General features: G+C 41.4%; 45 protein-coding genes, 1 tRNA gene and 1 other RNA gene (1 of these 47 cut by a window edge). 37 read left to right on the top strand and 10 right to left on the bottom strand.

Annotated features, from left to right (window positions below):
• The first annotated feature begins 696 nt into the window (after nt 1-696).
• Together B5Y67_RS18710 and B5Y67_RS18705 are read left to right on the top strand one after the other, a co-directional pair.
• Nucleotides 697-1,290, top strand: coding sequence for an NnrU family protein (locus tag B5Y67_RS18710; RefSeq protein ID WP_242976033.1), 594 nt, complete (start codon nt 697-699; stop codon nt 1,288-1,290).
• A 71-nt stretch (nt 1,291-1,361) separates the two neighbouring features.
• Nucleotides 1,362-2,036, top strand: coding sequence for a deoxynucleoside kinase (locus tag B5Y67_RS18705; RefSeq protein ID WP_088227915.1), 675 nt, complete (start codon nt 1,362-1,364; stop codon nt 2,034-2,036).
• Nucleotides 2,037-2,081: 45 nt separating this feature from the next.
• Here the strand turns inward: B5Y67_RS18705 and B5Y67_RS18700 are convergent.
• A tRNA-Arg gene (locus B5Y67_RS18700) sits at nt 2,082-2,157 on the bottom strand.
• A 151-nt stretch (nt 2,158-2,308) separates the two neighbouring features.
• Between B5Y67_RS18700 and B5Y67_RS18695 the strand changes: the two genes are divergently transcribed.
• Nucleotides 2,309-3,178 carry a YitT family protein gene (locus B5Y67_RS18695; protein WP_088227914.1) on the top strand — a complete coding sequence of 290 codons (870 nt, stop codon included), beginning with the start codon at nt 2,309-2,311 and terminating at the stop codon, nt 3,176-3,178.
• A gap of 31 nt (nt 3,179-3,209) precedes the next feature.
• Nucleotides 3,210-4,211 carry a hypothetical protein gene (locus B5Y67_RS18690; RefSeq protein ID WP_088227913.1) on the top strand — a complete coding sequence of 334 codons (1,002 nt, stop codon included), beginning with the start codon at nt 3,210-3,212 and terminating at the stop codon, nt 4,209-4,211.
• Nucleotides 4,212-4,214: 3 nt separating this feature from the next.
• Here B5Y67_RS18690 and B5Y67_RS18685 read toward each other — a convergent pair whose 3' ends face one another.
• Nucleotides 4,215-5,000 (bottom strand): polysaccharide deacetylase family protein, encoded by a 786-nt coding sequence (locus B5Y67_RS18685; RefSeq protein WP_088227912.1) that lies wholly within the window; start codon nt 4,998-5,000, stop codon nt 4,215-4,217.
• A gap of 107 nt (nt 5,001-5,107) precedes the next feature.
• Nucleotides 5,108-5,368: a hypothetical protein gene (locus tag B5Y67_RS18680; protein ID WP_088227911.1), complete on the bottom strand. Its 261-nt coding sequence runs from the start codon at nt 5,366-5,368 to the stop codon at nt 5,108-5,110.
• Nucleotides 5,369-5,533: 165 nt separating this feature from the next.
• On the opposite strand from B5Y67_RS18680, the gene B5Y67_RS18675 reads away from it, so the two are divergent.
• The 10 genes from B5Y67_RS18675 to B5Y67_RS18630 all read left to right on the top strand — a co-directional run bounded on the left by B5Y67_RS18675 (nt 5,534) and on the right by B5Y67_RS18630 (nt 16,160).
• A complete protein-coding gene (locus B5Y67_RS18675; protein WP_088227910.1) occupies nt 5,534-6,802 on the top strand; it encodes a tetratricopeptide repeat protein in 1,269 nt (422 codons plus the stop codon).
• Between the two features lie 101 nt (nt 6,803-6,903).
• Nucleotides 6,904-7,434: a hypothetical protein gene (locus B5Y67_RS18670; protein WP_088227909.1), complete on the top strand. Its 531-nt coding sequence runs from the start codon at nt 6,904-6,906 to the stop codon at nt 7,432-7,434.
• The gene (gene cobO / locus B5Y67_RS18665; protein ID WP_088227908.1) at nt 7,434-7,967 is read left to right on the top strand and encodes a cob(I)yrinic acid a,c-diamide adenosyltransferase; all 534 of its coding nucleotides are present in this window, start codon (nt 7,434-7,436) and stop codon (nt 7,965-7,967) included. The genes B5Y67_RS18670 and cobO overlap by 1 nt, the downstream gene beginning before the upstream one ends.
• 138 nt (nt 7,968-8,105) lie before the next feature.
• Complete coding sequence (gene glnA / locus B5Y67_RS18660; protein WP_088227907.1) at nt 8,106-9,434, top strand: type I glutamate--ammonia ligase; 1,329 nt, start codon at nt 8,106-8,108, stop codon at nt 9,432-9,434.
• Nucleotides 9,435-9,740: 306 nt separating this feature from the next.
• Nucleotides 9,741-9,944 carry a hypothetical protein gene (locus B5Y67_RS18655; RefSeq protein WP_242976040.1) on the top strand — a complete coding sequence of 68 codons (204 nt, stop codon included), beginning with the start codon at nt 9,741-9,743 and terminating at the stop codon, nt 9,942-9,944.
• Between the two features lie 155 nt (nt 9,945-10,099).
• The gene (locus B5Y67_RS18650) at nt 10,100-12,001 is read left to right on the top strand and encodes a PrkA family serine protein kinase (protein ID WP_088227905.1); all 1,902 of its coding nucleotides are present in this window, start codon (nt 10,100-10,102) and stop codon (nt 11,999-12,001) included.
• A 23-nt stretch (nt 12,002-12,024) separates the two neighbouring features.
• The gene (gene yhbH, locus B5Y67_RS18645; RefSeq protein WP_088227904.1) at nt 12,025-13,161 is read left to right on the top strand and encodes a sporulation protein YhbH; all 1,137 of its coding nucleotides are present in this window, start codon (nt 12,025-12,027) and stop codon (nt 13,159-13,161) included.
• Nucleotides 13,162-13,194: 33 nt separating this feature from the next.
• Complete coding sequence (locus tag B5Y67_RS18640) at nt 13,195-14,697, top strand: SpoVR family protein (RefSeq protein ID WP_088227903.1); 1,503 nt, start codon at nt 13,195-13,197, stop codon at nt 14,695-14,697.
• A 163-nt stretch (nt 14,698-14,860) separates the two neighbouring features.
• The gene (locus B5Y67_RS18635; RefSeq protein WP_242976032.1) at nt 14,861-15,469 is read left to right on the top strand and encodes a DedA family protein; all 609 of its coding nucleotides are present in this window, start codon (nt 14,861-14,863) and stop codon (nt 15,467-15,469) included.
• A gap of 76 nt (nt 15,470-15,545) precedes the next feature.
• Complete coding sequence (locus tag B5Y67_RS18630; RefSeq protein ID WP_088227901.1) at nt 15,546-16,160, top strand: DedA family protein; 615 nt, start codon at nt 15,546-15,548, stop codon at nt 16,158-16,160.
• Here B5Y67_RS18630 and B5Y67_RS18625 read toward each other — a convergent pair.
• The 4 genes from B5Y67_RS18625 to B5Y67_RS18610 form a co-directional block, all read right to left on the bottom strand.
• A complete protein-coding gene (locus B5Y67_RS18625) occupies nt 16,149-16,607 on the bottom strand; it encodes a Fur family transcriptional regulator (protein ID WP_088227900.1) in 459 nt (152 codons plus the stop codon). The genes B5Y67_RS18630 and B5Y67_RS18625 overlap by 12 nt on opposite strands.
• Before the next feature lie 141 nt (nt 16,608-16,748).
• Nucleotides 16,749-17,606 (bottom strand): metal ABC transporter permease, encoded by an 858-nt coding sequence (locus tag B5Y67_RS18620; RefSeq protein WP_088227899.1) that lies wholly within the window; start codon nt 17,604-17,606, stop codon nt 16,749-16,751.
• On the bottom strand, nt 17,591-18,394 hold the full coding sequence (locus tag B5Y67_RS18615) for a metal ABC transporter ATP-binding protein (protein WP_088227898.1): 804 nt from the start codon (nt 18,392-18,394) through the stop codon (nt 17,591-17,593). Before B5Y67_RS18615 ends, B5Y67_RS18620 begins: the two co-directional genes overlap by 16 nt.
• 22 nt (nt 18,395-18,416) lie before the next feature.
• The gene (locus tag B5Y67_RS18610) at nt 18,417-19,322 is read right to left on the bottom strand and encodes a metal ABC transporter substrate-binding protein (protein ID WP_088227897.1); all 906 of its coding nucleotides are present in this window, start codon (nt 19,320-19,322) and stop codon (nt 18,417-18,419) included.
• A 162-nt stretch (nt 19,323-19,484) separates the two neighbouring features.
• Here B5Y67_RS18610 and B5Y67_RS18605 point away from each other — a divergent pair, with 162 nt between their 5' ends.
• The 8 genes from B5Y67_RS18605 to lgt all read left to right on the top strand — a co-directional run bounded on the left by B5Y67_RS18605 (nt 19,485) and on the right by lgt (nt 27,983).
• Nucleotides 19,485-20,006, top strand: coding sequence for a peptidylprolyl isomerase (locus tag B5Y67_RS18605; protein ID WP_242976031.1), 522 nt, complete (start codon nt 19,485-19,487; stop codon nt 20,004-20,006).
• Nucleotides 20,007-20,046: 40 nt separating this feature from the next.
• The gene (locus B5Y67_RS18600) at nt 20,047-20,946 is read left to right on the top strand and encodes a selenium metabolism-associated LysR family transcriptional regulator (RefSeq protein WP_088227896.1); all 900 of its coding nucleotides are present in this window, start codon (nt 20,047-20,049) and stop codon (nt 20,944-20,946) included.
• 78 nt (nt 20,947-21,024) lie between these two features.
• Complete coding sequence (locus B5Y67_RS18595) at nt 21,025-22,002, top strand: DnaA/Hda family protein (RefSeq protein ID WP_088227895.1); 978 nt, start codon at nt 21,025-21,027, stop codon at nt 22,000-22,002.
• Nucleotides 22,003-22,006: 4 nt separating this feature from the next.
• The gene (pfkA, locus tag B5Y67_RS18590) at nt 22,007-22,978 is read left to right on the top strand and encodes a 6-phosphofructokinase (RefSeq protein WP_088227894.1); all 972 of its coding nucleotides are present in this window, start codon (nt 22,007-22,009) and stop codon (nt 22,976-22,978) included.
• A 66-nt stretch (nt 22,979-23,044) separates the two neighbouring features.
• Entirely contained in the window at nt 23,045-24,457 is a 1,413-nt protein-coding gene (locus B5Y67_RS18585; RefSeq protein WP_088227893.1) for a glucose-6-phosphate isomerase, read from the top strand.
• A 142-nt stretch (nt 24,458-24,599) separates the two neighbouring features.
• Nucleotides 24,600-26,717 carry a cell division FtsA domain-containing protein gene (locus B5Y67_RS18580; RefSeq protein ID WP_088227892.1) on the top strand — a complete coding sequence of 706 codons (2,118 nt, stop codon included), beginning with the start codon at nt 24,600-24,602 and terminating at the stop codon, nt 26,715-26,717.
• 77 nt (nt 26,718-26,794) lie between these two features.
• Nucleotides 26,795-26,995, top strand: a complete 201-nt coding sequence (locus B5Y67_RS18575) for a hypothetical protein (RefSeq protein WP_088227891.1) — start codon at nt 26,795-26,797, stop codon at nt 26,993-26,995.
• Nucleotides 26,996-27,173: 178 nt separating this feature from the next.
• Nucleotides 27,174-27,983, top strand: coding sequence for a prolipoprotein diacylglyceryl transferase (gene lgt, locus B5Y67_RS18570; protein ID WP_088227890.1), 810 nt, complete (start codon nt 27,174-27,176; stop codon nt 27,981-27,983).
• Between the two features lie 45 nt (nt 27,984-28,028).
• Here the strand turns inward: lgt and B5Y67_RS18565 are convergent, their stop codons facing one another.
• Complete coding sequence (locus tag B5Y67_RS18565) at nt 28,029-28,469, bottom strand: formylmethanofuran dehydrogenase subunit E family protein (protein ID WP_088227889.1); 441 nt, start codon at nt 28,467-28,469, stop codon at nt 28,029-28,031.
• A 199-nt stretch (nt 28,470-28,668) separates the two neighbouring features.
• Complete coding sequence (locus B5Y67_RS18560) at nt 28,669-29,040, bottom strand: TIGR04086 family membrane protein (protein WP_088227888.1); 372 nt, start codon at nt 29,038-29,040, stop codon at nt 28,669-28,671.
• Between the two features lie 288 nt (nt 29,041-29,328).
• On the opposite strand from B5Y67_RS18560, the gene B5Y67_RS18555 reads away from it, so the two are divergent.
• The 3 genes from B5Y67_RS18555 (at nt 29,329) to B5Y67_RS18545 (ending at nt 30,779) form a co-directional block, all read left to right on the top strand.
• Entirely contained in the window at nt 29,329-29,778 is a 450-nt protein-coding gene (locus tag B5Y67_RS18555; RefSeq protein WP_088227887.1) for an IclR family transcriptional regulator, read from the top strand.
• Nucleotides 29,779-29,829: 51 nt separating this feature from the next.
• Nucleotides 29,830-30,014: non-coding RNA, 6S RNA (ssrS, locus tag B5Y67_RS18550), on the top strand.
• A 135-nt stretch (nt 30,015-30,149) separates the two neighbouring features.
• Complete coding sequence (locus B5Y67_RS18545) at nt 30,150-30,779, top strand: histidine phosphatase family protein (protein ID WP_088227886.1); 630 nt, start codon at nt 30,150-30,152, stop codon at nt 30,777-30,779.
• A gap of 73 nt (nt 30,780-30,852) precedes the next feature.
• On the opposite strand, the gene B5Y67_RS18540 is transcribed toward B5Y67_RS18545, so the two are convergent.
• On the bottom strand, nt 30,853-31,875 hold the full coding sequence (locus B5Y67_RS18540; RefSeq protein WP_088227885.1) for a phosphatidylserine/phosphatidylglycerophosphate/cardiolipin synthase family protein: 1,023 nt from the start codon (nt 31,873-31,875) through the stop codon (nt 30,853-30,855).
• A gap of 154 nt (nt 31,876-32,029) precedes the next feature.
• On the opposite strand from B5Y67_RS18540, the gene B5Y67_RS18535 reads away from it, so the two are divergent.
• From B5Y67_RS18535 to surE, 12 genes are all read left to right on the top strand, one after another.
• On the top strand, nt 32,030-34,327 hold the full coding sequence (locus tag B5Y67_RS18535) for a M28 family metallopeptidase (protein WP_242976039.1): 2,298 nt from the start codon (nt 32,030-32,032) through the stop codon (nt 34,325-34,327).
• A 74-nt stretch (nt 34,328-34,401) separates the two neighbouring features.
• Nucleotides 34,402-34,641, top strand: coding sequence for a YkuS family protein (locus B5Y67_RS18530; RefSeq protein WP_088227884.1), 240 nt, complete (start codon nt 34,402-34,404; stop codon nt 34,639-34,641).
• A 196-nt stretch (nt 34,642-34,837) separates the two neighbouring features.
• Entirely contained in the window at nt 34,838-36,112 is a 1,275-nt protein-coding gene (locus B5Y67_RS18525) for a class I SAM-dependent rRNA methyltransferase (RefSeq protein WP_088227883.1), read from the top strand.
• Nucleotides 36,113-36,183: 71 nt separating this feature from the next.
• Nucleotides 36,184-36,633 (top strand): Fur family transcriptional regulator, encoded by a 450-nt coding sequence (locus B5Y67_RS18520; RefSeq protein ID WP_047808213.1) that lies wholly within the window; start codon nt 36,184-36,186, stop codon nt 36,631-36,633.
• 362 nt (nt 36,634-36,995) lie between these two features.
• Complete coding sequence (locus tag B5Y67_RS18515) at nt 36,996-38,162, top strand: tetratricopeptide repeat protein (protein WP_088227882.1); 1,167 nt, start codon at nt 36,996-36,998, stop codon at nt 38,160-38,162.
• 99 nt (nt 38,163-38,261) lie between these two features.
• Nucleotides 38,262-38,639, top strand: a complete 378-nt coding sequence (gene queD / locus B5Y67_RS18510) for a 6-carboxytetrahydropterin synthase QueD (protein ID WP_088227881.1) — start codon at nt 38,262-38,264, stop codon at nt 38,637-38,639.
• Between the two features lie 3 nt (nt 38,640-38,642).
• Nucleotides 38,643-39,362: a 7-cyano-7-deazaguanine synthase QueC gene (gene queC / locus B5Y67_RS18505; RefSeq protein WP_088227880.1), complete on the top strand. Its 720-nt coding sequence runs from the start codon at nt 38,643-38,645 to the stop codon at nt 39,360-39,362.
• 24 nt (nt 39,363-39,386) lie between these two features.
• Complete coding sequence (locus B5Y67_RS18500; protein ID WP_088227879.1) at nt 39,387-39,944, top strand: DUF366 family protein; 558 nt, start codon at nt 39,387-39,389, stop codon at nt 39,942-39,944.
• The gene (locus tag B5Y67_RS18495; protein WP_088227878.1) at nt 39,944-40,675 is read left to right on the top strand and encodes a 7-carboxy-7-deazaguanine synthase QueE; all 732 of its coding nucleotides are present in this window, start codon (nt 39,944-39,946) and stop codon (nt 40,673-40,675) included. The genes B5Y67_RS18500 and B5Y67_RS18495 overlap by 1 nt, the downstream gene beginning before the upstream one ends.
• A gap of 37 nt (nt 40,676-40,712) precedes the next feature.
• The gene (folE, locus tag B5Y67_RS18490; protein WP_170932746.1) at nt 40,713-41,285 is read left to right on the top strand and encodes a GTP cyclohydrolase I FolE; all 573 of its coding nucleotides are present in this window, start codon (nt 40,713-40,715) and stop codon (nt 41,283-41,285) included.
• Nucleotides 41,286-41,299: 14 nt separating this feature from the next.
• Nucleotides 41,300-41,497: a YpmA family protein gene (locus tag B5Y67_RS18485; protein WP_088227877.1), complete on the top strand. Its 198-nt coding sequence runs from the start codon at nt 41,300-41,302 to the stop codon at nt 41,495-41,497.
• 13 nt (nt 41,498-41,510) lie between these two features.
• Nucleotides 41,511-41,951 carry the 5' portion of a 5'/3'-nucleotidase SurE gene (gene surE, locus B5Y67_RS18480; RefSeq protein ID WP_088227876.1) on the top strand. The gene runs 315 nt beyond the window's last position, so only the first 441 of its 756 coding nucleotides appear in the window; its start codon is at nt 41,511-41,513; the stop codon falls past the right edge of the window.

Raw genomic sequence — 41,951 nt, 5'->3', positions numbered from 1 at the left:
AATGCTTGATAAAGCTTGTTAAACAGTAAAATTCCAATGGAATTGTCTGAGTTAAGATGCAAGAACTCAAACTGGTGACCAAGTTTCCGCCGGGAAATAACTCCTATCAGGGTGCGAAACTTAAATTGAACCATCTAACCAAATTTAAATTTAGTCATCCAAAATTTATTACATTACAATGTAATGGCTTCCTTCTTTTCAAGGATGGGCTGATTTTTTACAAAGCAACTGAATATTAAGCTTAGAACTATTTTAGTTGCTTAAATAATAGATTTGATTAAGGCTACTGATTAAAATCTTATTATTCTTATTATTGAAGATAAATTAAGCAATATATGAACTTCATTTTTAGTAAAAGCCTGGAATAAAGGTGCATGTGGTCTATACAATTGATGTATAGTTATTGGATTTTTCTACTATTATCTAGAATAATGAACGTCTTTAAACATGCTTTTGCACGTCTAAGGGCGTTCATTTTTGCTTAACATTTTACCATGCATTGATTATTTTCCTCGTGGTTTGCAAAGATAATTAAATTGTTTATAATCAAGAAAGGAAGTTTGATACTTCATACTTCATACTTCATGGACAATGTTTGGGCCAAAACATAATTTAGACCGTCAGCAAAGGTTGACAAAATTTTTTGTCAGCCTTTTATATTGGCACTTTGTCTATCAGTGGGGGAATCAGAAAATCATGTATATTATTGTCATTTTGATGTGGGTTGGATTTGTCTGTATTCATAGCCTCTTAATTGATTTGCGATTTTCTGATTGGGCGAGTCGATTGTTGGGAAGATACTCTGCGTATTACCGGATTTTTTATAATCTGCTTTCTATACTCCTATTTATGATGTTACAAAAATACACCAAATCCTTAGACAAAAGATTCGTCATAAAATTTGTGCCCCCATTGACGATTTTACAATTTGGTTTGATTATCCTCTCATGTCTGATAATTTTATGGGCCTTTCTAAGTTATGATCCCTTGGAGTTTATTGGGATTCGTCAGATAAAGGAGATAGGGGAGAAAAGCACTCTCCCTAAGGCCATTACTGAGAAGGGACTATTGGGCATAGTTCGTCATCCGATGTATCTAGCCACGATCGTACTCATGTGGAGTCTGAATTCGACAAAGATAGACATTATAGTTCATACAATTCTAACCATTTATATACTAATTGGTATTAAGTTAGAGGAAAAGAAACTAGTTAAACAATTTGGCTTATCGTATATGATCTATCAGAACAAAGTTCCGGCTTTGATTCCATTTACCAAACGAGTAGAATAGTCTTCAGCTTTAGCTGAACGAGTTCACTGGTTGGAAGAGTATGTCTGAAAAACGCTAAGGAGGGACTTCTTTTGAAGGGAAAGCTGATTGTTATTGAAGCTGGCGATGGTTCAGGTAAAGCAACGCAAACAAAATTGTTATTTGAGCGGCTTAAAGCGGAAAATTATACCATCAAAAAAGTAGAATTTCCTAATTATCAGAGCGATTCCTCAGCCCTGATTAAGATGTATTTGAAAGGGGAGTTCGGCAGGAATCCTAACGATGTGAACCCTTATGCTGCTTCTGCTTTTTATACAGTTGATAGGTATGCATCCTATAAGAAAGAATGGGAAGAGTTCTACTTAGGAGGCGGCATTATATTGGCTGATCGCTATACCACCTCGAATATGGTTCATCAGGCTTCTAAACTATTGGATAAGGGGGAGAGAAAAGTTTATCTTGCTTGGCTAGAAGATCTGGAGTTCCAGAAGTTCAAACTGCCTGTTCCGGATTGTGTGATTTTCCTCGACATGCACCCTCGCTTTAGTCAAACATTGATAAATCATCGTCAAAATAAATTTGGTGATAAGAATAAAGATATCCACGAGAGTAATTATGAGTATTTGGTACATTCATATAATACTGCCTGTGAAATAGGTGCTGATTACGAATGGAAGAGGATTGATTGTGTTGCGAACGATCAATTGAGAAGTATTGAAGAAATTCATAACGATATATACATAACTGTCAAACAGTTGCTAGGTTAGAAAAAACAAAGCCACAACTCTCAGGTTGTGGCTTTAAATACATTATGGTGCGCCCGGCGGGATTTGAACCTGCGACCTCCGGCTTCGGAAACCGTCACTCTATCCACTGAGCTACGAGCGCATACGAGGAAACTTCTTTAGTTTACCCAATTAGTCCTGATTTGTCAAGATTGGATGCTAAGGATTTGGTCTGGAAGTTGTCTCCTCAAGGAGTCTGCTGTATAATGCTACCAGGAAAATAACTGATTTGATTCAAGAAATGAGGAATTTCATTGCACTGGAAACAGATAAAAGAAATCTTTTCTTGGCAATTATTGAAGCACCTCTTGGGAATAATTCTCGGTGCCACAATAGTGAGTGCAAGTATTAATACTTTGATCATTCCTAACCGCATAGCGGATGGTGGGGTTACTGGTATTGCGATTATTTTGCATTATTTGTTTAAATGGCCTGTGAGCTGGATTGTATTGGTCTTAAATATACCTCTTTTTATCGTAGGGCTTAAATTAGTCGGACGCAGATTCTTACTTTTAAGTGTGTTGGGTGTTGCTGTTTTGTCATTGACTCTCTCTATGACGACTCAATTACCCCCTTTAACTCATGATACGCTGTTGGCCGCGATCTCTGGCGGAGTCGTTTCCGGAATCGGCATGGGGATTATTTTTCGCTCGCGTGGTTCTCTGGGTGGGACAGATATTTTGGCTGTTTTATTTGCGAGAACGACGCCTTTCAGTGTTGGTCAGATTTTACTGGGAATTGATGCGGTAATTTTTTTGATGACGGCTATTTTATTTAAACCAGAAATGGCCATGTATGCCATGATATATATGTTCATTGCGACCCGGGTAGTTGACTTAGTTCAGGAAGGTCTCAGCCATTCTAAGTCAGTAATGGTGGTAACCTCTTGCCCCCAAGAGATTGCCAATGAAATTATGTCCAAACTGGAACGCGGCGTCACACTATTTCAAGCGACAGGTGCTTTTTCGGGAGACTCTAAGCAGGTTGTCTATTGTGTTATTAATCGTACAGAGTTGTCCCAATTAAAAGAGATCGTTCGCGAACAAGATCCGGTGGCTTTTGTAGCTATTTCTGAGGTTCCTGAAGTCGTAGGTGAAGGTTTTTCATCATGGAAGGGACATTAAGAATCTACCATCGATAGGGGAGAGATCATTTTTGTCAAACCATAAACGGCAGCTATGGCGTCGCTGCCGCAGGAGTAGAGTAATCGTTGTTATTATTGTTTTAACCATACTGGTTATCCCTCCTCTATGGAAAATTGGACGCATGAAACAAGCTATAGATAATTATGATGTCTTAGGATTAAGATCGGAATTGAATAGTCCTGGAGTCTTTGGAAGGTTTCTTTTCTCGTTAGGTTTTGTCCAAGATGCTAAGTTGTGGCTGGCCCTTAACCTAAATAATCAAGATATAATTGCTCAATTATCAAAATATAATGACGACAAACATCTTTTTTGGCTTTTTTTATACGATTTACAGCAGGGTAATAACGTTGAGGCCGAGAATATCATGACTAGAATCGTTAACCCCACTCAAAAAAACCTGGCTCAAAGTCTTTGGGAATTAGCAAAGGGAAATTTCGAGGGCACCCAGATCTTATTAAGCGAAAGGACAAGGGATTGGTCGGCTATCCCTCGACAAGAGCAGGTTTTAAGGCATTTAGCCTTAGCCCAAGCGGCCCTTAATAGGAATGATTTTGTGACAGCTCATGGCGAACTTACAATGGCTCGGAACTTACAGCCTTTCAATCCGGCAGTTCAATCCACAGAGTTTAATTTAGCGCTGCAGGAGGAACAATGGTCAAGAGCCTTTGAAGCTGGAAAATTAATTCAGAATCAAACTTGGAGAGCCGAAACAACATTATTTGAGACTGAAATGGCTTTGCTAGCCCTAAGGATGAATCATCAAGAGGGCTTTGCTAAAAGTCTTTATGCTTTAAAAAGACTCCCTCATGGAGAGGCCGTCGTTAATTACCTTAAGGGAATCCAGGCTTTAGGACAAGGAAGGACCCAGGAAGGACATAACTTTTTGAAAATCGCCCTCCAAGGAGATCTGGATGGCAGTGTTAAAGCAGACGCTCTTCAAGCTCTTGAACAAGCAACTAAACGGCAAGAGGTTGACCCGCTCTTAAAATCTTTAACCAGGGAATCACAATGATACTTATTTTGGAGATGGTTCATTATCTAATTTACTTTCAGGAGGCCAAGTTCCACTTGCTTCCGACAATAGTTTTCCTACAGGCATAAGGGTGTAACCTTTATGCTTTAATTGTTCTATGACTGTGGGCAGGGCTTGAATGGTATCAGGCGCAGAGTCTGAAGCATGGAATAAAATAATGTCGCCCGCTTTAGCTCCTCCCCCTGAGCGTATACCATTGAGAACGTTATTAATTACTGCTGATGGTCCGGGTCGTTTCCAGTCGAGAGAATCAACGCTCCATTGAATCACTCGGTAGCCGAGTTTATGGGCGGCAGCAATTACTTTATTATCATAAGCTCCATTCGGAGCGCGAATAAGCCGCACTTTTTGATCGGAGATTCGTTCTAGAACTTCTTGAGCGGAGGATATCTCCCGTTCAATTTCGCCGGATCCTAAGGTGTTAAGATCAATATGGCGGTTTCCGTGGGACCCAATTTCGTGGCCGTCCGCGACCATACGCCGGACTAAGGCCTGATGCTTTTCAGCCCAAGGACTTGATAGAAAAAATGTAGCGTGAACTCCTTCCTGTTTCAAAATATCAAGAATTGGTTCTGGGGTTTTTTCTCCCCAACTGATATCAAAGGTTAGGCCTATAGACGGGGTATTGACTGTTGCCGAATAAATGGGTTTCAGTTTTCCGGAAAAAACTGAGGTCACATTCTCTCGGTAAGTGATCAAAACGAGCAATAAGATCCCCCAAAGAGCAAGGTTACGCCAGGATGGTTTTTTAAAAATGATAAATCTCATTTTGGCATTCCTCCTTTGGGATAAAGATATTCGTTTAAACAGCAGATCATGAGGTGAAAAACAAAAAACGCCCTATAAGGGCGTCGATTTATTATGAGTTGATTTTCTTAAAAATGTTTAAATATTTTTCGGCCAAACACCTGTTCAATTAAATCAACTTTGAATAATAACTTAAGTAATAAGTGAAGAACCAAAAAAGAGGCTGCTACAATCACTATAAAGCGTATTAGGAAAAAAGTGATGGCGAATAGCCAGGTGAAAACTTTACCCAATACTACAGCTGAAACATAAAGACCTAGAATGAGTATAACTAGTTTGATTGCTGTCATCCAAATATTAGAAGATTGAGATGGGCGATAAGTATTCAAGGTCTAAACCCCCCCTTCTAGAAAAAGATTATCATATTTCGACTTTTATGTCTAGGTTGCATGCTTGTTCTCTCTAATGTTCCTTGGGTCCCTTAAATCTTCTGATTTTACAATACCCAATAAATTTAATTGTGCATATTATGAAACATACATGGAGGGGATAATATGTACGAAGTGGAATTAACAGTCTGGAGGAACTTAATGGAGGATGGTACTCAGTGCCTAGGAGAGGAACAATATGCTAAAGCAGAAAACTATTATTCCCAAGCGCTCATCCTGGCGGATCAATTGTCAGTTCCTGAGATTGTTGCCTTTACATTGCGACTCTTAGCGACGGCAAGAGTTCGTTTGGGTTTTTATGAACTAGCCGAAGAAGGGTTTCAATCTGCACTCCGTATTTGCCAAGAACTACAAAATGCCAAGGGTATCTCTGAAGCTTGGGCCGGCTTAGCCAGCGTTGCTGTTAAAAGGGGAAAGTTTCAGGCTGCTTGTCAAGACTATGAAAAGGCTATAGCAATTTATCCAAAGACTTCGCCTCCTTTGAGACTCGGGATGCTGTACGCCGACCTTGGTCAAGTTTACGCCACACTTGCCGATTGGCACAAAGCGAAGAAGGCTTATGAACAGGCTCAGGAAATTTGTCGTGCTAATGGTTTTCTTAAAGGTGAGGGCGAATTGGATATTTTGATTGGAGAATTATGTTTCCGTCAAAAGAAACGGGAGGAGGCAACACAAAACCTAAAGCATGCTTGTTGGGTCTTTATCCAAATTCTCGACGTGGTTGCTTTAACGAACGCCCTTCAATACTTAGCGTTATTATATTTCGAACAAAATGAAATGCGCTCTGCTTTTGAATGCCAACAAAGAGCTGTTGCTCTTTGCTTAAAATTTGACACGAAACAGATTTTTAGTGAAAGCTGTTTTTTCTTAAGTAAAATTGAACAATCCATAAATTTGCTGGAGGAGGCAAAATACTATCTGGATCTTTCTATCCGCCATTATCCGGAGCAAGACTTCGAAATGGCCCTTCGCTATCAAAACTTGGCCAATCTGCTCCATTTAACTATGGATTATTCAAGGGCAGAACAATACTATCTGAAATCCTTAAGCCTCTTTGAAACCTTGGGAGAACAATCACATATAGGAGAGGTTTGTGAAGCGCTGACACTTCTTAAAGAAACTCAGGAACAAGGAGAAGACCTCGGAGGTAAACCAGATGATCCTGATGCTAAGACAACAATGCAAGGAGGGTTCCCCTTAGATGCAATGATTCGATTAGCGGAGTTTTATGAAGAGAGGCGCAATTACAGGGAAGCTTTAGAATGTTATTGGAAGGCCTTAGAAATGGGGCGGAATGCTGAAATTGCCACAGGCTGGATAGAAATAAGGGTTCAAAAAATATCAAAGAAAATTCGTCGCAGACGAACTATTTAATCTTTCCAAAATTTCGCAAAAGAGCTTTATAATTTAAGCCAGTTCAGATAAAATAGAGATAAGCACTTTCTGGTATAGCGATATGGATAGGAGGGGAATCTATGCGTGAGGAAGATACAATGCTCCTTGAATGTATTGAAGATGTTTATCATAGCTTTGAAAGGGCATTAAAGAAAGTACAAAAAGTACGGTCTGTCCATGTGCGAAAATTTGAGCTTCTTCTTGAGGAGTTGCTTAGCGAGCGCAGGGCCTTTGAAGATATATCCATACCAGCACGATTGATCATTGAACAACTTTTGGAATTGCAGTTTAAAGTCGGACAAGTCGCTTTAGAAGCAGAATATTTACGACAGCCTTTTTCCAGCGTTGAGTCTGTGAAAATTGAGGAGTTTGGTATAATTCGCCTCAAGCTTGGGGAACTTGAGGTTCGATGGCGCGATGGGAACTATTCTTACTACCTCTACCCTGATAAAGTAGAGTTAAGGGCGAATGATGAAAAATCAGCGATAAAACTGTTTTTCTCTATCCCGTTCAACCAACAATCCCTGGAAAGATTTCCGGAAATCTTGAAATCGCCCAATGTTGTCTATGTACATCCTCAACTAGAAAAATGGATTCGGAAGGTGCAATGATGTCAGCTATAGAGAAAGGATTAATTCAACTATACACGGGAAACGGCAAGGGAAAAACGACTGCCGCTTTTGGGCTGGCAGTCCGAGCCGTGGGACACGGCTTCAATGTATATATTATTCAATTTATGAAAGGAAACGATGACTACGGAGAATTGAAAGGACTAAGCCGTCTATATCCTGAATGTCAACTGGAACACTTTGGCGGAAAGGGGTGGGTATACAAAGATACTCCCGGGGAAGAACATGTGCAAGAAGCCCAAAAAGCATTTAAGCGAGCTCAGGAAGTTGTTTCTTCAGGGGAGTGGGATATCGTTATTCTCGATGAGATCATTAATGCCGTATGGTTTGACCTCTTAGCGGAACAGGACGTTCTCGACGTTTTGAATTCTAAACCGGATCATGTAGAGTTAGTATTGACCGGCCGTAATGCTTCAGAACGTTTAATTGCCAGGGCGGACCTGGTAACTGAAATGGTTCAAAAGAAGCATCCGTTTGACCAAGGAATAATGGCCCGCAAGGGGATTGAATATTAAAGTTGTCCGGGCATTGTAAATAAAGGAAACACTGAGTATACTAGAAAATAAGTGTAGGACAAAGCCGTCCATGCAAAACCGAATAGGGTTAGAGCATGGACGTTTATCGTTTGGAAAACTTGAAAGGAGAGATTCACTATGATCATGACTAATGATGATGTCCTTCGTGAAGCTCAGGAAAAAGGGGTTAAGTTTATTCGCTTACAATTTACGGATATCTTTGGAATTCTTAAAAATGTGGCTATTACCATAGAACAATTGGAGAAAGCGCTAGATGGACAACTGATGTTTGATGGGTCTTCGATTGAAGGGTTTGCACGGATTGAAGAATCTGATATGTATTTACGGCCGGATCCTAATACCTTTGTCGTATTTCCTTGGCGCCCCAAAGAAGGAGCAGTTGCTCGTCTTATCTGCGACGTCTATAATCCAGACGGAACCTCTTTCGGAGGCTGCCCGAGAAGCGCTCTAAAAAAGGCTTTAAAGGAGGCAGCAGATCTTGGTTATACCTTAAATGTGGGTCCGGAGTTGGAGTTTTTTCTTTTCCATACAGATCCGGAAGGGCGGCCGACAACGGTTACTCATGACAAGGCGGGATATTTTGACTTAACACCCGTCGATTTAGGGGAAAATGCTCGGCGGGATATGGTTCTGACCTTAGAACAGATGGGTTATGAAATTGAAGCTTCGCATCATGAAGTTGCCCCCGGACAACATGAAATTGATTTCAAGTATGCGGATGCTTTGGATATTGCTGACAAGATTGCGACCTTTCGCTTTGTAGTTCGTACAATAGCCCAACACCATGGCTTACATGCTACCTTTATGCCCAAACCCATTTTTGGGATCAATGGTTCGGGGATGCACAGTAATCAATCCTTATTCAAAGACGGGAAAAATGCCTTTTATGATACTAATGATCCCCTTGAACTTTCCGAAATTGCCTATCAATATGTTGCCGGACTGATAAAACATGCCCGCTCCTTTACTGCCATAACGAACCCGACGGTTAATTCGTATAAACGACTTGTTCCCGGTTATGAAGCCCCTTGTTATATAGCCTGGTCCGGACGGAACAGAAGTCCTTTGATCCGGATCCCCGCGAAAAGAGGAGCTTCGACCCGCATTGAATTAAGAAGTCCCGACCCTTCCTGCAACCCTTACTTAGCACTCGCTGTTCAATTAAAAGCCGGACTGGACGGAATTAAAAACAAACTTACTCCGCCTCCTGCTGTTGACATGAATATTTTCGCCATGACAAATGAAGAACGTGCCAATCACAATATTGGTTCCTTGCCAGGCAGTTTGAAAGAGGCTTTGGATGAATTGGCTCAAGCGCCAGTTATACAAGAAGCTTTAGGAAGTCATATCTATCATCGTTTTTATGAAGCGAAGATGGAAGAATGGGACAGTTTTCGAGTCACAGTATCTCAATGGGAATTAGATCGTTATTTAGCCTTATATTAAGAAATGATTGCCTAAAAAGATCCGCACTTGATGCGGATTTTTTTTATACAATCCGCAAAGTTACCCTTCAGTTGTACTTTCCTCTATAGTGCAGCTAACCTGCCGTCTTGCCAGAGGCCTTCTTAATCAAAAAACAAAATAATAATGTCATGAAAATGATTTAACGTATGAGCATATACTTTATTAAAAAAATCACAAGATACAATTCAAAATATTCTTAAATATTTATCTAGAATCTCTGTTTTTTACTTGCTAATATTAAGTAAAATAATGTGATTTAAGAAGGAGGACAACGATGTGTTTTCAATAAATAATGATTCGGTATCTCGCTCTTCCTTTCGGGCTCAACGTAAGTTTAAAGTTGGAGATCGAGTTACAACAAGTAATCGCTGCCTAGGGACTGTTGTACGGATCGATCGTGACGAGATCGGGGAGTATGTAGTAGCACGTTTAGACATTCTGCCGGGTGAGTTTGCGTATGATCCGTGGGATTTGGAGAAAATCAATTGAAATTTTATAATTGCCCGATGAATGAGAACACCGCTTTTTGGGTGTTCTTAGTTTTCTTGATAAAAGAAGTTTATAAGTATATGCCTTATCTAGGGCGACAAGGCATATACTTATATATATCCGTCACTGATTGATTGGAGAAGGGAGGGCAAATAATGGAAGTTATTAATTGGTTACGTGAATATCGAGAGATAGAGGCTTCATTGGAATGGAAGGGAACCTTTGCGGATTACTTGCAAATGGTTGTTAAAAATCCAAATTTAGCGATGCATGCGCATGCGCGAATATATGCGATGATCAAAGCCGCAGGTGTGGAAACAAAGGGTGATCTAAAGAAATATCATTTTTTTGACAAAGAACTCTTTGGGTTAGATAAGACATTGGAACGCCTTATTGAGGAATATTTTCATAGTGCTGCCAAACGTTTAGATGTGCGGAAACGGATTTTATTGCTTATGGGCCCTGTAAGTGGTGGCAAGTCAACGATTGTAAGCTTATTGAAACGGGGAATAGAAGAATTCACGAGAACTGAAGAAGGTGCAGTTTATGCCATTGACGGCTGCCCTATGCACGAAGACCCTTTGCATTTGTTGCCCTTATCGTTGAGGCCTCAATTTGAGGAAAAGTATGGCATCCGGATTGAAGGAAATCTCTGTCCCGTTTGTCGTTTGCGTTTGGATGAAGAATTTAAAGGAGAAGTGGAACGTTTTCCTGTCAAGCGGATTCTCTTTTCTGAAGAACAGAGAGTGGGAATCGGCACCTTTACTCCTTCAGACCCCAAGTCGCAAGACATCGCTGACTTAACTGGCAGCATTGATTTTTCTTCGATTACAGAATATGGTTCGGAATCCGATCCTCGAGCCTACCGTTTTGACGGAGAATTGAATAAAGCCAACAGGGGTTTAATGGAATTCCAGGAGATGCTGAAATCGGACGAGAAGTTTCTTTGGAATCTTTTAAGTTTATCGCAAGAAGGGAATTTCAAAGCCGGGAGGTTTGCTTTAATATCAGCTGATGAGCTGGTAGTTGCTCATACTAACGAGAACGAGTATCGAACTTTTGTCGCTAATAAGAAAAATGAGGCCTTACAATCCAGAATCATTGTTATGCAAATTCCCTATAACCTCAGAGTGAGCGACGAAATCAAAATATATGAAAAATTAATCAGCCAGAGCGATATTAAAAATGTCCACATTGCCCCCCATAGTCTCTGGGCCACCTCTGTCTTCGGAGTTCTGTCCCGACTGAAGCTTTCTAAAAAACAGGGAATGGATCTCGTCAAAAAAATGAGAATCTATGATGGTGAAGATGTTGAAGGATTCAATCAAAAGGATATTAAGGAACTCATGTTGGAAGGAGAGGAACAAGGGGAAGGAATGAGCGGCGTTGATCCCCGCTATGTCATTAATCGCATCTCAACGGCCCTGATCCGAGACGAACGTGCCTGTATCAATGCTTTGGACATTCTCAGAGCATTGAAGGACGGGTTATCCCAGCATACGTCAATTATGAAAGAAGAGAGAGAAAATCTCTTGAATTTAATCTCAGTAGCACGACGCGAATATGACGAAATGGCTAAGAAAGAGGTTCAGAAAGCCTTTGTCTTTGCCTATGAGGAATCGGCAAAATCCCTTTTAAACAATTATCTTGATAATGTAGAAGCGTTTTGTAATTCTACGAAATTGTTGGATCCCATGACAGGTGAAGAATTACCTCCTGATGAGCAGTTAATGCGGAGCATTGAAGAGCAAATCGGTGTCACAGAAAATGCCAAGAAGACCTTCCGTGAAGAAATCTTAATTCGAATTTCCATGTACGCTCGTAAAGGAAAATCTTTCAACTATGAGTCTCACGAGCGTTTAAAAGAGGCTATCGAAAAGAAACTTTTTGCTGATCTCAAGGATATTGTAAAAATCACAACCTCAGTTGATCACCCTGATCAGGAACAGCTGAAGAGAATTAATAATGTCATGGATCGCCTTATCAATGAGCATGGATACTGTCCAATTTGTGCTAATCAAATTGTAAAATATGTCGGGGCCCTCCTGAACCGCTAGAAATAAATCAGAGGAGGGATAACATGGCGGAGGACATTATTGTAAACCATGATGACTGGGGTTTGCATCGTAAAGGGTATTTGGATCAAAGGCGACACAAGGAAAAAGTTGAAGAAGTCATAAAACAACAACTCGGCGATTTAATTGTCGATGAAAGTATCATCTTATCCGATGGTAAAAAAAGCACAAAGATTCCTATGCGATCTTTAGAAGAGTTTCGCTTTAAATATGATCTTAATAAAAAGAATCATACGGGTCAGGGAAATAAAAAAATGTCCCCAGGCGATATCCTGGGGCGTGAACAAGGCAAAGGAAAAGGATCCTCGGGAAGCGGAGCAGGTGAAAGCCCTGGGGAGGATATTTATGAAGCTGAAGTCACTTATGAAGATTTAGCTAACATTCTCTTTGCTGAATTAAAGCTTCCCAATCTGGACGATAAGAAACGCCCGTTGATTGCTCATGATCGGCCTGAATTTAATGATGTCCGCAAAAAAGGGCTTATGGCCAATGTCGATAAAAAACGTACGCTTCTGGAAAGTATCAAAAGACAGGCTTTGCAAGAAAAAGAGGATAAAGACCAACGGCTTAAGATTACTCCTGAGGATTTACGATTTAAGACCTGGGAGACTCGTCCGAATTTCGAGACGAATGCCGTCATTTTAGCGATGATGGATACGTCAGGATCCATGGGACAATTTGAAAAGTATATTTCACGTACCTTCTTCTTTTGGATGGTCAGGTTTTTACGTCTTAAATACGAAAATGTGGAAATTCGATTTTTAGCCCATCACACGGAGGCCAAAGAAGTCACCGAAGAAGAATTCTTTACTCGGGGAGAAAGCGGCGGAACACGCTGTTCTTCAGTGTATAAATACGCTTTGGATTTAATTGAAAGCGACTATCCACCAGCGCATTACAATATCTATCCGGTTCATTTCACGGACGGAGATAATATAGGGTCGGATAATTCCCGGGCTTTAACACTTATGAAAAACCTCGTCGAGGTGAGTCAGGTGGTTGGATATGGTGAGATTCTGAGGACCCATTATTCCAGTACGTTAATGTCGACATTAAAACGAATTACTGATCCAAAGCTCAGATTAGTAACGATTCGTGATCGCAATGAAGTTTATGATGCTTTAAAGGCCGTTTTCTCTTAAGGCCCCAGAAGAGTTATCATAAGGGGGGAAGGCATGGATACAGAGATGGTTAGGTTAACGGCCATAGCTCAGAACATCGCTCAGGTGGCACGAGGTATGGGACTTGATTTCTATCCGGTGAATTTTGAGATTGTTCCTGCCGAGGCCTTGTATACCTTTGGAGCCTATGGCATGCCCGTGCGATTTGCTCACTGGAGCTTTGGCAAGGCATTTTATCGCATGAAAACTCAGTACGATTTGAACTTAAGTAGGATCTATGAGCTGGTCATCAATACAAATCCTGCCTATGCGTTCTTGCTGGAGGGTAATCATTTAACCCAGAACAAACTTGTAATAGGTCATGTCTATGCCCATGTAGATTTTTTTAAGAATAACCATTATTTTTCCCATACGCCAAAAGACATGGTGGAAAGAATGACTGCCCATGCGGAAAAAATTCGTGAATATGAAGGCTTGTATGGCAGGGAAAAGGTGGAATCTACCTTAGATGCAGTCTTGGCTATCCAAGAACACGTTGACTTTCGTTCTCATATCGGGCCGGATTACAAGAAAGACAAAACTCCAAACTATCCTCTAAAAAACAAGCAAACAGAAGGAGCACATTCTTGCCAAGGGCCGGGCTGTCAAGGTCAGGGCTGTTCTACAAAGGGAACTTGCGGGAGTTGCGGTAATTGTCAGCAGCCGAAAGTTTCAACAAGAGAGCCAAATAAGGCCGCGGCGAGAACACTGAGAAACTCGACTCCCTATGAGGATTTGTGGGAAGATCTATCTGATAAAGAACATGAGATGCAGCCGAAACAGGATTATGAGGACCTTTTGTATTATCTCATTGAATTTTCTCCGGGTTTGGAAGAATGGCAAAGGGACATCGTTAGCATTGTTCGCGAAGAGTCACTTTACTTTTTTCCTCAAATCGAAACCAAAATTATCAATGAAGGATGGGCAACCTTTTGGCATGCCAAAATAATGCGTGAACTCGAGCTTACCGAGAATGAAGCTTTGGAATTTTCCTTGATGCATAGTCAAGTCGTTCAGCCTTCACGCATGGGGCTTAATCCCTATTATTTAGGAGTAAAAATATGGGAAAGTCTTGCTAAGAAGAAATCGCTGGAGGAACTCTTCGAACTGCGGGAGACGGAAAACGATCTATCCTTTATCCGCAATCATCTGAGCAAAGAATTAGTGGAAGAACTCAATTTGTTTAATTTCCGCAAAGCAGGAGCCCACTGGCAAGTCACAGACATTGATTGGGAGAAAGTTCGGGACAATTTAGTCCTGCAGCTTGTTAACGGCGGCAATCCGCGTATTGTTGTGCAAGAGGGAGATTATGAGGGCAAAGGGGGACTTTATCTTAAACATTGCCATGAAGGCGTGGATCTTGATGTTGTTTATCTTGAAAAGACCCTGACTTTAGTCCAGTTTCTTTGGGGAAAAGCCGCAGCTCTGGAAACAGTCGTTGATGGAAAACCCTATATTTTCGAAGTTAGCGATGGGCTTGTCAGCCGACGGCAAAAAAACAAAGCCGATAATAATTAGTAATGCAAAATGAAAATTAACATGATACTCTGGCCAAAGCAGATGAAACTTTAATCTGCTTTGGTCAATTTTCGGAAATGATTTCTCAGGAAACTGGTAAAGATTTTGAGTCTATGATAAAATACCCACGGTATGTTTTTTAATGGTAAATAGGAGGTATAATTTGGAAACGATTATAACTCAACTTGGACAGTTTGTCATACATATCATTTCTTCCTTTGGCTATGCAGGAGTGTTTTTGGCAATGGCGATTGAAAGCGCTTGTATACCTCTGCCAAGCGAAATTATTCTTCCTTTCACTGGATATATGGTTTTTAGCGGTCATTTTAGCTTTTGGCAAGCGATTATTGCCGCTACCCTGGGAAATCTTTTTGGAGCCTTAGTCGCCTATTACGTTGGCGTATGGGGTGGCCGTCCTTTTTTAAAACGCTATGGCAAATACTTCTTTATCAATGCTAAAGAATTAGCCTGGACCGAGAGGATCTTTGAACGCAACGGTGAAATTACAGTCTTTATTGGTCGTGTATTGCCTATTGTTCGAACATTTATTTCCTTACCGGCAGGAATTGCCCGTATGAATCCCTTCAAAATGGCAACCTATACGACAATTGGAGCGTTTCTTTGGTGTACCTTATTGATCTATGTAGGCCGAAAATTAGGCGAGAATTGGAACGCCCTTAAGCCCTATTTTCATCGCGCTGATGTTGTCGTGGGAGGGGCAATCGTCGTCATCCTTATTTTGCTGGTTTGGAAACACCTAAAAAAACGATAAGCTTTAAAATACGACCAGGCACAGGCTATCAATCATAATGCTTGAAAATTAAGATAATCTGGGGAAGGGGCTAGGCATGCACGAATTAGAACACTATGTAATGAACATAATTTTTCATTATCGTTATGCCGGCTTATTTATCATGCTTATGGGTGGTATGATTGGTATCCCTGTTCCCGATGAGTTTTTAATGACTTTTAGTGGTTTCCAAACGATCTTAGGCCGAATGAACTTTGCCAAGACGCTTTTGGTTGCTGGCTTCGGCAGCTTTATGGGAATGAATTTAAGCTATTGGATTGGCCGAAGGTTAGGAATCCCTTTTCTGCAGAAAGTTGGACCTTTTTTGCATTTTAACGAAAAAAAGATTAAAAGCGCCGAACATTGGTTTCGGCGCTTTGGTGATCGCTTAATTGTTATAGGATACTTCTTCCCGGGTTTTCGGCACTTTACAGCATATTTTTCAGGTATGAGCAAACTGCATTACGGTCGTTATGCATTGTTAGCTGCAACCGGGGCCTTTCTATGGGCGCTTACCTTTATTACTCTAGGCCGGATCTTGGGCGCGCATTGGGAGAAGATTACCTTCATCTTGCATCGTTATCTTGTTAGAGGTGGAATCGTTCTTGCCCTGATCGTCTTTGTAATCTATCTCTATAGTATGAAACGAGGCAAAGCGAGTTTAGAGGATTGATTGCGGCGGTTTTAAATCTTCTTCAGTTTGACAGTGAGGACATAAACCGAAAAAGCGCAGCCAGTGATTTTGAATACGGTAACCACTTTGAGCCTCAATAGTTTGAGCAAGATGCCTAATGGGACAGTCACCTAACTCTTTACTTTGGCCGCATTTGGTACAAATAAGCTGATGTCCATGTTGTTCAGCGGCGTTTTTTAGACAATACCGTTCTCCGCCGCTTCCAAATTCCTCTTTTTCCAGCAAACCGATACTGTTCAACAGTTCCAAAACACGATAGATAGAAACGACTGCAATGTGATTGTCGTTCTGTTCTAGAATGTGATGAATGTCATAGGCTCCCAGATAATCGGAATTGTGACAAAGAACTTCTACAATGTGCTTACGAGCTGATGTAAGGCGATATCCTTGTTGCTGGATATATTGAAGAATTTCTTCATAGTTCATATCGTTATCTCCTATTTCGGGCGGTTAAGGCCGCTTATTTTTTTACTGTCGTAACGTATAACCTTTGGTTACACATTTTCCTCAGCATATGGGCAACCAAGCTGCCGCTATCGCCAGTGACCAATAAATGCGAAGACAGTATCATAGTTTCTTTATAGTTTCTTTTAGCCCAAAGCTTCGCCTAAGCGGTTGGCGTTCCCTTGAAAAAATAAGACTAACTAAGAAAACTACTGCAGCAGTTAAGGCAATACTTGCACCCGAGGCAACGTTGAAGTAGTAAGAAATATAAAGGCCAATTACGGCACTGGTTAGACCAAAGATAATAGCAAACAGAAGGAGTGTTTTTAAGGAATGAGTCCATTGTTGTGCTGAGGCAGCAGGAATGATTAAGAGGGCAGTAACCAATATAATCCCTACAGTCTGCGAGGCAATGACGACAGTAATTGCGATCATGATGAGCATCGAATAATGAAGGATCCCTCGCGATAAGCCTGCAACTTCAGCCATTTCCGGGTCAAAGGCATAGAAGACAAATTCTTTAAAGAATAGAATTATAATTAACAGGATAAGAACGGATGCCCCTAATATTATTCTTAAGTCAAAAGGCGTGATGGCCAAAACAGAACCAAAGAGATATCCTGTAAGATCCGTTGTGTAAAATTTCATACTGCTAATTAAAGCAATTCCTAAAGCCATTGAGGTTGAGAAAATAATGCCGATGGCTGTATCTAGCGTGACCTTAGCTTTTGCATGGACAAATCCGATGAGCAGCGCCAGACCAACCGTATAAAAATTGGCAGCAAGGTAGAGATCCCAATTTAGAAGGTAACCTATGGCCAAGCCTGCAAGAGAGCCGTGGGCTAATCCTTCGCCAATGAAAGCTAGACGCAGTAAGACAACAAAACTTCCGATGACTGCACATAATATACCAATTGCCACAGTCCCAATAAAAGCGTTTTGCATAAAAGCATAATGAAGGGGGTCTAAGAGCAAGTGCATGAAATAGAATCCTCCTTAATCGAAAGACGAGAATCCTCATCGACGAGTTGATGGGGCCAAGGAAGTCCAGAAAATGTTTGGGTTAATATTGCTGGTGTCAGGACTTTTTCAGGTGGTCCGAAGGCAATAACTTGCTCATTTAAGCAAAGAATTCGGCCAAAGTGGTGAAAATCCAAAGCTAAGAGATCATGAGTGGTGGTTAGGGTTGTTATTCCATCTTCGTGAAGCTGTTCGAGCAGTTCGTAAATACTTTGCTGGGTTGGAATATCGAGTCCTGTTGCAGGTTCGTCTAATAGCAAAAGTTTTGATTCTTGGGCCAGAGCACGGGCTATAAATACTCGTTGTTGTTGCCCCCCCGAGAGCTGGCCAATTGGACGATCAGCAATTTCCAACATTTTAACGCGTTTGAGGGATTCCTGAACAACTTGATGGTCTCCTTTTCTGGGAAAATGTAAAGGCCCGAGACGTCCGACACGGCCTAACATGACTACTTCATAGACGGAAATAGGGAATTCTTTGTTGATGGATTTGAGCTGGGGTACATATCCGATTTGGTGCCGGCGGCGCCAGGAGCGCTGAGGTCGTTCGCCAAAGACGCGGACTGCTCCCTGATAAGGTTTGTTGAGGCCAACGATACTGCGGATAAGAGACGTTTTTCCAGATCCGTTAGGCCCAATGATTCCGATACAGGATCCTTTAGGGATGCGCAGATGAATATCCTTAAGGACTTGCCGATCGCCGTACTTGAGGCTAAAGTGATCAAATTCTATGACAAAACTATCAGACATGGTTTTAGGCCTACTCTCTACGTTATTTTAAAGCAGAAACGATGACTGTGGTATTCGTTTTCATCATCGCAATATAGGAATTAGAGTCCGGGGTATCCCCTAAGGTATCATCATGAAGATTGTCGATAAATTTCACACCAGTTTCTGAGGCTAACTGTTGCGCTAACTTCGGATTAAAACCTGCTTCGCTGAATACGGCATGAATCTTTTGTGCATGGATAAGTTGGATTAAATCAGCGTACTCTTTAGCCGAGGGTTCGGCTTCGCCGGTATGCAGTAAAGGCTGAACGAAAGTTAAGCCGTATTGTTTGGCATAATAACTCCAGGCATCGTGCAAGACGACCATCTTTCGTGATTCTGGCGGAAGACTGGAAACTTGGGAGCGAATCCATTGATCAAGCTCCGTCAATTTCGTAAGATACGCTGCAGCGTTTTGAGTAAAGTACTGCTTATCTTCCGGATAAGTCTGAGATAATTGATCACGAATTGTTTCAACATACTGTTTGGCATTTTGCACATCGAGCCAGAGATGGGGATTGCCTTCTCCTCCCTGATCTTTGCCTAATATGGTTAGGCCATTTGACAGCACAACTGTACGGAGGTTGGGATTACCGGCATTGGAAATCACTTTATTTAAATACACTTCTTCACCTAGACCATTAGCGAAGAAGATGCTGGAAGCAGCAACTTGCCGAACGTCTGAGGGTTTAGGCTCGAATTCATGAGGATCGCTCCCGGCAGGCACTAAATTAATGACGTTAACTTTATCGCCCGCCACCTGTTTGATAAGATCCGCAATAGGAGAGATACTAGTAACCACCGTTTTAGGCTGGGTCGAAACCGCTGGAGCCTGTGTACTGCAGCCACTGACTAGTAATAAAGAAACAAGTACGATAGTCCAAAAGACGTAGATAGGTTTGGGAGACATGGGACACACTCCTTAATGTAATATTGTTTCAATAAGGAGTGTAATATATGATCTTAGAAATGTCAATTTTTATCGCTCCCCCGAGGTTATTTCTTTGAGGATTAGGCTAAAATTAACTCAAGTGGTATAATTTAAAGGATAAACATAAAGGAGGCTGCTCTCGTGGCAAATGAAAGTACACAAGATTTAGAACAAACTAAAAATCCGATGGTTACTATTGAAATGGAAAACGGTAATACTATTAAGATTGAACTATTTCCGGAAATAGCACCGGAAACGGTCAAGAACTTTATAACTCTTGTAGCGCAAGGATTTTATGATGGCCTTATTTTCCATAGAGTTATTCCCGGGTTTATGATTCAAGGCGGAGACCCCAATGGCACAGGCATGGGCGGAAGCAAACAGACAATTCGAGGGGAGTTTACGGGCAATGGATTTAGGAATGATTTAAAGCATGAACGTGGTGTTATATCCATGGCTCGAACTGCCAATCCTAATTCAGCCAGTTCCCAGTTCTTCATTGTGGTCAAGACCTCAAGTCATTTAGACGGACAATACGCTTCTTTTGGAAAGGTTGTTGAGGGCCTTGAGGAAGTTGACCGAATTGTTAATGTGTCAAGAGACCGTGCCGATAAACCTCTTGAAGACCAACGAATGAAGAAAGTGACCAATAACGCGGAATAGGAGGGCTATGCCCTCTTTTTCCCTCTAAGAGGAGATAGTTATGTTCGATCTAATGCGTTTATTTGTTCAAGTGGTTGAAGAGGAGAGCTTCACGGTTGTTGCTCGGAAATTAGAGATTAGTCAGCCTGCTGTTTCGAATCAAATGCGAGCCCTCGAAGAGAAATTAGGCGGTGTCAAACTCATCAATCGCAAAGGGAAAGGCTTTGTCCTAACTCAAGAGGGAGAACTATTTTATCGCCATTCAAAACATATGCTGGAATCTTGGACAGAATTGATAGAAGAAATTGGAAATTCCGAACGAATTATGAGTGGGAAACTACATATCGGAGCTTCTAATGTCCCAGGTGAATATTTACTGCCAACGTACTTAGCAAATTTCCGCAGGTCCTATCCTGATATAACCTTTAAATTAACGATTGGAGATAGTCTGGAGATCGCTGAGAAAGTTTTAAACCACGAGGTAGACTTTGCTGTTGTAGGCGCGGTCTTCGATACTGAAAAATTAACGTCTGAATATTGGCTTAAAGATGAACTGGTCATACTTGTTTCCAGGGATCATCCGTTACATTCAAAGAAGAGCACTGATCTTCAAACACTCAAATCTTATCCAATGGTGATCAGAGAGAATGGATCTGGACATCGCCGTGCTTTTGAAGAGGCTCTCGCTAAACACGGTTTTGATTTGCATGATTTCAATATCGTTCTGGAAGTTGGCAGCACGGAAGGCGTTAAAAACTCTGTTCGATCTGGATTGGGCTATTCATTTTTATCAAGGCATGCCATTGAACAAGGCGAAAAATCAGGTTTGGTTGAATTATCTGTCAAGGATTTGAGTCTGGAACGTGGTTTTTATCTTTTAACCCGCCGTAATAAATCACTATCATATATAGCCGAAGAGTGTTATCGTTACCTTTCCCTTCAAAGGCTAGACCCTAAATAACTTGGGAATGGACATTGAATTTCCAGCATAGGCTAACAATGACATTTTAATATCGATGATAAAAAAGGAGAGGATCGCTTGAACTGGTTTTTAAGCGATTTTAATATAAAGGCGTGGCGTTTCATGAAGCATTACGAACTCGAAACTGCGCCAAGCATGACGCTTATTTACGGGCCGCCGGGTGTTGGCAAGTCTTCCCTTTTAAATTTCCTTAATCAAAACAGGAAAAAAGAGGGGAGTATTTTAATCGATTCTACATCCTTTTCCCGTCAATATGCTTTTGCTGCACAGGAAAGTAAGCTCCCCCGGTTTCGCCAATACTATCGCGCTGCATCCTTGCTGCTTTTGGACGATTTGCAATGTTTAGCCGGAAAAAAGCAGACGATTGAAGAAATTCTTTTTACTTATGAAAACATCGTTCAAAGAGGAGGTAAGATGGTAGCGGTTTTGGAAACTGATATGCTGAATCTGAACTTTTTAGGAGACCGTTTGACGTCGCGTTTACTAAGCGGAATTGTCATCCCCATCAATAAGCCTCAGGGCTATGAGGTGGAAGGTTTTGTGGAAGAATACTCACATCGCTTATTGCTTTCAATGGATCCCGTAATTCCAGAAATGATTGCCCAGCGAACAGAAGGTCTCACCGAGGCGCAAAAAGTCCTTCATAGGTTTTTGGAATATGCGGAATATCATAACGATGAACTTAGTAAGCAATGCTTTCTATCCTATTGGCAAGAGGAGGTCAGGAAACAGAGTCAAGAGATAAGCCCAATAAACATCCTGTGGGCAACGGCTCAAGTCATGGGTTTTACTCTTGAGGAAATTATTAGCTCAACTCAGAAGTCTTCTGTCAACGAGGCCAGGCAATTAGCAATTTATGCGATGCGAACCCTTTGCAAGCTCTCATATCCAGCCATCGCTTCATATTTTAAGCGGCGGCATTCTACCATTATTACGGCCTATAAGAAAATGGAAGAAAAGTTGCTTGAGGATCAGGAATTATTTAACCGCTATCAAGAAATAAAAAATAAGTTTAAAGATATTGCGAAGGAGTGATCCTATGTCAGGGTCGATTCAGAGAATTGGGGTGCTTACAAGCGGAGGGGATGCCCCCGGAATGAATGCTGCTGTTCGAGCAGTTGTTCGTAAAGGTATTTTCCACGGACTAATGATTTTTGGTATTCATCGAGGGTATGAGGGACTCATTCACGGCGAAATCCAGGAAATGAGTATCGGTTCCGTAGCGGATATCGTTCTACGGGGAGGAACAGTCCTGAAAACTGCCCGCTCGGAGGAAATGAAGACTCCAGCCGGACAACAGAAGGCCTTAGCTCAATTGCAGGAACGAAAGATTGATGCCCTCGTTGTAATAGGGGGAGATGGGTCTTTTCGAGGTGCCCAAACCCTTGTAGCTCAAGGAGTCAAGGTAGTTGGGATTCCGGGCACCATTGACAATGATATTGCCGGAACAGATCTAACCATTGGCTTTGATACTGCAGTGAATACAGTCGTTGATGCTGTAAGCAAAATTCGTGATACGGCGTCATCTCATGACCGGACATTTATTGTTGAGGTTATGGGACGAAACTGCGGGAATATTGCCCTCCAGGCGGGTCTGGCTTGTGGCGCAGAGTCGATTCTGGTACCGGAGATTCCCTATGATTTGGATGAAATCAGCAACAAATTACTCAGAAGTCATCAACGGGGTAAGAATCATAGTATTATCCTTGTTTCGGAAGGCGTAGGAAGCGCCTACAAAATCGGAGAAGAATTGCATACCCGCTCAGGCTTTGAAACCCGGATTACAGTTCTTGGGCACTTGCAGCGCGGAGGAAATCCCAGTGCTCTTGATGCCGTGATTGCTGCAGCAATGGGAGGGAAGGCCGTTGAAATTCTCATGGCCAATGAAACGAATCGTATGACAGCTTACATTAATCAAGCTGTAGTATCCCGGCCTCTTGATGATGCTTATGGCCCTCGTCGCCCTCTAAATCGCGAACTTTATGATCTGGCTAATGAGTTGTCAATTTGACGGATGGGTAGAAGTGGGAGTCTACGAGTCGCTTGGATAAATTATTTGTGGAGATGAGGTTTTGCAATGGCTAATGAAACATCCAAACTTTGCATCGATTACACAGGAATGATGTATTCGTCTCAAAATCCTAAAGGTTTTTCCAAAGAAGATTTACAAGGATTGCAAGCAAAATTGGACGAGGCTCAAAATTCCTTGCATGCCCGGAGGGAATCGGGAAACTTGGATTTTTCTCTTCTTTTGCCGGTAATGCTTAGCCAGGTTCCTGAACTTTGTGATTATGCTGATCAAGCTGCCTCTCGATTCGAGAACTTTGTTGTCTTGGGCATAGGAGGGTCAGCGCTTGGCCCTTTAGCGGTCCAGCAAGCCTTAAATCATTATTACTACAACGAATTGACACCGGAAAAGCGGTCTGGCCGGCCTCGATTTTATGTCTTGGATAATATTGATCCGGTTCGTTTTCGAGAGCTAGATCAAATTCTTGATCCGCAAAAAACTCTCTACAATGTTATTTCCAAATCAGGAAATACCTCAGAAACCATGGCTCAATTCCTCATTGTTCGAGATTACTTGCGTCGTTCCTGCGGAGAAAGTTATGCTGATCATCTCGTTGTTACTACAGACCAACAAAAAGGCAACCTTTTGCCTATAGCCCTTAAGGAAGGATTTAAACGTTTTGTCATTCCTTCAGGTATTGGAGGAAGATTTTCTGAACTGACCCCAGTTGGTCTTTTGGCGGCGGCGATCTGCGGAATCGACGTCGAACAACTTTTAGCAGGGGCTGCAGAGATGGACCGACGAATTAGGGAAACAAAGGGAGCATTTGCTAATCCTGCCCAATTGAAGACAGCCCTGTCATATTTGTCCTGGCAAAAAGGAAAAAATATCTCAGTGTTTATGCCCTATGTGGACGGCTTGAAAACAATGGCTGATTGGTATGCTCAGTTATGGGCAGAGAGTTTAGGCAAACGTTATGATCGGTTAGGGAAGGAGGTTACTTTGGGGCAGACACCGGTAAAGGCCCTGGGAGTAACGGATCAACACTCTCAGATTCAATTATATACTGAGGGACCGGATGATAAGGTTATTACCTTCTTAAATCTGGAAAAATTCCAAGAAACTCAAAAAATACCTATGGATTTAACCTTACCGGAAGATATTCGGTTTTTAGGAGGGAAAACCTTAGAGGAGCTTTTATTTGCTGAGCAAAAAGCTACCGAATATGCCTTAACCTTGGCGGGTCGGCAACATTTGAAAATTATCCTTTCTGCCTTAACTCCCTATAATATTGGGCAATTACTTCTTCTTCTGGAATGGGAAGCTGCCTATATGGGTGAACTGCTCAACATCAATGCCTTTGATCAACCAGGGGTAGAGGAAGGCAAAAATGGTACTTATGGTTTAATGGGACGCCCCGGCTATGAAGCTAAAAAATCAGCCATCGAGGCCTATGGCAGCGAACGGTATATCTTAACGTAAATGCTAAGGTGAATCTGTACGTAAATCTTAACGCTCGATAAACTCTCTTGTACTTGTTCGAGGTATATGAGGGTTTCTTTGTGTCTATTTTTAGAAGGATTTTACCAATTAAAGTCGAATTTATTCCAAAAGAGGTGAAACCATGGAACCTATTTTTGCCTTGGATATTGGAACTCGAATGGTTATGGGGTTAGTGATGACTAAAATCCAAGATCAAGGGTATGAAATTCTGGCAAGTGCCTGTATTGAACATCGCCAGCGTGCTATGTATGACGGGCAAGTTCATGATGTTAATGAAGTGGCACGAGCCGTCAGCACTGTTAAAGAGACTCTGGAGAAAACGTTGGATGTAAGCCTTAAACAAGTTGCTGTTGCCGCAGCCGGCAGGGCCCTGCGTACAGAAATTGCCAGCGCCGAACGTCGGGAATTGCTGCCTGTGCGGTGGGAACAAGAAACGATCTTGGCTTTGGAATTAGAAGCAGTCCATCAAGCTTTGCATCAATTAATATCAACCAGTGAACATAACTCAGATCAATATCATTGTGTTGGATATAGCACTATTGCCTGCTGGAACGAAGAAGAAGAGATTTCCAATCTCATCGGGCAGCGGGGAAAAAAGGCCAAAGTTAAAGTGATCGCCACGTTTTTGCCCAGAACCGTTGTCGATGGTTTAGTATCGGTTCTGGGCCGAGTTGGTTTAGAAATGATGAGCTTAACTTTAGAACCTATTGCAGCAGGGCAGGCAGCAATCCCTCAGAATATGCGGCGCCTGAACCTGGCGCTTGTTGATGTGGGGGCGGGGACAGCAGATATCGCCCTGACTCAGGAAGGATCTTTTTTTGCTTATGGCATGGTGCCGATGGCTGGGGACGAGGTCACAGAAGCCATTTGTGAGCATTATCTCCTTGATTTTAAAGTGGGTGAAAAGATCAAGAGGGAGCTAAGTACTAAGTCTCGATTAAAATTTGCAGATTTTCTCGGTAACAAGGTAACTGTTTCTAAGGAAGAAGTACTAACGGTGATTGAACCTGTCGTCAGTAAACTGACCCAAAATATAGCCAAGGAAATCACAAAACTAAATGAAAAGGTCCCTCAAGGGATTATTCTTATTGGCGGAGGAAGTCTAACGCCGATGCTCCCCAAAATGTTAGCAGAAGTTTTAGGAATTTCCCCAAAACGCGTTGGAATTCAAATTCGCGAACGTTTAGAGGACGTTCAAGGGGAAAAAGGTCTTAAGGGGCCGGAGAGTATAACTCCTATAGGGATTGGTATATCCGCACTTGAAGGAACCGGACTTCAGTATTACACAGTAATTGTCAACAACATACCGATACCAATTTTTGAGGTGCAATTGACAACGGTAGCCGAGGCTCTGCTTGCTGCGGGAATATCTCCTCGTTCCTTTGTCGGGAAACCGGGGGCTGCCCTAACCTTTGAATGGAATCAAGAAGTACGGATAATCAAGGGAACTATGGGGCGGCCGGCCCAATTGACGGTTAACTCACGACCGGGCCGATTTGATCAGACGTTGAACAGCGGAGACCATATTGAGTTCATGCCCGGCCTCCCCGGCAAAGATGCTGAGGTGACCACCGGTGAAATTCTGCCTCCCTTTGAAAAGAAATGGATTTTCTGGAATGGCAGGCGGGAAGACTTTTTGCCCCGGGTTTATTTAAATAATCAGGTGTTAAACATTGACGATAAAATTCAAGACGGCTATAAGTTAACCTATATTTCAAATGATAATCTGCAAAATTTATTAGAGCAAAAGAAAACTCTGTTTAAAGAGCCAATTTTAGCACCTGTAACCTTAACCATTAAAGCTAATGGGGAAGTGCTGAAAATTGTTTTGGAACGGCAGTTACTGGTTAATGGTTGTCTTATTGAGGAAATCTGCCCGATCCGAGATGGAGATTCTATCGAGGTTCGTCAGGAACAGAAAACGGTTGGCGAATTGAGTCTCCAACCAAAGCCGCTGATTTTTACGATTAATGGTCAAGAATTTGAATACCCTTCCCAAGTTGTTGAAATCTTATTTCATGGAAAACCCGTCTCAGATAACGAGTTACTCGAAGACGGAATGGATTTAAGAGTTAACGGTTATAAAAAGATGCCGATTCTTTCAGATCTATTGCCTTACGTTAAGTTCCCGGATGAGATGCCGAAAGGGGCTTCTCTAAAATTATGTGTAAACGGGCAGGAGGCCGAATTTACGACGGCCCTCCATCCCGGAGATCGCGTGTCGGCTAGTTTCGAGTAACGATTGGTAAAAGATTGAGCAAAAGAACACTTGACATTCTTTCCAGAGGCCATAAAATGGTGATGGAGGTGTAAATAATGCTCTTTCAATGGTTAGTAGCTCTTATTGCTGTCGCTATCTTAGTAGTTACTGTTTATTCAGATGCTTTAACTGGTAAAAGGAAACATTCAACCTATTTCCAAGCAGTTCAAAAACCTTTGGGAAAAAATGAACGAGAGGCTTCTATTCCTGATTCGGACCGGCATAATCGTTTCTTTTCTAAACTGAATACTTTATAAAACATGACAGATCCGATGGACATAGCATCGGATCTGTCATTATTTTTTGTACTATCGTGCTCTAGGCGTAGTCTGAATTGCAATTTTGGATATAGTTGGATATAATCAAAGGAAGTTTGGCTATAATACTGGAAACTTGAAAAAACAGGCAGATATAGTTTGAGTGGAGGAAAAATTAATGCATCAGTTTTGGTTTTTTATTGGAAATTTCCCAATACGTGCTTATGGCACGCTTTTTGCGTTAGCCTTTGTTCTGGGAGTAGGAGTCACTTTATACTTTGCCAAAGCTGACAAACGAGAAGAATATATGGAGACCATGCTTGATTTGGCGCCTATATTACTTCTTTGCGGGTTGCTGGGTGCAAGGATTTGGCAGGTGTTTTTTTTCGATTGGTCTTACTATAGCAAATATCCTGGTGAAATTATTGCTATCTGGCATGGAGGACTTTCTATCCAAGGCGGAGTCGTCGGGGCCTTATTAGGAGGAGGACTATATGTCTGGCGTAAAAAACTTCCCTTCTGGGATCTTGCCGATTTAATTGCTCCTGGCTTGATGCTTGCTCAATCAATAGGCAGAGACGCTAATCTAATGAATGGTGATGCTTTCGGGGGTCCAACAGGAGGAAACTTTGGCATCCTCTATCCGGTAGGGACAATTGCCCGGGATACTTTTGGCAACCAACCTCTTTGGCCAGCCGAAGTATGGGAAGGACAAGCCGACATTATTATCTTTGCAATCCTCGTCATCCTCAAGCTAAAGAAATGGCCCTCAGGGACGATTTTCCTGCTTTATTTAGTCTTCTATAACACCTCAAGGTTTTTCCTCGAAGGGCTAAGAGGTGACAGCCCAAGGTTCTTGTTCCATTGGACAGCGGCACAATGGAGCAGCTCGGTAGCTGTCATTATCGCCTTATGTTTGTTGGTGTGGAGAATCTGGAAAGATCGTCAACATAAGGACATAAATAATACTCCCGAGGATTTGATTTAAGGAAGGTTATCATTCTTCTTAGTCCCCAATCCTTGTGAACATGCTTTACTGATGTTCGTCTTTTTGAATTGTGCAAAACATGGTTTCTTCAGAACTGAGAATAAACTGGATTGCTTCTAAAGTTGCATTTTGTATTTCGCGGCGGGTGGCTAAATTTTCCGGTATAACCAAATGCTCAAGAATTTCCGGGAGTATGGTTATGGCCACACGCACAGAGGTGCCCGAATATGCAAAGAGGTATTTGTGCTGTTTATTCTCATCGACCTTTAGTGCTCCTCGGCCGAAGGTTGCATGATTTAATATTTGAAAGGCGTCTAAAGCACAAGAATGGGTATGGGCTGTCACCATAAGCTCAGCGCTGGGTGTTGGTTTAATACCTAATTCGCGCATAGCAATTTGGGCAACCCGGTAACCTAAGGCTATTTCCGGACAGGTATGGCCGTGAAAATCGATCACTTGTTCCCAGGGAGTTTTTTCAATACACATAGATTATTCCCCTTTCGATTGCTTTGAGGATATTGTATAACTTAGGGGATCAAATGAAAAGAGTTATGAACACATAAATAGATATAGTGATATTTTATTGCAGGAAATTTTTAATATAAATAGAAATTAGAGGGAAATCTTTAGGGATTTCCCTCTAATTTCTATTTATCGTTGTTTGATGAGTTCAAGTTCAATTGTTCTAAGTGTTAGGGAAAAGTACTCCAATAATTCCGCCTATTCCACCGGATACAAGAGCAATAACGGCCTTTTCACCCATCCTGAGCCATGAAGGCGCATCCGACCACAAAACGGCCGATAGAATAAGAACGACGAGTGAAAAGCCCAATCCGATGGCAAGCCCGTAGTATAAACCTTTAGTGCCTGCTTGATGTGCAGTAATAAAGGATGCTGCAAAAACACTAAAGCCAAAGATAATATTGAGGAACAAGTCTGATTCTGGAACGGATGTGTAGGAAAGAACGATTCCGAAAACTACCGATAACAATAAGGCTGACCCGGTTGCTAAAAGAATTCCTTTTAAAATCATCGTTAACTGAAAGGATTTTGTCATGGTATCCCTCCTTTAATTGTTAACTACCTATGCCTCTTTTCCTAAGAGTATGACAACACCTTCCGATAAAGATAAAAATATATTTGCGAGGAACCAGCCGGAGAACATACTTTTAGTTTAGTAGATGGAGTAATTCAAAAACTTTATGGAGATAAGAAGATTATTTTAAAATTGTATTTCAAACTTCATGTTAAAAGTAATCCTTAGTATGGATTTTTGTTTAAAATTTGCTATAATATTAATTATTCTTCAGTGTTTTAATTAGTGTTGTGGAAGGATGGACTAGCTTTGAGATTAAAGGAAAAAACTCATCGGAAATTTGTCGATTTTTTTGAGAAGATTTCTAATATGTATCAAGGACAAGATTTTGAATTAGCATATTCAGATATTCAGAGAGAAACGGGAGCAGCAAGTGTCACCTTAAAACGAGCTATTCAAGCATTGGCAGAAGATGGGGTACTCGACGTTCAGCCCGGAAGAAATTCCAGATACGCTCGGTTTCGTTACCTACTAGCAACCCAAACAGTTGACGGTATAGAACCTTCGTCTAGTGAAAAAGAGAACGATGAAAATCCTACTGACGACGAACAACAAAATAATGATACCATTAACGAAAATCTCCAGGAACTTCTTCAACTCGTCGATCATCTTCGTCGCCGCGTACGTAATCAAGAGATGTCCATTGCTTTATTGCAGGATCGAATGGCGGAAATTGAGGATAAACTGCGAAAACGATAATTTCCAAGCATTTGCTAGAGATTTTTTTGAATTATGGTGATATAATAAAAACATAGCCTGACTTGTGCGTAGAGATCTTCATGGTTTTGATCCTATTAATGACACGGGAACTAAATGCCATGTAACTACAGCAAGCCCTTTCTTTTTGAAACAGGGAAGTTGGAAAGCATGGACTAGGTGCCCACCTGCGAAAGCGGGGTCAGAAACCTGAAATCTTACGGCAAGTCGGGGAGGGTAGGGAGAATTTCCTACCCTTGTTGTATTATCAGAAGATCTAATTTATACACACTGTTGAATATCCGCGAAACAAGGCGATCTTTTTCTATCAGCTGCTTTGTGCCGGATAAGTTTCTTTTATAAGAGGTGTACGAATGACAAGGATAATTTTGACTCGTCATGGCCAAACCTTGTGGAATACTGAAGGGCGTGTACAAGGGCGTCTGGATTCCCCTCTTACCGAAACTGGGCTGCTTCAGGCTCAATCTTTGGCTAATAGGCTTAAAGACGAGGGGATTCAATATATATATTCCAGTGACGCTCCTAGGGCTCGTGGAACTGCTGAAGAGATTCGGCGAGAAATCGGATTGGATCAACTGATCGTCAATCCTGCCTTGCGAGAATTTTCCTTTGGCGATTGGGAAGGGCATATTTGGGGAGAATTACGGAAAGCATATCCGGATTTATTTAAAATATGGGATTCATCTCCGCATTTAGTCACGACTCCCGGCGGTGAAAATATGGAAATGGTACTATTACGCTCCTGGGATTTTGTACAAAAGATTCTTGCCAACCATCCAGGAGAGACTATTTGTGTGGTAACCCATGGGCTAACCCTGAAACTATTAGTAACTAAAGCTTTAGGTTTTGAGATTCATGATTGGGCCAAAACTCCTTGGCAGAATAATACTGCCCTCAATATTTTTGAAGTTGACGGTAATGGATGGAAACCGGAGTTGGTCGGAGATTGTCAGCACTTAGAAAAAATTGACCAAAGATCTTAAATCCTTGATTCATATAAAAACCACCCAAGGCAAAATGCTTTGGGTGGTTTTTATATGAATCCGGGATCTTTGCTTAAGGTGAGCTTTTCTTCCAATCCTCTTGAAACATCTGGTCCAATTTTGAGGTTGCAGTAGGAGAGGGGACTGTAATAGAAAACTCGTGATCTGCAACAAAGTTATAACGTGTCCATTCGGAGCCGCTTGCCAGAAAGGAGTTCTGGTCAAAAATTGCCAGATGAAGTCCGAGAGGTGACTGCTTAGGAAAATAACGTATGAATATGCCGCCTGCTTTTAATTTTTCCAGAGTTACCGGTGTTTTGCCGGCAACAGTGGAGTCTAAGATAATGCGGATATCTCGGCCTTTTCCTGCAGCATCAAGTAAGGCTTGAACGATATCTGGTTCAGTGATTTCTGTGTTTTCAATCCAGATGGATTTTGTACTGCTGGATATATACTCCAGTAGTTGTTGCTTGACGTTAGCGTTGACAGCCAATGTAATATTATCGTTATTAAGAGTCGTTGTTTTTGGTACATCTAAAGGGAAGGTTGTGGTGAATTCCCAATCTTTGGAAAAGAGAGCTGCGATTTTCAAGGCAGAACTTCCGGAAAGCTCCACAGCTAAATCATGAGCTTTGAATCCTTCACTTGTCCAGGATGGTCCGTAAACTAAAGCTTTGTTTTGGTCAACAATTAACCACTTAGTATGGTCACTTTGTCCTTTCTGAGCAGGATAATACTGAATCGATACATTTTGATTTTTTAACTGGTCGAGAGTAGCCCAATTTTGTTTTTGCCATTGGTCTAAGAGGATATGAACTTCGATACCTGAATGGGACTTAGACAGCAAAAGATTGATGAGTTGAGGGTCGTCAAACTCGGCTTGTTCTACGTAAATTGAGGATTGTGCTGATTGAATCAGAGTAATGGTGCGTTGATAGATGGCCTCTTGATCAATCAAAAGTGCTCCGGCAGAAAGATTGGAAGTAGGGGCCTTCTTAGCAAAAATCTTAGGAACTTTCATGGTACAGCCACTTAAAAACAGAAGACAGAATAAAAGAATAACTATTGTAACTAAGGGGATATGTCGCTTAGGCATAATATTTATTTCTCCCAAGGTCAAAATTTGTCTACATTATAACATATGTGTCCAAAAGGTTAAAAGATTGGAAAGGCATAACCTCAAGAAGTTTTTCATAAGAATTGGGCAGGGTGAGTTTAAAGCTTTGAAAGGGCATGGGGTTATGAGGGTGATGAAAACTCGTTGGACTATTATCGTGATGACGATTTTTAGCGTTTTGGTAATTCTAGGGTGTGTGAACAGTAAGGCTGAAGCTGTTTTGCCTGCTCAAGGATCAGGTTTAAGCTTCTCTGCAGCTTCAGCCTTTGATTATGTCAAATATCTTACGGATAAGATTGGTCCTCGCCCAGCCGGGAGCAAAGGAGAGATAAAGGCAGCTCAGTATATCGCTTATGTTTTAAGCCAAAATGGCTGGAAAGTTCGTGAACAGCCATTTAGTAAAGTGATCCTTCGCAATCCATCCCTCAACGACCCTCAAAAACGTGTTGAATTGATAAATAGTCAAAATATCATCGCTGAGCTGCCTGGGACACTTCCAGATACGGTTGTTCTCGGAGCCCATTATGATACGGCAGCAATGAATGTACCCGGAGCTGTAGATAATGGTTCAGGGGTAGGAGTATTGCTTGAACTTGCACGAGTCTTAAGCAAGGAACCTCATCAAAAAACCTATCAACTGGTTTTTTTTGGCGCGGAAGAAAACGGACTTGTTGGTTCGAATTATTACATCTCACAAGCTGATTTATCAGCTGTACAATGGATGATCAATGTTGATATGGTCGGAACTCCTTTGGAGATTGATGTTGCAGGCAATAAATCTGCCCCGCCGGAGCTGCTTAAACAAGTTTCTGCCTTGGCTAAAGAGAGCCATATTCCCTTTCATCTCAGCCGGGATTTTACCGTTATGACCCGGGACAATTCGCAGGGTGGTTCAAGTGATTTCAGCTCTTTTTTAGATCAGGGTATTCCTGCCTTGGGCTTGGGGATCTACGGAAGGCCGGAAGGATATTTCCATAGACCAGAAGATCGGCTGGATCATGTTTCTCTGGAAACTATGCAAACTGTTGGCAACTTTGTTCATTTGTTAGTGAATAACATGAAACTAGACAAACTTGGACCTCAGACCTGGGATGAGCTGTATCTTTCGTTTCAGATTGGCGGTAATGTTTTTGTACTGCCCAGTTTTGCGTTGAGAGGATTTATTATTCTTGTTTTGCTTTTAACAGTTATTATCTATTTTAATTACCTGAAAAAACGCAAGGATAAAATACCCTGGAAGAATGTTTTTATAAGTATTGGCATCATTATGCTTCTAAGTATGATCATCGTGGGAGCTGGTGGAATTGGAGAAATCCTCTGGCAAAGCTTAAAACATACCCAAAAGGTATATTACGCTCATCCGGAAGTATACCTCATTGCCCGTGTGGGGATTTCTGTCAGCCTGATAATGTTTCTTGCCGGTTGGCTAAAAAAGCTGCCAATGACCCGGGATGCAAACCTCTATTGGCTGACAGCTGGATTTCCGCTCTTGATTTTGAGTCTAACCTTAGCTCTTATACGCATTGATCTCGCCTTTCCTTTTGTTTTCTGGCTCTTTTGTCTAGACATTCAGTACTTTTTTTCCAATATCTTGTTCGTACTAATAGGTCCCTATTTCCTATATTCAATCCATTATGAGCTTCTGAATTCTGATCAGTGGTTGAGTTTTAATGAAGCCATCAGTAAATACCCTGTCATTTTTCTTGTAACATATGCCTTACTTTTAGTTCCCTTTTTGCTTGCCTGTTGTCATGTTGCCCTGAAGAGCTCCGCTCTTGTTCGGAAAATTTTGGCCTATGTAAAAATGCCGGCCTTGATCGGAATTAGTCTGCTGGTGCTTTGTTTAGGTTTTGTCCCCTCCTTCAACGAGAAGTACCCGCAGCAAGTTACGGTTCAAGAAGAATGGCTCGGAAGGCAGGAGGGGAAAATTCATATATATTCAGATGAACGTTTACCGAGTCAATTAGTGAAGGATCTAGGCGTCAAAGAAGGAAAAAGCGTCGAGGTACCTCTGCTCAATGAGAAAGCTCCTTTAAGTGTGGCGGCGACAGTTGAGGAAAAAAATCTAAATGCCCAAAGACTTTTGAGTTTAAACATAAAATTGAATTATCTTCAAGAGCCTTATTTGGTAGAACTAGAATTGGAAAGTGATCATCCTTTCGAAGTTAAAACGGATGAATTTCTTCCCATGTCTAAATTGTCTAAACAAATACAATTGGTAGGATTTCGGCAGCCAACGGGCAAGTATTCCCTGCTCTTACAAAGAACCCCGCCTCAGAGGAACAGCATTCATTTAAGCGTAGAAACTTCGGGATTGCTAACATGTTCAATCCAAGGAATCTTTCCCTGTTCGGAGCCCCAGCTGCAAATAAATGATGAACGATTATCGGTGGATTATCTGCGTTTATTTAAAGAAAACTATTCTTTTTAAGGAAATTTCTCTCGGGATAAGATCATTTATCGGTGGAAAACTAAGTTTAATTCGAGGAGAGGGTGAAAAAATAAATGTATAAAATGATTGCTGTAGAAGATGGACTCACCAATGTAGTGCAAGCATTACATGCTTCGGGCTTTAAAACCGCTCCTTTAGAAGGAAAGGCATTGTATAATATACAGGCAGTTGTCGTTAAGGGTGATGGAACTAATAATTTATCACCGGATTGGCCAGTGAAATTGCCGGTTATTAATGCCTCTGGTCGGAGCGCGGAAGAAGTCGTTGAGGTTCTTAGGGATCGTTTTTCCTAACAGAGTGAACTCGTTCAGGTAAAGCTGAACAACCGTTTATTAGAAAGCCATCCAACAAGGATGGCTTTTTAACATGAAATGAAGCGATATTGTCTGAAACTTTGAAAGAAAGGGAAATGGAAGCTTTCCTTTCTTTTGATTTCACGGTATATTTTAAAGATATGAATCTTTACGTTTTTGAAAGCGAGGATCTTTTATGTCTATACCAAGAGTGTTTCTAATAAAAAATCGCAAAAGAAGGCTTGAACAAGGGCATCCGTGGATCTATCCCGGAGAAATTGGCAGAATCGAAGGGAATCCCTCGGGAGGGGATATTGTACATATTTTAAACCACGACGGACATTTCTTGGCCCAAGGATTTTATAACCCCGTGTCGCAGCTAATTCTGCGAGTGATATCCTATTCGGAAAAACCCATTGATGAAGACTATTTTTTAGATAAAATTCAAAATGCTTGGAAGCGGCGGCAATGGTTATTATCTAATATAACCTCCTGCCGGATCGTCCATGGTGAAGCGGATTTCTTGCCTGGTCTAATTATTGATAAATATGAAGATGTTCTTGTAGTTCAAATTCTTGCCCTTGGCATGGAAGTCCGGCGACAATGGATTGTTCAGGCTTTAAAGAGAATTTTCAATCCGCGGGGGATTTATGAACGAAGTGATGTTTCTGTTCGGCGTTTGGAAGGCCTGGAAGAGAGAGTTGGCTTCGTGGACACTCCTTTTGATACCCAAATAATCCTCCAGGAAAATGGGTTAAAGATCATGGTCGATGTAGCTGAAGGACAGAAAACAGGGTATTTCTTTGACCAACGTGAAAATCGAGCTTCCTTAAAGCCTATTATGACTGGATGGGGAGCGAGTCATGGGATTTATCAGGATCCTGATGGATGTCCTCGAGATAAAAAGGGAAAAGAAATTAAAAATCCGTTTTGGGATGGTGCTGAGGTCTTAGATTGCTTTTCCCATACAGGATCATTTATGTTGCATGCCTGTCTGTATGGGGCTAAAAAGGTTACTTGTGTTGATATCTCAGAGAAAGCTATTGAAATGGCCAACAGAAATGCTTTGCTTAATGGATTCCTTCATCGTACTCAATTTGTTGCCGAAAATGCTTTTGATTTTTTAAGAAAACAAGTGAACGATAAGAAAACTTGGGATGTCGTCATTTTAGATCCTCCGGCCTTTGCTAAAAGCCGTCAAGCTTTGGAAGGAGCGCTGCGGGGCTATAAGGAGATAAATCTTCAAGGGATGAAGTTAGTTCGAGATGGCGGTGTTTTAATAACCGCATCCTGCTCATACCACTTAAGTGCTGCACGCTTTCAAAAAATGTTGCAGGAAGCTGCAGCAGATGCCCATAAAATCTTGCGCTTAGTAGAATTTCGCCGTGCCGGTAAAGATCATCCGGTTCTATTAGGAAGTGAGGAAACAGACTATCTGAAGTTCGCAATTTACGAAGTCTTTACTCGTTAATATTTCTTAAAATCACTTTGCAAAGTGAAAATAATGTCTTATAATAGGAAATATATGGAGGGGGGGCATTGATGGAGAATTTTAGAACGTTTGAGAATATCTGCAACTTGCTGCGTAATCACTCCTATAAAGTAACTCCTCAACGACAGACGATTCTCCACATGTTTGTGGAACATGTGGATCGGCATTTAAGCGCCGAAGAAGTATATATGCTCGTTAAAAACGAAAATCCGGAGATAGGTCTTGCTACCGTTTATCGGACTCTAGATATATTGGCGGAAATTGGAGTTCTTATTAAGAACGATTTTGGAGATGGCCGAACTCGTTATGAATTTAGTCGTAAGGATGAACATCATCATCACCATCACCTTATCTGCTTACGCTGTGGAAATGTTTCGGAATTTGATGATGATTTATTAGAGTCTTTAGAAGCTGTCATTATGAAACGAAATCATTTTAAAGTTTCCGACCACGATTTAAAATTTTATGGCTATTGTTCTAAATGCGAAGGGGCGCAATGAATGCGCCGCCTTTGCATTAAAATCGAAATTATAAGTCTAATCTTTTTCACTGATAGAACATTAAAGATATAACCTCTGTTTACAAAAACTCGGCAATTCGCTGAGTTTTTTTTGCTGTCAGAACGAAGTTTCTTAGCTGAACGAGTTCACTGCTGATTTATAGGAATAAATACTTATTATGACATAAATAAAGGAGCAATTATAATAATCTGACGAGAGCAAAGGAAAAACATACCTAGTTTAATGAATAATCGCGTATATCCAAGGCTTTTGGCGTTCGATTCCCGAGTGTGGCAGAAGGATTAAAAGAAAAAAAGGAGAATGAAATAATGGAAAAATAAGTAAAAAAAGGGGCTGAGACAATGGGTGTACCTTTGGTCTCAAACGTCAAACAAAAAAGGCCATCTCTCAGGAAAACATATCTGTGGAATTCTTTGCAAGCAAAATGGCACTTTTGGCTGGGAAAAACGGATGTAGCTATCCAGGAATGGGTAGATTTATTGAAGCAAGGCAAAGGTAAGTTTCGACTCGGTGAAGTCGAACATTTAATTGAAGTTCAGGCATTTCAAGAAGCAAGGGATTATTTGGAATCCTTGGAGCAAAAGGACAATGATGAATCTGGAATGATATGCGGTCTCTTAGCACAATGTTATCTTGGACAAGGTCTCATTCTCCAAGCGAAAAATACTATTGAGGAAGCGCTTAAATTAAAACCGCAAAACGCAAGGTTCTGGGAGATCCTTGCAGATTGTCATTTGGAACAAGGAAATTGGCAGGAGGGAGTTAAGGCTCTTGATAATTCCTGTCGGGCAGAACCTAAAAATGCAGAAACCTATTATCGTCTGGGGATTATTTATGCTTATCATGAAGAATATCAAGAAGCCTTGCGCTGTTTTCAAGGGTGTTGTCAATTGGTACCGCGTGAATCTCGATACTGGGAAGAAAAGGGAGAAATGCACTTGAAATTGGAGCAATTGGCCGATGCTTGCTTTAGTTTTGATCGGGCCCTTCGCTATGGCGGAACGCCTGATTTAGCAGCAAGATTAGCCTATTGTTATATTCAAACCGGTCAGATAAAAAAGGGAATCCAATATTACAAATTCACCCTTAAGTATGAACCGGATCATTATGATTCTTTAAGTAATCTTGCTGCAGTCTATCAAAATCAGGGGCGAACTCAGGAAGCATTAAACCTCCTGGATCGGGCTATAAAAATTTATCCCCAAGATCCAATTTTACTCAACAACCTGGCCTTTACCCTTGTTCAGCAAGGAAGATCAAGAAGGGCGGCAGAATACTATCAAAAGGCCTTGGAGTTAAGCCCCGATCACCCGTTGATTCTTTATAACCTTAGTGTCTGTCTTACTCGTAAAGGTAATTGGCAGGAGTGTATAGAATCTCTAAATAAACTTATAGAAATAGACCCCGATCATTCGGCGGGATGGGCTTTACTGGGAAATGTCTACGATCAAATGAATCAGTACGATACAGCCATTGATTGCTATAATAAAGCACTGAAATTAGCCTAAGAAGAAGGGAAAACCCTTCTTCTTTTGTCTAAGTTTCATTTTTCTTTTGTAACTAAAAATGTTAATATAGATATTATTATCTCAAATAAGGAGTTAACTATGTTTCAGGTATGTGTTCAGGCGCATTTTGATGCCGCCCATTTTATCCGCAATTACAATGGCAAGTGTTCCAATTTGCATGGGCATCGTTGGAATGTTGTCGTTTGCATCGAAGGCAGGCAATTAGACAATTTAGGAATGTTGGTAGATTTTAGTGAAGTAAAACAGGCGATTAGAAAGACTCTTGATTTGTTAGATCACAGCCTGCTTAATGATTTGCCGGCGTTTGGGCCCGAAGGAGTCAATCCTACGGCAGAGCTGATAGCCCAATTTCTATTCTGTGAATTTAAGCAGAATTTAGTACTAGGTGAAAATCACTTAGTATGGGTGAAAGTTTTCGAAGCTCCAGATGCCTGGGCAATTTATAAGGAGGACTGACTTTTGGCCGGTATCGTTTTACTATCGGGCGGTTTAGATTCAACAGTGGCTATGGCCCTATTTCTCGAGAAAGCAACCCTGGATTTAGCCATAACGTTTGATTATGGTCAACGGGCAAAGGAGAAGGAAATCTCTGCATCTCGTGAGATTGCCGATCATTATAATATCCACCATGAAATTATTGCTTTGCCTTTTCTTCAAGAGCAGACTCATACTGCCTTGGTTAATCGTACAACAGATCTGCCCCAACTTGAGTTTGATCAACTTGATAATATTGAAAAAGAGGCTCTTAAAAGTGCTCATCAGGTTTGGGTACCTAATCGAAATGGCTTGTTTATGAACATTGCCGCCGTATTTGCCGAAAATATGGGTGAAGCGGTAACCCTGATTACGGGTTTCAATCGCGAAGAGGCGGCAACATTTCCGGATAATTCTTTAGGATTCATGAACGCAATGAATGATTGCTTTAAATACTCAACCCAAAATACGGTGACGGTTGCAAGCCCTACTGCAGCGTTATCAAAATCAGAAATTGTCCGAGAAGGCTTAAGACTCAATATTCCATTTGAAAAGGTTTGGAGCTGTTATGAAAATGGACAGCGACTTTGTGGACATTGCGAGAGTTGTTTGAGAATGAAACGAGCTTTAATCTCAAACGAGGCTCAGGCTTTGGTTAATAAACTGTTTGACACTCCTTTATTTTTAAATTTTAAAGCGAATTAAAGGCCGCGAAAAGAGGGAATAGTCTTGAAATATCATATTCATCATAATCCTCTCAACTATGATGGGAGTCAGCTTCAATCCCTGTTTACCTACAAAAACTTTGGTTTAATGGGGGATAGTATGTGTGTATTTCGAGGAGCATGCCGCGTTGAACAAAATGAGATGGTGGACATGGAAGATGTAGCAGCACAAGATTGGATATATAGTGAGGACATGCTGCATTTTATCGTTGAACATTTTGAAATGGATTTAGAAAAGACGATTATTCGGCAGCGCTTACTAATAGCAACTATTAAAGAAGAACTGGAAAAATTAGGGGCGACTACTCTGAGGCGAACTGGAGATGACATCTATAATGGAGACCGAAAGCTTTCAGTAAGTATTGCAACCCTTTCGCCAGTTTCTACGCTTATCCACTGCGGCTTAAACGTTTCCAACCATAATACTCCTATTCCGACGACTGGCTTAAATGATCTTCAAGTCCAAAATGTTTTTGAATTCGGTGAAAACGTTGCCAAACGTTATTGTGCTGAGGTCTTGTCCATGCGCCATGCCCGCTGTAAAGTTCGAGGGGTTATGTGATGCTTAAGATACCGGTAACTGAAATCTTTTCATCGATTCAAGGAGAAGGACCGTACGTCGGAACACGTCAAATTTTCTTAAGGTTTCCTCGCTGCAATTTAAAATGTCCATATTGTGATACAGAGACTATAGTACCGAAACATTTTCGTATGGAACCCACCCCAGGTTCGCGAAGTTTTCGTGAGTTCAAAAATCCTATTGATATTTTCGAACTAGTAGAGTTGCTTCAGTCTTACGATTTTTCTCTCCATCATTCCCTAAGCATCACTGGCGGAGAACCTCTTCTTTGGGCTGATGAACTTTCGTCGTTTCTACCCTTAATCAAGAAGAAGAATCTTCCGATTTATCTGGAAACCAACGGAACACTACCGTCCCAACTTCTCAAAATATTGTCACTTGTTGATATTATCAGTATGGATATCAAGTTACCTTTCGGAGAAGAGGTCTTTTGGGATGCTCACGAAGATTTCCTGCGTAAAAGTCTCGCCAAAGAGGTATTTCTTAAAATTGTTGTGACTGAGAAAAGCAAATTAGAGGATCTTCAAAAGGCTCGGGATTTAATTGCGGGCGTCAAACCGTCATTGCTGACTATTTTACAGCCCGTCACCAAAGTCAACGGTTGCGAGAGTCCCAAACCCGGCCAGCTTTTAGATTGGCAGGGATTCTTTTTAGAAAAGCTTATGAATGTCCGAGTTATTCCTCAAACCCATGTCTTTATGGGGCAGTTATAGGAATAGTGAGGGATCATCGTGTAAAGGAGAAATGATTATGGGGATGGATTTAGAAAAAATTGAGCAGGCTGTATATATGATTTTAGAAGCAATAGGGGAGGATCCTAAAAGAGAAGGACTTCAAGACACACCAAAGCGTGTTGCCAGGATGTACGCCGAGGTATTTGCAGGTCTGCATGAAGACCCCAGCAGACATTTGAAAGTACAGTTTTCAGAAGAACATGAAGAAATGGTGATTGTTAAGGATATCCCAGTCTATTCCATGTGTGAACATCATCTTGTTCCTTTTTATGGGAAAGCTCATGTTGCTTATATTCCCAGGAAAGGGAAAATCACCGGTTTGTCGAAATTCGCTCGGGTCGTAGAGGGCTTTGCCCGCAGACCTCAACTTCAGGAACGCTTGACATCCCAGGTTGCTGATGCAATTATGGCTGAACTCTCACCTTTAGGGGTGCTTGTTGTTATTGAAGCTGAGCATATGTGTATGACCATGCGGGGGGTAAAAAAGGCAGGTTCAAGAACGCTTACTTCTGCTGTCCGGGGAATTTTTAAAACGAATCCTATAACGAGATCAGAGGCTTTTTCCTTAATTCAAGGTCATAAAAACTAAGAAAGAGGTATCCTATGGATGAGAGACCTACTTCTCCTATACCGGAGCGGCCGGGAAAACTCGAACTTATTGCGACACAGAAGGTTAGCCCTAATCGAGAACTTTATAAAGTGGTTGATTTTCTCAATAAAAACTTGAAAGATTATCGACTAATGTTTGGGTTAACCAAAAAAGAGGATAAAATGGTTGTGTCGATTTATGAAGTAGAGTAATAGGAGGGAAGATATGCATATTTTATTGACTAATGATGACGGTTATTTCGCTCCAGGAATTCAAACGCTCTACGAGGTTCTTGCCAATCATAACGGATATGACGTCAGCATTGTAGCACCGGATGGTCAGCGCTCAGCAACGGGTCACTCCATTACGTTATTTAATCCTTTATTTGTGACCGAACATCTGCTGAAAGAATCCTTTAAAGGATTTGCTATAAGCGGAACTCCATCCGATTGTGTAAAACTTGCAATTCAAGGTGAACTTATTCCTAAACCTGATCTTTTGATTTCTGGGATTAATCAAGGTCCTAATTTAGGGACGGATATTTTTTATTCCGGAACAGTTTCCGCAGCTATGGAAGGAGTTTTGTTGGGCATTCCCTCTATCGCTGTGTCTTTAGCCAGCTTTGAATATCAGGATTTTGAACCCGCGGCAGCCTATCTCGCTGAG

This window comes from Desulfosporosinus sp. FKB (assembly GCF_002196705.1).
GTDB lineage: Bacteria > Bacillota > Desulfitobacteriia > Desulfitobacteriales > Desulfitobacteriaceae > Desulfosporosinus.
This window is presented reverse-complemented; position numbering and strand designations above follow the sequence as displayed.

Excerpts from the sequence above, each read along its gene's own strand:
- B5Y67_RS18710 (WP_242976033.1), top strand. The coding sequence starts at position 697 with ATGTATATTATTGTCATTTTGATGTGGGTTGGATTTGTCTGTATTCAT.
- B5Y67_RS18685 (WP_088227912.1), bottom strand. The coding sequence starts at position 5,000 with ATGAGATTTATCATTTTTAAAAAACCATCCTGGCGTAACCTTGCTCTT.
- B5Y67_RS18675 (WP_088227910.1), top strand. The coding sequence starts at position 5,534 with ATGTACGAAGTGGAATTAACAGTCTGGAGGAACTTAATGGAGGATGGT.
- B5Y67_RS18670 (WP_088227909.1), top strand. The coding sequence starts at position 6,904 with ATGCGTGAGGAAGATACAATGCTCCTTGAATGTATTGAAGATGTTTAT.
- cobO (WP_088227908.1), top strand. The coding sequence starts at position 7,434 with ATGTCAGCTATAGAGAAAGGATTAATTCAACTATACACGGGAAACGGC.
- glnA (WP_088227907.1), top strand. The coding sequence starts at position 8,106 with ATGATCATGACTAATGATGATGTCCTTCGTGAAGCTCAGGAAAAAGGG.
- B5Y67_RS18650 (WP_088227905.1), top strand. The coding sequence starts at position 10,100 with ATGGAAGTTATTAATTGGTTACGTGAATATCGAGAGATAGAGGCTTCA.
- yhbH (WP_088227904.1), top strand. The coding sequence starts at position 12,025 with ATGGCGGAGGACATTATTGTAAACCATGATGACTGGGGTTTGCATCGT.
- B5Y67_RS18640 (WP_088227903.1), top strand. The coding sequence starts at position 13,195 with ATGGATACAGAGATGGTTAGGTTAACGGCCATAGCTCAGAACATCGCT.
- B5Y67_RS18630 (WP_088227901.1), top strand. The coding sequence starts at position 15,546 with ATGCACGAATTAGAACACTATGTAATGAACATAATTTTTCATTATCGT.
- B5Y67_RS18625 (WP_088227900.1), bottom strand. The coding sequence starts at position 16,607 with ATGAACTATGAAGAAATTCTTCAATATATCCAGCAACAAGGATATCGC.
- B5Y67_RS18620 (WP_088227899.1), bottom strand. The coding sequence starts at position 17,606 with ATGCACTTGCTCTTAGACCCCCTTCATTATGCTTTTATGCAAAACGCT.
- B5Y67_RS18615 (WP_088227898.1), bottom strand. The coding sequence starts at position 18,394 with ATGTCTGATAGTTTTGTCATAGAATTTGATCACTTTAGCCTCAAGTAC.
- B5Y67_RS18610 (WP_088227897.1), bottom strand. The coding sequence starts at position 19,322 with ATGTCTCCCAAACCTATCTACGTCTTTTGGACTATCGTACTTGTTTCT.
- B5Y67_RS18600 (WP_088227896.1), top strand. The coding sequence starts at position 20,047 with ATGTTCGATCTAATGCGTTTATTTGTTCAAGTGGTTGAAGAGGAGAGC.
- pfkA (WP_088227894.1), top strand. The coding sequence starts at position 22,007 with ATGTCAGGGTCGATTCAGAGAATTGGGGTGCTTACAAGCGGAGGGGAT.
- B5Y67_RS18585 (WP_088227893.1), top strand. The coding sequence starts at position 23,045 with ATGGCTAATGAAACATCCAAACTTTGCATCGATTACACAGGAATGATG.
- B5Y67_RS18580 (WP_088227892.1), top strand. The coding sequence starts at position 24,600 with ATGGAACCTATTTTTGCCTTGGATATTGGAACTCGAATGGTTATGGGG.
- B5Y67_RS18575 (WP_088227891.1), top strand. The coding sequence starts at position 26,795 with ATGCTCTTTCAATGGTTAGTAGCTCTTATTGCTGTCGCTATCTTAGTA.
- lgt (WP_088227890.1), top strand. The coding sequence starts at position 27,174 with ATGCATCAGTTTTGGTTTTTTATTGGAAATTTCCCAATACGTGCTTAT.
- B5Y67_RS18565 (WP_088227889.1), bottom strand. The coding sequence starts at position 28,469 with ATGTGTATTGAAAAAACTCCCTGGGAACAAGTGATCGATTTTCACGGC.
- B5Y67_RS18560 (WP_088227888.1), bottom strand. The coding sequence starts at position 29,040 with ATGACAAAATCCTTTCAGTTAACGATGATTTTAAAAGGAATTCTTTTA.
- B5Y67_RS18545 (WP_088227886.1), top strand. The coding sequence starts at position 30,150 with ATGACAAGGATAATTTTGACTCGTCATGGCCAAACCTTGTGGAATACT.
- B5Y67_RS18540 (WP_088227885.1), bottom strand. The coding sequence starts at position 31,875 with ATGCCTAAGCGACATATCCCCTTAGTTACAATAGTTATTCTTTTATTC.
- B5Y67_RS18535 (WP_242976039.1), top strand. The coding sequence starts at position 32,030 with ATGAAAACTCGTTGGACTATTATCGTGATGACGATTTTTAGCGTTTTG.
- B5Y67_RS18530 (WP_088227884.1), top strand. The coding sequence starts at position 34,402 with ATGTATAAAATGATTGCTGTAGAAGATGGACTCACCAATGTAGTGCAA.
- B5Y67_RS18525 (WP_088227883.1), top strand. The coding sequence starts at position 34,838 with ATGTCTATACCAAGAGTGTTTCTAATAAAAAATCGCAAAAGAAGGCTT.
- B5Y67_RS18520 (WP_047808213.1), top strand. The coding sequence starts at position 36,184 with ATGGAGAATTTTAGAACGTTTGAGAATATCTGCAACTTGCTGCGTAAT.
- B5Y67_RS18515 (WP_088227882.1), top strand. The coding sequence starts at position 36,996 with ATGGGTGTACCTTTGGTCTCAAACGTCAAACAAAAAAGGCCATCTCTC.
- queD (WP_088227881.1), top strand. The coding sequence starts at position 38,262 with ATGTTTCAGGTATGTGTTCAGGCGCATTTTGATGCCGCCCATTTTATC.
- B5Y67_RS18495 (WP_088227878.1), top strand. The coding sequence starts at position 39,944 with ATGCTTAAGATACCGGTAACTGAAATCTTTTCATCGATTCAAGGAGAA.
- folE (WP_170932746.1), top strand. The coding sequence starts at position 40,713 with ATGGGGATGGATTTAGAAAAAATTGAGCAGGCTGTATATATGATTTTA.
- B5Y67_RS18485 (WP_088227877.1), top strand. The coding sequence starts at position 41,300 with ATGGATGAGAGACCTACTTCTCCTATACCGGAGCGGCCGGGAAAACTC.